Origin of the sequence: Flagellimonas aequoris (assembly GCF_003584165.1) — a bacterium.
Taxonomy (GTDB): domain Bacteria; phylum Bacteroidota; class Bacteroidia; order Flavobacteriales; family Flavobacteriaceae; genus Flagellimonas; species Flagellimonas aequoris.
Genome location: NZ_QXFJ01000023.1, coordinates 1 through 57,671 on the forward strand (window position 1 = coordinate 1; position 57,671 = coordinate 57,671).

Sequence of the window (57,671 nt, forward strand, 5' to 3'; positions counted from 1 at the left end):
CGTAGTCTCAGGCAGACTCGAACTGCCGACCTCTACATTATCAGTGTAGCGCTCTAACCAGCTGAGCTATGAGACTGTCTTGGCCTAAAAATTCGCCAGTATATCAAAAAAACATATTGTGAACGACAGCATAAAGGTAAAGGACCACCTCGTGCGGGGCCCGAACAACCTCCGGGCGTCTCTTTCTCTAGAAAGGAGGTGTTCCAGCCGCACCTTCCGGTACGGCTACCTTGTTACGACTTAGCCCTAGTTACCGATTTTGCCCTAGGCCGCTCCTTGCGGTGACGGACTTCAGGCACTCCCGGCTTCCATGGCTTGACGGGCGGTGTGTACAAGGCCCGGGAACGTATTCACCGGATCATGGCTGATATCCGATTACTAGCGATTCCAGCTTCACGGGGTCGAGTTGCAGACCCCGATCCGAACTGTGACCGGTTTTATAGATCCGCGCCCCCTTGCGGGGTGGCTTCCCTCTGTACCGGCCATTGTAGCACGTGTGTGGCCCAGGACGTAAGGGCCGTGATGATTTGACGTCGTCCCCACCTTCCTCACGGTTTGCACCGGCAGTCCCGTTAGAGTCCCCATCTTTACATGCTGGCAACTAACGGCAGGGGTTGCGCTCGTTATAGGACTTAACCTGACACCTCACGGCACGAGCTGACGACAACCATGCAGCACCTTGCAGGCAGTCCGAAGAAAGGGATGTCTCCACCCCATGCAGCCTGCATTTAAGCCCTGGTAAGGTTCCTCGCGTATCATCGAATTAAACCACATGCTCCACCGCTTGTGCGGGCCCCCGTCAATTCCTTTGAGTTTCATTCTTGCGAACGTACTCCCCAGGTGGGATACTTATCACTTTCGCTTGGCCACGGAGCACGAATGCCCCACAGCTAGTATCCATCGTTTACGGCGTGGACTACCGGGGTATCTAATCCCGTTCGCTACCCACGCTTTCGTCCATCAGCGTCAGTACATGGTTGGTCACCTGCCTTCGCGATCGGTGTTCTATGTGATATCTATGCATTTCACCGCTACACCACATGTTCCGGCAACCCCACCATGACTCAAGACCTGCAGTATCAAAGGCAATTTTATGGTTGAGCCACAAACTTTCACCCCTGACTTACAGGCCCGCCTACGGACCCTTTAAACCCAATGATTCCGGATAACGCTCGGACCCTCCGTATTACCGCGGCTGCTGGCACGGAGTTAGCCGGTCCTTATTCTTACGGTACCGTCAGCCACCTACACGTAGGTGGGTTTCTTCCCGTATAAAAGCAGTTTACAACCCATAGGGCCGTCATCCTGCACGCGGCATGGCTGGATCAGTCTTCCGACCATTGTCCAATATTCCTCACTGCTGCCTCCCGTAGGAGTCTGGTCCGTGTCTCAGTACCAGTGTGGGGGATCCCCCTCTCAGGGCCCCTAACCATCGTTGCCTTGGTAAGCCGTTACCTTACCAACTAGCTAATGGTACGCATGGCCATCCCTGTCCGATAAATCTTTAATCAGGTCATCATGCGATGTCCCGATACCATGGGGCATTAATCCAAGTTTCCCTGGGCTATTCCCCTGACAGGGGCAGGTTCCATACGCGTTCCGCACCCGTGCGCCGGTCTCAAGGGTGCAAGCACCCTCTACCCCTCGACTTGCATGTGTTAGGCCTGCCGCTAGCGTTCATCCTGAGCCAGGATCAAACTCTTCATTGTATTTCCTTGAATGTCTGTCCGACACCCGGAAATATCCGGGCCCCCGCATCAAAATGGTTCTTATTCTCTTTACGCTGTCGTTACAATATGTATATGAACTTCTTCTTGTTTTTCCCGAAAAAAAAATCGGCCACTCGACCAATCCCCCTCTCGAAAACGCCCTGCCTCATCAGCTAAGCGGGTGCAAATATAAGAACGTTATCCCGACTCCGCAAAATGTTTTTGGATATTTTTTTTCGAAAAAAAATGACAAAATCATAATCACTTGTTTTTCAATATCCATCCAAAAATTTTCCTCTAAAAAATTATGAGAAAAAATTCCAGACGAGTCCAAACCTGATTACAAAATCGCGATAAGGATAGTTCGGTGCCGAGTAGTAATTGGGCTGTGAAAAGATGGAATTTAAATGTTCCGCCTTAAAATAAATCCGTGTTTGCCTCACTTTGGCATTGATAAAAACATCCAACAAGGGATATCCCCCAAATTCTTCATTGTTTTGAATATAGAATTCCCCCAGCAATGGGTTGTAGGCATTCATATTATAAGACGTGAAATATTTAAAGGTTACGCCTGTCTGCAAAAACATGGCCTTTTTGAACACATCACTTGAAAAGTATAGGGTATTCCTAGTGACCACTTGCGGTAAATTAAGCACTTGGTTGTTCTGGGTAACATCCTGATACATTACGGTATTCATGAGGGCCCATTTACCCCATTTCAGCTCCTTGGTATATTTTACCTTTAAGTGATTGATCGTTGACGACTCTTGGAAAGGCTTCACAAATGCCGTTTCCTGTGCACTATCTATCTGCTCTTGGGTGGCCGTGGAAGCGAAATAGGTATAATTTTCAATGGCACTATACTCGGCCTCCAATAGCCCCAACCATTTAGAGTCCAATCCGAATTTGATGTTCTGGGTCCTTATATTTTCAAAAGTGTCATTGTTTTGCCAGTTAAAGTTCCTGTAATCACTTTGGTAGAGCAGATAGTTAAAATCCGGCATGCGGGAAGATGCATGTATGGCCCCTATAACCGTATTGCTTTCATTGAGCCTATAACTTGCCATGACATCAAAATTATTACCGGTAAGGTCTCCTGAAACGGTATAGTTGATATTTCCCTTAAGGGAAAGGGGACCGATCTTATTGTAATAGGATCCTCCAACGGAAATTTCTTCCCCTTGCAACCTATTCTGGATGGTACCTTCTTCGGTAATCAAAATACTATTGAAATAGTAATCGTAATTGAACAGGCTCACATTCCCCGTTAATCGTCCCAAAGTCCTATTGGAAAACTCAATACTCCCTTTATTGAACATGGTCTTCAATCGGGCCCTATCTTCTATGGGCACCAAAAATGGGTCTTCCCCTAAAGCATCGTTCTGTTTCAATTGCTCAAAGTCGTACATTTTGGTCTCATAACTGAATTCATGACCAATAGCCAACGAAATAGGATCTAGATCCGTGGAATCCTTTTTATGGTTGACCAATTTGAACCGCTGGTCCAAGAAATAGCGCTTGCCCAAAATTCTGTTGCCCGCATTGGTGTACAAGAGGTCTATTTTGGCCCTATCCTGAAAATCTCCCGTCACATCGTCCTCAAATTGACTTCTGTCTTCCAACCCACCACTTTCTTCATCTTCCAGTTCCTGTGCAGCGATATGACCGCGGATGTCATACCGTCCATTTTCGGTAACATAATTGAAGGTTACCCGAAACTTTCCGTCCTGAGCTTGTTCGTACCTATATTTTCCCAATGACCTAAATCCGGTATAGGCAACAGAAGCATTGAACCTCCTTGATAGGTTGAACGTAAGCAGGGCATCCAAAAACTGACCCTGTTCCATGGTAGTCTTGAACATAAGTTCTGTCATCGGGGTAGGTACATTGTAGTATTTGATATCCTCTTTTTCTGCATACCCATAATTCTTTGCCGTAGCACCGATCCGCGGATAGTAGGGTACATATGAAAAATCCTTTCCCAGTTCATTATACTGCTGCCCCATATTGGCAAAGGGCATCAGTTCAAAATCATCCGTCCGTAAATAGTTGTACTTATATTCCTTTCGTATGGTAAGTGTAGTATCCAAATACGTGGTATCCCTGAGATACGAAACAATCTTGTAATCCTTTATGGTAACCGAGTCCCTTTTAGGCTTTAGTGCTCGGGCCATTCGACCTTTTTTTGCAATAAAACTGGAATCCTTGGATATGGAATCCGGTCTTTTAGGACTCAAAGTATCTTTAGTCTCAATTTTCAAAGAGTCCGTCTCCTTTGTTGGCGGCAAGGAATCCTGTTGCGCAAAAATGGCATTGCCAAGAAAAAGGAGTAGTACAAAAATTAAAAATCTCATTCCACGGTTTTGGTCTGGCAAAGGTAAAAAGTTTTGTTTCTAAAGAAATGTGAAAAGTTACCCCATAAAAAAGCCCCCAAAATTGGGGGCTTAATGTTTTAGAGCTATCCTAAAATAGCCTCTAACTAGTAACCTTTATTTTGGACCATATTAGAGTTAGCATCCATTTCCGCCAATGGAATAGCCCATGCCAATCTGCTATCACCGTAAGGTATTGTTGCAGCAAAATTCTGTTGAATGGAGGTTTTCTCAATGTCACTTCCAGTTCTCAACAAATCATCATAACGGAAACCTTCAAACATCAGCTCCTTCCTTCTTTCCAAAAGGATATTTTCCTTAGTAGCCTCTGTATACAAAGAAGCACCTCTATTTGCAGGGATTTTATTAAGCTGAGTAAGGGCATCACCACCTGTTTCCATCAACGCCTCTGCATAATTCAATATCAACTCTTCATACCTTAACAGAGCAACATTGTCATAGCCTTGATTATCAGGATATTTACCCATATTCCTCAGCATATCGCCTTCGTATCCCAAAATACCGTTTTCTCCATCTAACAGACCACGTACATCGGTGGGTTCAAATATATCGGCCACTTCGTCAAGTACCTGAACATCTCCATAGCTACCTCCACCTGTGGTCCTATAGATATAAGCCAGGCCATTGATTCCTTGATTATCCGTTGAATTGAACTCCAACTCAAAGATAATATTACTACCTCCATCACTTCCAAAAGAAGCTACGTAGTTTTCAGCTGGGACAATTGAGTATCCGCCATTATCGATTACATCCTCAGCTGCATCAACTGCCCTGTCCCACATTTCAAAATATACGGCCACTCTAGCTTCCAAAGCCTTTGCAGCATATTTTGAGAAGAAATTTGTATCTCCGGTATCCTCCATCAAATCATAAGCCATATCCAAATCCTCAAAAATCTTTGCCCTTACCTCTTCTACAGTGTTCCTTGGAGGGAACAGCTCTTCTTGGGAAGACTCATTGCTCAAATATGAAGTCACATAGGGTATGCCTCCAGGGTTGGTGCCTCCAGTAACATGTATTTGTCCATATTGCTTTAAAAGATCAAAATGTACAAGAGCCCTAATGGCGTAAGCTTCTCCTTGTAAATGTCTACCATAATCCATATCACCCTCCAAACCGGTCAAATCAGTATTTATAACCAGATTGGCGCTGGATATCACGGCATAAGCCTCATCCCAAAAAAAGCCAGTGGTATTAGAATACGCAAAACCTGCTTGCGTGGTAAACCTACCTGAGTTTCCATTGGAAAAGCAATTATCTGTCCGTACCTCATTAGTAATAATAAGGTCTCTTCCGTAGTATCCGGAAGCTGTCATTCTACTGTATGCCCCTTTGATAACCGCATAAAGGTTATCCACATCGGTAATTCCTCCGTTCGCATCTTTATTCTGATCCAAAGCGGGATCCAAGTCCTCTGTGGTGCAGCTAGCTGCCAATACCACCATCAGAGACATTAATAATAATTTTATCCTTTTCATCTTTTTTTAAAAATTTAGATTAACACCCAAAACTACAGACTTGACTGGTGGAGTTGTCAATACGGTCTGACCTCTGTTCGTGCCATCGCTCAATCCACTCAAATCAATATTCTCTGGGTCGTATTTTAAATTATCGTCTTTTACCCAGGTAAGCAAGTTTGTACCTCTAACAAACACTCTTAGGCTCTCTATTTTCAACAGGTCCGTAAACTTGGAGTTAAAGTCATATCCAATAGTCAAGTTTTTCAACCTAAAATAATCGCCATCATATAGAAACTTAGAGTGTCGCTGCCATGGCCTACCAGTATATTCGAACTTACCAAAGCGCGCTTCGTCACCTGGTTGTTGCCACCTATCCAACAAAGTATTGTAACCTTGATACAATGCAGTAGGGTACAAATCCGTACCTTGGGTATATCGATGCCATCCTTCGTATACTTTGTGCCCACCGGCATAATAACCGTTGGCATCAACAAAGAATCCCTTGACATCTACATGGATATTCATACCAGAAGTGATTTTTGGCAAAGCACTTCCGCCTTGGAATACCCTTTCCGCTTCATTAAAATTTGTTGTAGTCTCACCATCCACACCATTAATGTACCATTCCTCATTTCCAGTATCAGAATTAACCCCTGCCCACGTAGGCATATACCATGCATATACCGGGTGGCCGGACTCAACTCTATCTATATCGGTAGAAATATTAATCTCTTCCCCGTTAAGATCCTTAGCCAGTTCCAATACTTCATTCTCATTGGTAGCTACATTTCCTCCAATGGAAAGATTGAAATCCTCAGATCTAATTATATCAAAGTTGACTTCAACCTCGAAACCTTTGTTTTCCATTCGACCAATATTCCTCGTTTGGGACGAGAAACCAGTTGTAAGCGACAATGGAACGTTCAACAACAAATCTTTGGATTCCCTGTTATAGTAGGCAAAAGACCCAGATACCCTATTCTGGAATAAACCAAAATCGATACCTAAATCCAAGGTGTTTGAAGTCTCCCAAGAAAGATCGTTATTACCGAAAGAACCTGGATAAGATGCGCCTTCCCCATTGTAGTCAGAGTCAAAATTCAACAGTGCCTGATAACTATTAAGAGCGATTGCTGCGTTACCTGTAACACCATAGGATGCTCTAAGTTTCAAGTTGTTGATGAATTCTGCTCCTGCCATGAAACCTTCTTTGTGCATGTTCCAAGCAGCACCAATAGACCAGAAATTACCCCATCTGTTGTCTTTGGCAAATCTTGAGCTACCCTCTCTTCTGTATGTACCATTTAATACATACTTACTATTGAATGCACTGTAGTTTACAACACCCAAATAAGATGCTACCGACCAGTCCGTGAAAGTTGAATTGGCAGTAGTGGGATTACCCGCTGAATTCAAATTCGTCAAGCCAACATCGCTAAAGTTATCGGCATCAGCCTCTAGGTAATAATTTCTGTTCTTTTGCCACTCCTGAAGCACCTTTACATCAAATTGATGGTCCTCTCCAAGATTGAATGAATAATCCAAAGAGTTTTGGAAAACATAGGTTGTATAATTCCTGCTTGCCTGCCAACCATATCCATTGGAACCATCACCATCACCACTAATTGGATTTCTATATCGCTTGTAATTATAGGCAATGTAATCTATGTTGGCTCTAGTTGTAAACGCCAAATTTTTAATTGGTGTTTCCCAACGCAAAGAATTATTGGTTATAATCCTTGTAATCTTGGAATCATCAATATCTTCTTGGGCTATCCATAGAGGGTTAGGCAAAGATGTGTCCAAGTTGATCGTTCCATCTGCATTATAAGCTTGATCCGTCGACGGCATAAAATATTTCACTGCGCGTGGAGAGGAAAAATAGGCACTATTTTCCAGCAATCCATCCTGATTTGAATAAGACGCAGTATTGTTAGAGCTAAAGGTGAATTTATCAGAAAAATCCTTAGTAAAGTTTAAAGCTCCGGAAATCCTATCGAATTCTGACCCGATTACGGTGGCTTCCTGCTTGAAATAACCTAGTGAAGCATAGAAATTGGAAGTTTCATCACCTCCAGTGGCCGAGAAGTTGTATTCCTTCAAGACTGCATTTTTATTGGTGATCAAATCGGCCCAATTGGTTTCAGGGCTTCCAGCGTCCCTCCATGCTTGGTAAGCCGCACCATATGAAGTATTAGCTCTGGCAAATGCGCCTGCCTCTTCAACATTGTTCAAACCATAGGTTTCGCCAAAACTGTTGTAAACAGCTTCATAGAACAACATTTCCCTTTCCGCACCAGTTAATGGGGTAGGTCCATCAATTGCATCATTGGCAAAACCATAGTAAGAGTTAAAATTGAATTTTGTTTTACCGGCTTTACCACTTTTTGTGGTAATTACGATTACACCATTGGCACCCCTTGCACCATAGGCTGCAGTTGCAGATGCATCTTTCAATACAGTTATACTCTCGATGTTATTACTGTTTATACTCGCCAGTGCAGATAGCGAGGAACCAGATGTAGTGGCAGATATATTGGGATTGTTCATAGGAACCCCATCAATCACATATAGTGGGTCGTTTCCAGCGGTAATGGAACTGATACCCCTAATACGAATATCAGTGGTTGAACCGGGAGTACCGGAATCCCCTGTAATAGAAAGACCTGCAACTTTACCTTGTAAAGCTTGATCTACCGTAGCAACAGGAATCTGTTCAATCTGTTTTGAATCCAATTGAACAGTAGAACCAGTTACATCTGCCTTGGATTTTGTTGCGTACCCCATTACGATAACCTCTTCCAAGGCTTGGGCATCCTCTTCCATTATAACGTTCATGCTGGTGGAAGCCCCAACAGTCCTCTCGACTGTTTTTTGGCCGACATAACTGAAGCGCAACACATCTCCAGTTGAAGCATTGATGGAATAGTTCCCATCAAAATCAGTCTGTGTACCATTGGAGGTTCCGACCACGATAATGGATACACCTGGCAATGGGAGACCTTGTTGGTCCGTTACATTACCCGAAATTGTTTTCTCTTGTGCAAAAGAGAAGGACATGCATAACACCAAAAATGGCACGAGCATGTACATAAATTTAGTTCTCATGTACTACTTTTTTTGAATTAGCAAGGCTAAAAATCCAGATAAAAACTAGAGATTCAAAATAATTAACATGCTCCACAAAGGTCAACTTAACAGTTCTTTGAGTTAAGTTTTGTTAACTTTAACAATCCCACAAAATATAATCAACTGATTATGTATTACGTAGGAATTTATTTCACATTTATTTAACTTTAAAATCTATTTTAACAATTGTGATGTTAAAATTTTTTCGACCATGTTAAAGTCTTGTTATAAGGATATTTTTGAAGCCGGAACGGACGAAGCGGGCCGTGGATGTCTTGCCGGACCAGTTACCGCAGCAGCCATTATTCTGCCTGAGTACTTTGAAAACGATATTCTGAACGATTCCAAGCAGTTATCCGAAATCAAAAGGGACTTTCTTAGGCCCATCCTAGAAAATGAATCGGTTACCTTTGGTGTCTGCCATGTTTTTCAAGATGAGATTGATGAAATCAACATCTTGAACGCCTCTATTCTGGCCATGCATCGCGCCTTGGATTCCATGACACAGCCCCCTGCTTTTATCTTGGTGGATGGTAATCGTTTCAAACCATATCCGAACATTGACCATGAATGCATTGTAAAAGGTGATTCAAAATACATGAGCATTGCCGCTGCATCTGTCTTGGCCAAAACCCACAGGGACGAGTACATGGCAAAAATCCATGAGGAGTTCCCCATGTATAACTGGAAAAAGAACAAGGGATACCCCACTAAGGAGCACCGGGAGGCCATCAAGCAATACGGCTTGACCAAATACCACAGAAAAAGCTTTAGGCAACTCCCAGAACAATTGACACTGGATATTTAAAAATCCTAACTTTGTTTCAAACTTCAACAATGAGATACAAGATCCTCTTCTGTTTGCTCACCCTTTTAATTGTATCATGTACTAAAGAGGTAAAGATCAAGACCACCTTATTGGACCAGTTGCCACCCAACCCCTCACTCATTGTTAAGATCAACAACCTCACCAATTTTAAGAGCGAGTTGAAAAACAACGGCTTTTTGGAAAAAATGAAGGGGCTTTCCAATTTAACGGATATCCTTAATAAACTCAATGGACTTGAATCCCTTTCAACGGAGTCCACATGTTTGTTGGCCCTGTACGAGGTTGGGAAGGACAACTACGACTTTGTTCTGATCGCCAAAAAATCCCCAGGTCTTTTCAATGTGGAGGATATCGCCAATAAGACGGTTGAAACCTTGACCTATCAGAATGCCCAAATTACCAAGTACAGTTTGGATGATATTTCCGTGTTCAGTCTATCCCGGGAAAAAGAAATCGTTTTTAGCTCGTCCAATCTGCTTGTGGAAAACATGGTCCGTACCAAAGAGGCCAATCCCATAGACCCCACTTTAAAGAAATTGTACGAAGCTTCCTCCGGAAACAAATCGGCCACTTTGTTCATGAATCTGGCAACCACGCCATCCGTGCTATCCATGACCAAAGAAGTCAACAAAAACAAAAGTCCACTGGCTGAATGGGTTTCTCTCGATTTTACCGCAAATTCCGACCAGGTCAGCCTCACGGGCATCGCCATGGCACCTGATTCCACTAAAAATTTCATCAACCTGTTCAAGGGCACTTCCCCATTGACCAACAAAACTCCACTATTTTCACCCCTAAATGCCCAAGCCATTATTTCGTACACTTTTGATGATTATCAAGTTTTCGCCAAGAACCAAAACACCTATTTGGATAGGATAAAACCAGTGGACACCCTATTCAACACCATAGAAGAAATCGGGGTCATGTATTTGAACAACCAAAAAGCCGTACTCCTGAGTTCTTATGGCACCGAAAGTCTATACAATTACATGGATGCCAACAAAACGGGTACTGAAACCTACCAAGGAAGCGAAATCATGGAACTCCCTGACAAGAAATTCATAGAAACCAGTTTTACGCCTTTGGTTCGTGACTTCGCATCCAACTATTGTACTATACTGGAAAACAGCTTTGTCTATGCACAGGACAAAGAAACACTCCAGACCATCATCAGCAACTATAAAAGCACATCATCCTTTGCCAATGCACCCGTATATACGACTGCCAAGGCTCCACTGGCGAGTGAGTCCAGTGTACTTTTTGTCTCGGACGCCTCGGGCATCGATTATTTTGCGGAGAAAGACCTTGCCCCCGAAGTGTTCCAGTCCATTAAAAAAGCTGACTTGGATGAACACAGTTTTGCATCGCAATTGGTAGCGGACCATGATTTTGCCCATTTCAATATTTTGGTTTCCAAGATCGGAAAAACTCAGGAGAACAATACGGTTACCCCTCTTTTCACCTTGGAATTAGACACTGACTTGGCCATAGACCCTCAATTTGTGACCAATCACAGGACCAACAAGAAAGAAATTGTAGTGCAGGACCGCAACAATGTCCTGTATCTTATCTCCACAGATGGAAAAGTGTTATGGACCAAACAACTGGAAGGCAGAATCCAACCCCCTATCCAACAGGTGGACATTTACAAAAATGGAAGGTTGCAGTTGGCCTTTTGTACGAACGACCAATTTATGATCGTGGATCGGAACGGTGAGGACGTACCTCCTTTCAAGATTGATTTTGAAGGTGGCAACCTCAATCCCTTGGCCGTTTTTGATTACGAAGGCAAAAAAGATTACCGTTTTGTGATCACACAAGGGCGGAAGGTGTTCATGTACAACAACCAAGCAAAGATTGTGGGCGGATTCAAGTTCACCGAAGCCCCAAGCAACATTTTAGGAGTTCCCCAACATTTTAGGGTGGCCAACAAAGATTATCTAGTCTTCAAACTGGAGGACAATACCCTTAAAATATTGCACAGAACCGGAAGCGACCGAATCAAGGTGGCCGAAAAAATCGATTTTTCGAACAATGAGGTCTTCCTATATAAGAACAAATTCTCCGTGACCAACAAAACGGGTGTACTCCATCAAATAGATACCAAGGGGAAATTGACGGCCACCAATTTTAACATGAACAAAGATCATGGCATGTATGCCACGAGCAACACCTTGGTTTTCATGGACGACAATATCCTGACCATTAAAGGCAGAAAAGTGGAACTGGACCTTGGGGTCTACACCAAACCCAAGATTTTTTATATCTACGACAAAATCTATGTAAGTGTAACCGATATCCAGAACCAAAAAATCTATCTTTTTGACAGTCAAGCCAAACCTATTCCCAATTTCCCGGTATTTGGAAGCTCCTTGATCGACCTTACCGACATGGACAACGACAAAAATTTGGAATTGGTGGCCAAGGATCAGGATAATTCCTTGATTGTGTACAAGATGAATTGACCTCGGCTTACGACCTATACAATTCTTTGAGCAGGCCATACATTTTCGGTTAGTAGGAGTACATTGTTTTGATAGTTTCGATAGCATTGCTTTTTCGATACAAACCAAAACACACTAAAATGAAAACCTCCAACAAACTATTCTATTGTTTGACCCTATTCTTGCTTATCGGTTCCGGGACGCAGGCGCAGTTTCTTAAAAAACTGGCCAAAAAAGCCCAAAATGCGGCGGAGCGCACCGTGGAACAACGGGTGGACAAAGAAGCTTCCAAAAAGACCGATCAGGCCCTAGACAGTATTTTGGAACCAGGCTCCGGCCAAGGACAGGCACCCAACACCAATAAAAATACCGGAAACAACAATCCTGGCTCCGATGAAGCACCTGTGGCAGGAACTAAAGTTTCCGCAGGCCCCAAAACCTTGGAAGTATACAGCAAGTTTGATTTTGTTCCAGGTGACAAACCCCTTTATTACGATGATTTCAACCAAGATTTTATCGGTGATTTCCCTGCAAAATGGAACACCAATGGCTCTGGTGAGGTAGTCAATCTGGAAGGCTCATCCGACAAGTGGTATGCCATTGCCAACAAGAGCCTGACCATACCTAATCTACCTCGAAAACTTCCGGAAGATTATACAGTGGAATTTGACCTTAAGGCAACCAACCTGAGCCGGAATACCAGTTCCTTGGCCACCTTAGAAATCTATCTTTCCGAAACCCCAAACTTGACCACTAGTGAAAGTAACGTGATGGCCACCTTAAATTTCTGTCAGTACATAGCAGTGGGAGTAAAAGTGGACAATGATTTTGACAAGGATCCCTCCCCCATTACCAATACCCTGCAACGTGATTTGCGAGAGGTATTCCAAGACATCGTACACGTTTCTATTGCCGTGAACAAGAACCGCTACCGACTTTGGCTTAACGAGACCAAGATTGTGGATCTTCCTCAATTTGTGGTAAGACCCGAACTGATCAACTATCTCAAGTTTAAAGTCAATGGGGTTGACGAACAAGAGAATAGGGAGCGAGTGCTGATCAGCAATCTTAAAATCAATGAGGGCGGTGTAGACCTTCGTCGAAAGTTATTGGCGGAAGGGAAAATCTCCACCAATGGCATTCTCTTCAATTCGGGATCGGCCACCATTTTGCCCCAATCCATGGGTATCATCCGTCAGATTTCACAAGTGCTTCAACAGGATGCGGCCATCAAATTAAAAATCGTGGGGCATACCGATGCCGATGGCTCGGATGACAACAATCTGAAACTTTCCAAAGATCGGGCCGAAGCAGTAAAAAACAGCTTGATCTCTGTATATGGTATTGCCGCGGACCGATTGATTTCCGAAGGAAAAGGGGAAAGCGAACCCGTGGGCGACAACAATACCGCCGAAGGCAAATCGCAAAACCGCCGTGTAGAATTCATTAAACTATAAACCAAGACACTATATCATGAAATCGAAATTTTTATTTATCCTGACCACCTTTTTTGCCCTGAACCTATCCTTTGGTCAAACCTCTTGCAGTCAATACTATCCCATGGTGGATGGCGCCAATTTTGAGTACACCAGTTACGACAAAAAAGGCAATGAGGAAGGCAAGATCAATTATAAGGTAACCAACGTGAACGGATCTGGGGACAACATTTCCGCCACCATGGTGATGGACATTGCTGACAAAAAAGGTAATACCTATTCCTCTGAATACAATATTACTTGTGATGGCGATGTGGTAAAAGTTGATTTTAAATCGTTGATGAACGAGCAGATGTTGAACCAACTCGGTGAAATGGAAATGGATATTACCGGTACGGATGTGGAATGGCCCAACAATTTAAGTGTGGGGCAAGCACTCCCCGATGGTAACGTAAACGTGAAAATGAAAATGGGTGGGGCCATCAACATGAATATGAATGTGGAGACCATTAACCGCAAAGTGGAAAAAAAGGAAAGCGTGACCACGCCAGCGGGTACTTTTGACTGTTATGTAATCTATAGCGAAACCAAGACCAAAATGATGATGAGCAACCAGACCTCACCATCGCGGGTATGGTTGGCGGAAGGCGTGGGCATGGTAAAGCAGGAATCCTACAACAAAAGTGGCAAACTGATGGCCAGTTCCATGCTGACACAGTTCAACAAATAATTTTACTCTCTTTTAAAATTGAAAAACCGAGGCGTTGCTTCGGTTTTTTTATATCAGCCCCAAAACAACGATAAATGATTAGGCTTTAAACTTCAATGGAAGCCGCAATCCTTTACTCAGTTGAATGAATGCCGGAACTCCTGAGGGGAAACACTGGTTTTCTTTTTAAAAAAGCGACTGAAACTTTGGGAATGTTCAAATCCCAGTTCATAGGCAATTTCACTGATAGAAAGATTGGTAGTGGACAAATGCTCTTTGGCCTTTTCAATCAGTTTTATGTGAATGTGCTGTTGTGCGTTCATCCCAGTGAGCGATTTCAGCAAGGAACTTAAATAACCTGCCGAAATATTAAGTTGCTCTGAAATGTAATGCACCGTCGGCAATCCATCGTCCAGTTGATTCTTATTGCTGAAATATTCATCAAGTATGGTTTCCATCTGCCCCAACAACTGAGTGCCCGACTTTTTACGGGTGATGAACTGGCGGTGGTAAAAACGCTCCGAATAGTTCAACAGCGTTTCAATCTGCGATACGATGATGTTTTGACTGAATACATCGGTGTTGCCCCAATATTCTTGCCTAATATTGGAAATAATGGTATCCAGTGCCATTTCCTCCTTTTCGGAAAGGAATAGGGCTTCTGATATGGCATAACCGAAAAACTCATATTGCTTTATGTTCTTGGCCAACGATGTGTTCCAGATAAAATCAGGATGGATGAGCAGCATCCACCCCGAACGTTTATCGATCGTGGAATTATCCCTTTCAATCTTCAATAACTGGTGCGGGGCCATAAACGACATGACACCTTCGTCATGGTCGTAGGTCTGCTGCCCGTACTTGAGCTTGCCCACCAATCCCTTTTTTACAGAGATCAAATAAAAATCGAACAACAACCCTTCACTTTCATCCGTATGGGGTGTCTGTATTGTGGCATAGTCAATTACACTGATGAGCGGATGCTCAGGCGAAGGCAGCCCCCTCAGTTTGTGAAACTGACTGATGCTTTTGACATGTATCGGAGTTTTGGCAGTCATAAATTCAAACCTATGGATTGTATCCCAATCCCATATAAAATTACAAAAGCTTAGAAATAGTTTTCGTCCATATCCTGCAGTAAACCGATCCCAGTAGGCTCCCAGCCCAATTGTTGTTGGGTTTGCAAAGCGGTCGCGGGACTGTCAAAGCCGATAAATCCAGCCATCCACTCAAAATGCTGGGCAATTTTCTCATCGCTGACGGAAACCACGGGAAGATCGAGTTTTTTGCCAATGAGCTCAGCTATACGCTTCAATGGAATTCCTTTATCGCCAATGGCATTGTACAACGCACCTTGTTTCGGTTTTTCGATGGCCAAACGAAACAACTTTGCGGCATCAAGACGGTGTACGGCAGGCCAATGGTTATTGCCGTCCAAAGGATAGGCCGACACACCATTTTTCTTCGCTTGTCCAATGATGAAAGGTATAAAACCTTTATCTCCCTTGCCATGTACGGATGGTGGCAACCTTATTACCGACGTATGGACACCTTTAGCGGCCAAAGCCAAAGCCGCAGCTTCGGAACCCCGGGGCCCATGTGGACTTTTGCTTTCCTCCGTGACATACCCTCCTATTTTGGGAGGTCCCAGAATACCGGCCGTTACCACAAACGGTTTTTCGGTTTCTTTCAGTACTTCTCCAATGGCATTAATGGCCGCTTTGTCAACCTCTGCCGCTTTTGTATACTGCGTAAAATCATGGATGAATGCCGTATGGATCACCCCATCTGCCCATAATGCTCCTTTCTGCAAGGCTTCCAAATCTTCAAGACTTCCTCTCAAAACTTCGGCCCCGGCACCCTCTATTGCTTTTGCCGAGTCCTCACTACGGGCAAGGCCAGTTACCCGATGTCCCGCAGCCATTAACTCCTTGACCACCGCAGAACCTATAAAGCCCGATGCCCCTGTAACAAATACTTTCATTCGTTTCAACTTTAAGTTATACCACAAAATTCAGCATTGATGAAAGTCCAGAAGTAACCAAATCCATTGATGTTGTAACCAAAATCGGGAAGAACAGTGTTTGGCTCCATTATCGACCATTATTTGAGTGGATTGAATGCGCCATCAAACAAGTGTAGTGGTTTTTTAACTGAATTTATCAGTAAAGAACTGAAAAATGCTAACGCTTTATTTTTTTGAGAACCTCCTCTTTTTCAACTCTTCGCAGCACTATTAAACCAACTATAAAAAGTGGCAGCACCAATAACATGGGCATCATATACCCTATAATTTGTCCTATTAGGGAACCTGTTCCTTGAGAACCTTCTTGAATGTCCGAAGAAACAATAACCCCTGGAAGCGTGCCAAGCAAGAAGAAGAAGTTTATAAGTCCATGCGTAATGGCCAGCGGAACCAACTTGTTGGTTTTCAATAAAAGTACCCCAAAGAAGAACCCGATGAAGGTGGCATATATGGATTGTACCAACACTTGTGGAACATTATCATTTACAGTCAAATTCAAAAGATGTGTGGCACCAAAAAATGACGCCGGAAATAAAACCCCTAAAAAAATTCCATTTTTTCTGGATATGAATTTTTGGATAAAAAGGGGTTGTAAAAACCCCCTGAACATAAACTCTTCGGCAAAACCTACCACTAGACAACCGAACAATAAAAGCAAAACGTCAGATGGGACTATGGCCGAAATATCATTCCCCGTGAAAGAAGCAAAACCAAGAAGAAAAAGATAGATGGGTATCAGATTCAGCAACCTTGAAGTCCATTTATATTCTGGGGACAGGCCAGATAAGGATTTAAGTTGCATCTTTTTAATTCCCCAAGCGCTCAAAGCGAAAAGGACAAACATTTTAAGTGATCGTGCTATATACTCTACTTGGAACGGGGAGAAGTATTCCATTGGGAAAATTCCATCAACCGGCAATAGCATGATCAACCCAATAATGAGTACCATAAGTATACCGACTGCGAAGGGGGAAAAGTTTTTCATTTAGATTGATGGATTTGTCATACGACGATGATGCCCCATGATTGTTACTCCGCAAATAATATAGGATGACCAATCACATTTTGAGGAAATGGCCTAAAACTTCCAATTATGGCACTGAAAGGGACAAATAAGAGGTTTTTAAATATCATAACTGACTGAATATCATATATATATGTTAAAACAGGAATCCTATAACAAAAGTGGCGACCTAATGGCAAGTCCATGCTCCCGTAGTTCAGTGGGCAAGTCGGTTACTTTGCAAAAACAATGGACCGGGGCAATGTTCCGGTCCATTGTTTGATATAGTAGAATTTTAAAAGTTTGACCCACATTGCACTTATCAGTTTACCGATTTACGCTGAGGCCAACTTTTCGTTTAGGTATAATGATATCAGATTTTCACATTCAGGGACTGAATCTGTCCGTCGTCGATTTTAAAATGATAATGCAAAACAACTGGACTGCCTTCAAAATTCCCAGAAATTTCTGCTGTCAAAACATCTTCTGTTTCAAACGTTTCATATTTCAAAGGATTCTGTACGGTTTTAAATTTTTTATTGGCATTGTCTATCCAGTTTTGGATTTCCGCTCTTCCTTCATAGGTGTTTCCTTCGTCAAAAACGACCGCTGTTTCGGAAAAACAATTTGCATAGGAGGCAGAATCATACTTGTTTTGTGCTTCTATTAAATCCGCTACTACTCTTGGTAAATTCATTGTTTTAAATTTTTGAGATTATTAAATGGTGGGTATCGTTCCACCGTCAATTACAAATTCTGTCCCCGTCAAATAATTGGCTCTTGGCGAAGCCAAGAAGCCCACCAACTCGGCAATTTCTTCAGGCTTTGCAGGTCTGCCCATTGGTATTCCTCCCAATGCGTCCATTACACTTTGTGTGGCTTGTTCAATGGTAGTATTTGAACTTTCCGCAATGCGTTCCATCATTCTTTCGGCAGAAGTTGTCATAATCCAACCAGGGGAAACCGTTAGAACCCTTACCCCCTTGGGTGAAACTTCATTGGACAAGCCTTTGCTGTAATTAATTAAACCCGCTTTTGCGGCAGCATAAGGCAAAGTACTGTCATACAAGGGCAATTTGCCTTGAATGGAGGCTATGTGGATGATCACACCACTTTTCTGTTCAATCATTTGCGGTAGAAATCCTCTGTCCAACCGAACAGGTGCAAGCAGATTGGTCTGGATGGCATATTCCCAATCCTCATCGTTCAATACTGCAAAACCACCGCCCTTTGTTTCGGAACCGCCCAAAGTATTTATGAGAATGTCCAATTTCCCGAACTTTGCCAACACTTCCGAAACTACTTTTTGAGTTCCTGCAGATGCACTCAGATCAGCCGAAATAAAATGCAGTTTTTCCTTCGTCCCCTCTGGCTCCTTTCGTGCGGTAATGATCACTGTTGCACCTGCGTTAAGTAACCTGTCGGCAATGGCTTTTCCCGTACCTTTTGTTCCTCCTGTCACCAAAGCAACTTTGCCCGACAGCTCGTTATTGAAATTAAATTCTTCTCCCATGTGTTCAAATTTTGAAGCAAAATTGGGAAGTATAATCGTTTTGGGCAATTACGGAAAACCGAATTGCATACGGATAAATTTTTCCCCTGTTGTGCATTTTGGAACATTGGGGTAATTTTGCAATATGTATGAAAGAAAAATTCCATTGAATCTGAATTGTGGCTTGGATTTGATAGGCGAAGTGCTGTATGGGAAATGGAAAATCCGTTTGCTGTGGTTTATTAATGCCGGACACAAACGCCCAAGCGAACTACAACGAAAAATTCCCGATGCTTCTCGGAGGGTTTTGAACATACAGCTGAAGGAGTTGGAAAAACACGAATTGGTTACCAAGAAAATTTATCCAGTAGTTCCACCAAAAGTTGAATATAGTCTAACTGACTTCGGAAAGTCATTGATCCCCGTTATCTCTATGTTGGGAAACTGGGGTGATGAAAACGAAGAGCGCTTACGAAACGTGATTTTGAAAAGGTCGGAAAGTAATTAGTTTGTCTTCTTCTGCATGGTCTATTTAGTCTCACGACCAGAGTTATGACCAGACTATTATAAAGATTTATTGGTAAGACTTGAAGTTCTTCTTTTTCAATAGAACTGAAAACTATACCCCAACTTGTGCCTGTACCAATTCCGCTTCAAACAAAGCAGCAAAGTGTTTTAGGAGTTTGGCTTTTACTTCCTCCACATCCACTTCTTTTTGGCCCAGTTCCACATTTAAGGAAGTTACCGCCTTGCCCTTGATGCCACAGGGAATCATCATGTCAAAATAGCCCAAGTCGGCATTTACGTTCAGGGCAAAGCCGTGCATGGTCACCCAGCGGCTGGCACGTATGCCCATGGCACATATCTTTCGGGCAAAGGGTGTGCCCACATCCAACCAAACGCCCGTTTCGCCTTGGGAGCGTTCGGCTTTAATACCATATTCTGCCAAGGTCAGGATCACCATTTCTTCCAAAAAACGCAGGTATTTGTGGATGTCCGTAAAGAAGTTATCAAGATCTAAGATAGGATAGCCCACAATCTGTCCAGGGCCGTGATAGGTGATGTCCCCACCGCGGTTGATCTTGTAAAAAGTGGCACCTTTGGCCTCGAGTACCTTTTCATCCACCAACAAATTGTCAATGTCCCCACTCTTACCCAAGGTATACACATGGGGGTGCTCCACATACAAAAAATGGTTGGAGGTTTCTATGTTCGTACCCTCTCGTCGGTTCTTCACCTTGGTATCCACAACATCCTTAAAAAGAGCCTCTTGGTAGTCCCACGTCTCCTTATAGTCCTTATGGCCCAAATCCTGTACCGCTACTATCTTGTTCATGGTACAAAGGTACAAAGACTAGGATTGAGAACCTATTTTTCCAGTTCTACCTCTAGGTCAAGCAATGCCGGATTTTTCATGAGATCTAAGAAGTCCACTTGGTAGATCATGGTCTTGCCATCCACACTAAAGGTGGCACCTTCGGCGGTGGTGGATTTTACTTTCTTGGGAAAATGGTATTTAATCGTGTAGGACGAGCCAGAAAGGAACATTTCCGCCCCCTGCATGCTATCCAATTGCTTTTGAAAAAGTTCTTCATTGACAATCTTGGCCGTTCGGGTAAACTTGTTTTTAGCGAAGGAATAATACACTTCGGTAGCCTGCTCAGAAGCGGGCATGGGCGCAGGTGCTTTTTGACTGTTGGGCCCCAACATACTGGCTTCCTGAAAGGTGTTGAACGCATTGTTCACCTCGCTGATATCTTTAAAATCACTAAAAAGGTCGAACAGCATTTCCTTTTTTTCGGGATTCATCACCATACGCAGGTTGAAGGGTTCCAAACGTTTCAGTTTGGCCTGTTCTTCAGGTGCCAATTGGGCAATGCTATCCTTATGCTCTTCCAAAAAATCTTTGAAAGAAATGATACTGTCCACCGCCTTCTCATCCGTTTTGGCCAATTCTTCACCACCCATCTCCATCATATCGGAGCCATCAAATTTGATGGAAAGCTTTCCGGAGCCGTTTTCCTGTAAATGGATTTCCTCGGTAAAATTGCACGAACTGATTAGGGCAATGGCCAAAAGACCAACCAACAACTGGATTTTTCTGATCATGGTTTTGTGTTTAATGGCATATCGTACTGCAGACATACCTTCTTTCGGGCTAAAAATAGCACAATAGCCCTTCTTCCACAATAAAGCAACCAAAGTAATTGCACTATGTGGAACCTTGTTGACAAGAATCAATTAAGCTTTTTAGTTGGGATTGTTCAAAATGATCAATGCCGCAATAACACCGGGCACCCAACCACAAAACGTCAACAGAAGGACAATCAGAACTGACCCGCAGCCTTTACCGATTACGGAAAGGGGAGGGAAAAGTATGGCCAACAAAACTCTCCAGAAACTCATTTTTTTGATTTTGATTGATGATACTTATTGGTAGTTAAATGACGCATTTTGTTACATAAAACTACTATTTTTAACATCCATCCCTGCATTATGAGGTTTTGTTTTTTTGTCTTCCTTTTCCAAATATCATTCCTGTCGGCGCAATACCGATTTTCAGGGGAAGTATCGCCCGAAAATGCCGGTAACGCCATCTATTTATCCTTGGTGGAGGACTACCGAAAGTCATCGCGGGTGTATCTGGATCAAATCGTGAAAAAGGTGGAAGTGGATTCCTTGGGCCGGTTTCTTTTTGAAGGCGATAACCTCACTACTGAAAACCGAATGTATCGTATCCATTTGGATGGTTGTTCGGAAGAATCCTCGGGAGCCCACTTTTTAGGGCAATGCAACAACAGCAAAAGTGTGCTGTTCATTGCGAACAATACCGATACGGTGCAGTTCCCCACCTCTTTCGAGGAACAATCGCTCTGCACCATAAACTCTACCAATCCGAAATCTTCCTTATTGTTGGAATGGGAAATCCTAAAGGAACGCATGGCCTATGATTTTGTGGATTACCCCAGTGAGACCAGCAAAAATCTCAACATGAAAAAATGGTTCTCGGAGCTACAAAATTTTGGAGAAAAGGCCAACGAACCTTTGGTTGAACTCTTGATCTTCGATTTTTTATCGGACAAAAGGAATGAAACCTATTCCCATTATCTTCAGGATGTAAGTGTTAACCCATATTATGGAGAATTGTCCAACCGATTGGAACAAACCTATCCAGATGCCAACTTTACCCAAGAATATGAGGCTGAAATTAGCACGGACAAGGATTTGGCAACTTTTAATCAACCCAAAATAGCGAAGTGGGTTTGGGTGGCACTTTTAATATTGGTGCTATCTCTTTTGGGCAATCTTTACTTTTTTGTCAACCGAAGGGCCAAGCTTAAAACCCACAGTGATGACCTTTTACAGAAACTCACCCCTCAAGAGCAAAAAATTGTGCACTACATTTTGTTGGACAAGAGCAACAAGGAGATTGCCAGTGCTCTTTTTGTGAGCCTCAGTACCGTGAAGACACACATCAACAACCTGTACAAAAAGCTGGACATTTCATCTAGGGAAGAAATCGTATTGCTCTTCCAAAAATAAAAATCGACCCTAGGTCTAGTCCCCATTTCCATCTGCCAAAATCGGCATAACCCCTTCATTTTGATGAATTTTCCAGCGAAATCATAAATCTGGAACATCATGAAACACACATCTACCCTTTTGTTGGTCCTTACTTCGCTTGCTAGTTTTTCTCAGGAATTCAACAAAGAGATCAAAATGGAAAACGGCCAAACCTTTATGGTCGGCAAAATCAATTTGGATGGCTTGTCCACTGCTCCCTATGCCCAATGGTTCCAAAAAGGTATGGAAGACTACGCCGTGGACCAGACCTTGGTCGACCTTTTCAAAAAAAACCTCAAAACCTACCATATCCAACTTTTTTTGGGTACTTGGTGTGGTGATAGCAGGCGGGAAACCCCAAGAATCATCAAAATTCTGGAAGCAGCCCAATTTCCTATGGACCAATTGGAAATTGTAGCCTTGGACCACAGAAAGGAGCATTACAAGAAAAGTCCGACTGGCGAAGAGAAAGGTCTGAACATCATCAAAGTACCTACCATCATCTTTTTCAAGGACGGAAAAGAGGTCAACCGGATCGTGGAAAGTCCGTTGGAATCGCTTGAGGAAGACATGGCCCAAATTATCCTCAACAAACCTTACACACCCCATTATGCATATTAAAGCAAGCCGAGGCAAGGAATTAAAGCGCAAAAGTGTAATTTTGCGCTTTAATTTTTAATAGACTATGCAACTATCGGAACAAGAAATCGTTCGAAGGGAAAAATTGACCAAACTCAGGGAGATGGGCATCAACCCATACCCCGCAGCATTGTATCCTGTTGATGCCACTTCCAAGAGCATCAAGAATGATTTTGAGGAAGGCAAGAAGGTGGTGATTTCCGGTAGGTTGATGTCGCGCAGGATCCAAGGTAAGGCATCCTTTGCGGAACTTCAGGATAGTGAAGGCCGTATACAGGTGTATTTTAACCGTGATGAAATTTGTCCCGGTGATGACAAAGACCTGTATAACGAAGTCTATAAAAAACTGTTGGACATCGGGGATATCATCGGTGTGGAAGGCGAACTGTTCACCACTCAAGTAGGTGAAAAAACAGTAATGGTGAAAAATTTCACCCTGCTCAGCAAATCCTTGCGACCCCTTCCCCTACCAAAGGTAGATGCCGAAGGAAAAGTGTACGATGAGTTCAACGATGCCGAGTTGCGTTACCGCCAAAGGTATGTGGACCTGATCGTGAATCCCCATGTGAAGGATACTTTCATCAAAAGGACCAAGATTACCAGTAGTATTCGGGAATTCTACAATCAAAAAGGATATTTGGAAGTGGAGACCCCTATTTTGCAACCCATTCCCGGTGGTGCAGCGGCACGTCCGTTCTTAACGCATCACAATGCGTTGAACATTCCTTTGTACCTGCGCATTGCCAATGAATTGTATCTCAAAAGATTGATTGTTGGTGGCTTTGATGGCGTGTATGAGTTCGCCAAGGATTTCCGCAACGAAGGGATGGACCGCACCCACAATCCAGAGTTTACCGTAATGGAACTCTATGTGGCCTATAAGGACTACAACTGGATGATGGATACTACCGAAAAACTGTTGGAAAAAGTCGCCATTGATGCCACAGGCAGTACCAAAGTAACGGTTGGTGAGCACGAAATTGAGTTCAAGGCACCGTATCCAAGGGTTCCTATTTTAGAGGCCATCAAAATCCACACAGGTTACGATGTGGCCGACATGGAAGAGGACCAACTTCGTGAAGTGGCCCAAAAACTGGGCATCGAAGTGAACGAAACCATGGGTGTTGGTAAATTGATCGACGAAATTTTTGGTGAAAAATGTGAACACCACTACATACAGCCCACCTTCATCATCGATTATCCAAAGGAGATGAGCCCGTTGACCAAGGAACACAGGGAAAATCCAAGGTTGACCGAACGTTTTGAGTTGATGGTGAACGGGAAGGAACTGGCCAATGCCTATTCCGAGCTCAACGACCCCATTGATCAAAGGGAACGTTTTGAAGATCAGTTGAAACTTTCCGAAAAAGGGGATGATGAAGCCATGTTCATTGACCAAGATTTCCTTAGGGCATTGGAATATGGAATGCCTCCAACTTCCGGTATCGGTATTGGCATAGACCGTTTGGTGATGCTGATGACCAACAATTCTTCCATTCAAGAAGTGTTGTTCTTCCCGCAAATGCGACCCGAAAAGAAAAAGGTAGAACTCTCCGAAGAGGAAAAAATCATCATGGACCTATTGAAACCTGTTGGCCAAATGCCATTGGGCGAACTAAAGGACAAAAGTGGTTTGAGCGGCAAAAAATGGGACAAGAGCACCAAGAACTTGGCTAAGCTTGGCATTTTTGAGGTCTCCAAAACAGATGATGGGCTATTTGCAATCGCCAAATAACCTTTTACTCTTATTTTTAAAATTTAACAAAAAAGCATAGCTTAGAATCCCAAATGGAACTAAGCAAGAAAATAGGGCTCGTTTTAGGGCCCATCGCCTTTTTGATCTTGAACAATTTGCCCTTTGAGTTGGTATCAGCCAAAGGAGATCCCGTAATTGCTGTTGCTTCTTGGATGTTGATCTGGTGGATCACGGAAGCAGTATCCATATCGGTTACGGCGCTTTTACCACTGCTCCTTTTACCCATTTTAAAGATTTTGTCCATTGCAGAAGTTGGTGCCAATTATGGTAGTCCCATCGTGTTCCTGTTCTTTGGCGGGTTTGTTATGGCCTTGGCCCTGGAGAAGGTAAACCTGCACAGACGGATTGCCCTCAATATTATTCGGCTTACGGGAACCACTCCCAACAAAGTGGTGCTCGGTTTTATGATCGCTACGGGGTCGCTGAGCATGTGGATCAGTAACACGGCCAGTACCGTGGTGATGCTACCCATTGCCCTTTCCGTAATCAATCTTTTGGTGGATGATGCGGATGGTTTCACCAAGAATGACCAGAATTTCGCCCTTAGTGTGATGCTCGGTATCGCTTTTTCTGCCAATGCCGGGGGAATTGCCACCGTTATTGGTACACCACCCAATTCGGTATTAATTGGACTGTTGGAAAATGAATACAATACGGAAATCTCGTTCATAAAATGGATGAGTATCGGCCTTCCCTTCGCCATCATCATGATCGGTGTTTCTTATTTAGTGCTCGTCAAATGGATGTTCCCCAATAGAGACCTCAAGTTCAATGCCTCCAAGGATGTTATCCATACTGAATTGGAAAAATTAGGGCCTACGTCTGGTAAGGAAAAAATGGTTTTGGCCATTTTTGGGGTCACCGTGTTCCTTTGGATTTTTAGGACCTTGATCAATGCCATTTTCCCCAAATTGGGGCTGACGGATACCATGATCAGTATTTTTGCCGCCATTGCCCTGTTCGCCATTCCCTACAATATTAAGAAAGGGGACTTCATCATCGAATGGAAAGATACCTCACGTTTGGCTTGGGGTATTTTGATTCTATTTGGGGGTGGATTGGCCTTGGCCCAAGGCATGTCAACCAGTGGTATTGTGGATATGGTGGCCAATGCCATTGCGGAGAGTCAAATCAGTGTATTGCTTACGGCCGCCCTGCTTATCTTCTTGATGCTTTTTATGACGGAACTGATGAGCAATGTGGCATTGGTGGCCGTTTTGGCACCCGTGGTTGCAGGTATTGCTATCGGTCTGGACATTCCTATATTGTATTTATTGATTCCGGTGACCATTGCCAGTAGCTGCGCCTTTATGCTACCGATGGCCACTCCGCCAAATGCCATTGTATTTGCCAGTGGGTATGTAAAAATCCCTCAAATGGCACGTGTGGGTTTTATATTGAATCTGATAGCGGTGGTGTTGCTGGTTTTAGTCTTTAAGTTTGTAGTTCCCGTATTGTTTTAAATAATAAATGGCCCTTCCGGGCGGAAGGGCCATTCACAAACTAACTAACTCAAAAAAATGTAAGAAACTAACTCAACCTTACTTTACTCAATTATTTTTATTGGGCCTCTGCCCTTCGGTTCTTTGATACAAATGTATGACTGAATAAAGTGAAGATTTTTATAATTAGCCTTTTGTTAACGGTTAACGGCTGGCTCCCAAAAATGGCTTTTTCAGTGATTTTGCCCATACCTTGACAAACTTTCAGCCCCTCTTCCCTTATTTTGACTTTCTTATTGGGTTCCTTCCCTTTTCATACATTTTATAGCGAATTCCTCAAAGGTGTTATTTTTTTGTTAATCAAGTTTTTATAGGGATTTCCTTAACACATCTTACTGTAAATAAAAAGCCCTCTTGCGAGGGCCTTTCATAGCTAACTAACTCAAAAATTTTGTAAAATGAAAACTAAACCATCTTACCAGATTGCCCCTGCGTAAGGGTCAAAATTTTCTGGGAGATACACGGAGGTATCAAAACCCAAATCTATTTTTTCATCCTCTTCCATGTAGTTGATGGAACCTATTGCCACCACGTTGGTGTACGGATCAAAATTGGCAGGAAGTAGATATTTGCTATCGATACCCAATTCCAATTCCACTTCATCATCCTCTATATAGGTAAAGGATTTAAGATCTACATAAACCTCGAACGGAGAGAATCCCTCAGGTAGATAATCTTCTGTATCGAATCCAAGATCCATATCCTCTTCCTCGATATAGTTGATGGAACTCACTTCTACCACATCGGTATAAGGATCAAAATCCGCAGGTAAATACTTTTGGGTCTCAAAACCAAGGTTGGGTTCAACTTCGTTCTCGAGGTATATGATAGAATTCAGATCAAAATAGTTTTTATAGGGGTTGAAACCTTCGGGAAGGTAATCCGAGGTGTCAAAACCAAGATCGACTTCCACATCATCTTCTATATATACTATTTCATTCAGATCCAACTCATAGGACCAATCTGATTTATGACTCAGATCCAAAGTTGATTCACTACCTTCCGCACTGAGGTTCAATGCAGTATAACTGTTTTCCAATGTGCCCTGACTATCAGTTTTGGACTGATGAGTAACGGCGTTCTGCTGTTCGTTTGCTATGGCGGCACTACTTAAAAGGACACATCCATAGACCATTAATAACTTGTTCATTTTTTGATTGAATTTTTTGATTGATGTTATGCTTATAAGACTATGCAGATTTTAAATTGTTACAGCAATTATGATTTTTTTACGAAAAACAGATGCCGCTTAAGCCCAGCAAAACAAGGCGTTTCAGCCGAAACCATCAGTAAAACGCAGGACTGCGAAAGATTCGTATATCACTCGAAAAAAATGTGCATTAATATTTATTTAACAGTAACTTTTAATGATTTTTAGGTTCTTTGGTAGCTTTAGTTATCCAAACTGACTTATAATGATCAAAAAAAATCTACCTAAACTAATCGTATTGTTCCTATTATTGGGTTTCTACCAACCAGCGGAAGCCCAACTTTTCAAAAAGAAGAAAAAAGCAACCGAGGAAAAAAAGGAGTCGAAGCCCAAACCTGGTGAGATCCAACCTTATGATAAGGTCATCACCAAGGACGCCAAAACCGATGCCGGGCTTTTTAGCGTGCACACCGTGGACGACAAATATTACTATGAAATTCCGGATTCCCTTTTCAACAGGGAAATGTTGATGGTAAGCCGAATCTCCAAAACCGCTACCGGAATTGGTTTTGGTGGTGGCAAGATCAATACCCAAGTGCTCCGCTGGGAGAAAAAACCAAAACAGGTATTGCTTCGGGTAGCCTCCTATGAAAATGTGGCGGCTGATTCGCTGCCTATCCATGAAGCGGTGGTGAACTCCAACTTTGAGCCCGTACTGTACGCTTTTGAGATCAAGGCCTTCAATAAAAAGGATAGCCTGAACCCGGCAACGGTCATCGAGGTAGACCCTATGTTTACCAAAGATGTGAATGCCCTTGGCCTACCCGAAGGCATTCGTAAGAGATATAAGGTTACACGGTTGGACAGTGACCGTAGTTATATCGAATCCGTTAAAAGTTATCCGCTGAACATTGAAGCGCGCCATGTAAAGACCTATATTTCCAACGATCCACCCAGTAATGAAAGTTTGGGTTCCATTTCTCTGGAAATCAACAATTCCATGATTTTGTTGCCCAAAGAACCCATGAAGCGTCGTTATTTTGACGAACGCGTAGGATGGTTTGCCAGAGGTCAAGTCGATTATGGTCTCGATGCCCAAGAGAGTAAGACCGTCACCTATTTGGACCGATGGAGGTTGGAAGTAAAGGACGAGGACATTGAAAAATTTAAGGCCGGGGAACTGGTAGAACCTAAAAAACCTATCATCTATTATGTAGACCGGGCCACCCCGAAAGAATGGGTACCTTTTATTAAACAAGGTATAGAAGATTGGCAAGTTGCCTTTGAGGCTGCCGGTTTTAAAAATGCTATCCTTGCCAAGGACCCTCCCACTCCTGAAGAAGACCCTGAATGGTCTCCTGAGGATGTACGATATTCTGTAGTACGCTATTTGGCTTCACCCATTCCAAATGCCAATGGGCCTCACGTGAGTGACCCTCGTAGTGGTGAGATTTTGGAATCGGATATTAACTGGTACCACAATGTAATGAGCTTGCTACGTGGATGGTATTTTGTGCAGACAGCTGCCATTAATCCCGAAGCTCAAAAAACCCAGTTTAAAGAAGCAATCATGGGCCGTTTGATTCGTTTTGTATCTTCTCATGAAGTAGGTCACACCCTAGGTTTGCCCCACAATATGGGGAGTAGCGTTGCTTATCCTGTAGATTCATTGCGTTCCAAGGTCTTTACCCAAAAATATGGTACGGCACCATCCATTATGGACTATGCACGTTTCAACTATGTGGCCCAACCGGGCGATGAAGGGGTTGCCTTAATGCCGAACATCGGTGTGTACGACAAGTATGCCATTAGTTGGGGATACCGTCCAATTTTGGACAAGACGGCCAAGGAAGAAAAACCAATTTTGAACAGTTGGATCACTGAACATGCCGATGACCCCATGTACCGATTCGGACACCAACAAGTGGGCGACATACACGATCCAAGCTCACAAACCGAGGATTTGGGTGATGATGCCATCAAAGCCAGCTTATATGGTATCGCCAACTTAAAACGAATCATGCCCAACCTGATGGCCTGGACCACCGAAGATGGGGAAAATTATGCCGATTTGGAAACCATGTACGGACATGTAGTTTCCCAATTTGCAAGATACATGGGCCACGTGGCCAACAACATTGGCGGCGTATACGAATACCATAAAACTGCCGATCAAGAAGGTGCCGTGTACACTCATGTGAGTAAGCAACATCAAAAAGATTGTATGAACTTCTTACAGGAGCAATTGTTTGCCACTCCCGAATGGATGATCGACCAAAACATCTTCAACAAAATTCAATACTCCGGTTCTGTGGAGCGTATTCGTGCTTTGCAAGAGCGTTACCTAAACACCATGTTGCAATTGGGTAAATTGGCCAGGGTCATCGAAAACGAAACTATCAATGGGGATAAAGCCTATGGTTTGTTGGAAATGATGAGAGACCTTCGCAGGGGTATCTGGTCCGAAACCCGAAGCGGTAAAACCATCGATACCTATAGAAGAAACCTTCAGAAAGCGCATATTGATCGTTTGGCCTATTTAATGACCGCCGATAACGAAGCAAAACTTCCAGATTTTGGGGGATACCGCAAGTCTACCGCTGTCAATAGTAGTCAGTCCGATATCCGTTCAGTGGCAAGGGCAGAACTCAATAATTTGAAAGGAGATATCCGATCTGGTCTATCCCGAATTTCAGATCCCATGAGCCGTTATCACCTTCAGGATGCCTTGGAGCGCATCGACATGATCTTAGATCCCAAATAGGGACATCCTCTTATAGGATTTTACTTTTACAAGGTGTAACCGAGATATCTACTGGTTACACCTTGTTTTTTAACCCCTTCACATCTCTATAGGATCATTTCGCAACATATCGTGGTGATTAAAATATGGTTTGATTATCTTAGTTATCCCAAATCTCAACATCATGACCTACAAAATCAAGAGCCTCATCTATTTCTCCTGTTTTGTGCTGGCTTCCCTTATCTACTATGTGGTAGATCAGCACGATCAATTCCAAGAACAAATGGCAAACAAATCTTACGTGGAAGCGAACTTCCACGATGCCAATTCCTTGGAACAACCCAAAGAAGACCAAGAGGAAGTACAACCGTAAATCCTCCCAATCCCATTTATTGTTAAAAGCTTCATAATTGTTGTGTTAATGGTTAAACCAACGGGCATTGCCATTGTCCAAGGTTCAAAATCATTAAAAATTTAAGCATATGAAACGATTAGCAGTAGTATTGGTCCTGCTCGCCACTATAGGTGTAGCGGCCCAAAAAAATGAAGGTCCAAGAATGCCAAAAGGACCAAAAATGGACATGACGGCCGAGGAGATGGCCACTTTACAGACCAAACACATGACTTTGGCCCTCGATTTGACCAAGGCACAACAAGACAAGGTGATGAAACTGAATTTGGAAGAAGCCCAGCTTAGAAAAGAAAAGTGGGCCGAGATGAAGGCCTTGAAAGAAAGTGGTGAGTGGAAAAAACCCACATCAGAGGAAAAATTTGAAAGGGAAAATGCCCGATTGGACCAGCAAATTGCTTTCCAAGCCAAAATGAAAGAAGTATTGAACGATGAGCAATACCAATCTTGGAAAGATATGAGAAAACACAAAGCCATGCATGGCAAAAAGAAAATGCAGGAGAGAGGGAGAAGAGGATAGTGTTTTTTGTTGATTTTAAGAAGCCGCGCCTGCCATGGTCGCGGCTTCTTTTGTTTTAATCATCTTCTATTTGTAGTTCTTCACCCGGTCGTCATTAATCACACCACTCCAATTGAGCCCGTAGGCAAAATCATAGGCATTGCCTTCGGAGTCAATATAGGGTTCCATATCCCTGGGCACGTCCTCGAACTGGAGTTCCACTGTTTTCATATCCACTGGCATCTGGAACGGCAATAGTGCTGATGGTTCCACCTTGCCTGAAACCAAATCCATCAAAGCTTGATCCTGAACTCCCATTTGTACCAATATGGCCGAAGCATAGGGTTCAATCTCCGCAAAAACCATAGGTTTGGATACTCTCACAATTACCACGACAGGTTTTTCGCCGATTTTTTTCTTGGTGTCCTTCACCAAATCCATATCGGTGGTGTTGGAGGCCAAAAAGGTTTTTCCTTTGTAGGTTCGGTTGGTGAAATCTTCCATAGGACTACCTCCTGCCAAGCTGCTATCCCTTGCATAGGTTGCGGTGTAGGTACCATATTGCAAACTGATGGGAACATATCCGTTGCCTCCTTTTTCAGTGTCCGAAACGTCATAACCCACTCCCCCGTTGGGATTTTCTATACCTACAAGGGCAAAATCGGCTTCATCTGGGTTTTCCACCACTTCAAAGTATTTGGCCACCACCTCCATATTGAAGGGATAATCCAAACGTTCCGGAGTTTCCATTCCAAACCAATTACGACTGGGTGCCACATACCGTTTGGGCACAAAGACTTTTTTCTTGTCTTTCATAGGTAGGGCATTCCCTTGATTTTTTAACATGACCACAGACCGCAATTGTGCTTGGTAACCAGCCTCCATAAATTCGGGTTTGCCCACGGTTGCCTCGGTTTCGGGTACATCCAAATACGGATTTTCAAAAAGTCCGGTCCTAAAAATATTTTTTAGCAAACGCACTGCGGAAATTTCAAACCGCTTGCGCATGTATTCCTCTCCATGTTCCTTCACCCCCATCTGATAGGCTTCGATCACGGGGTCCATATCATTGTTGCCACCAAACTGGTCACAACCTGCTTCAATGATCTTGTAGTGTCTTTCAGCAACACTTAGGTTCTCCACACCCCATGGTTTTCCTTCAAAAACATATACAGAACTCACATCACGGGTAATGGCCCAATCAGTACATACCACTCCATCATAGCCGTATTTTTCTCTCAATAAATTGGTTATCAAATATTTATTATAGGAATTACCTACACTTTCACCGTTTACGGTATCCCTTCCTGTGGAAATGGTATAGTACGGCATTACAGCGGAAGCCATTCCTGTTGCACCTTTCAGTTTAAAGGCCCCTTCGGTGAACGGTTTGAGATGGTCCTTTAAATTATTTCCCGGATAAACCGCATAGGCTCCATAACCAAAATGGGCATCACGCCCTCCTTCTTCGGGACCACCCCCGGGCCAGTGTTTCACCATCGCATTTACACTCTGATACCCCCAACCACCATCATCGGAAGATTGGAATCCATCCACATAGGCCCTGGCCATATCGGTGGCCAATTTCGGGTCCTCACCCATGGTTCCATCAAAACGGGACCAACGGGGTTCCGTGGCCAAATCAATTTGGGGTGAAAGTGCCGTGGCAATACCCAGTGCGCGATATTCTCTGGATGCAATGTCCCCGAATTGTTGCATGAGTCCCGGATCAAAACTGGCCGCAATACCCAAACTACTAGGCCACATAGAAATGCGGCCACCCGCGCCGGCATTGAACTCGGCATAGGAATCACTGCCATGCCTTGGATCGGAGCTAGTATTGATTGGGATTCCCATACCTATTCCTTCCACAAAAGCCTGTGCGTTGTTGTTCCATTGTGCAGCAACTCCGGGAGTCTGTACACTGGTGATCAGTACATGTCTGAGGTTATCATCCTTTAAAAATATTTTCTGAGCATCGGAAAGATCACTGGCCTTGGCGCCACTTTCTGCAAAGGGTTTTCCATTATAGGTCACAGGACCAAAAAAGCTGTTTCCTCCACCGGGAATCGATTGGTGGGCACTGTACAGCATAAGCCCCGCGATCTGCTCCACACTCATTTTGGAAGCCAGATCGGTTGCCCGTTCCTCTGCGGTAAGCCTCCAATCCTCATAGGGATCCAAGGTGCCATTTTTGTTCAGGTCCTTAAAGGCAAATCGGTCTACGGTCAAAATCTTTACTTCGGATTCAGGAGCATAACCCAGAGTGGCGCCATCCGTATTATCTACCAAGGTGTAGCCTTCCTTTTCAGCCTCCTTCCATTTGGGTCCACAGGCCACCACCAAAAAAGGTAAGGCAGCGGCCAAGAGGTATTTTGTTACTTTTTTCATTTTAAGGTTTGTTAGTTAATTGTAGTTCAGAAATTAATCCATTGAATTTACGGAATGATGGTCGAGTACGGAAATCCTTTTTAGCAATTTCCGGCGTATATATTACAACTGCCCTAAGAACTGCCTAAATCTTAACCCTTAAAATCCAATAAAGATGAAAGCACGTTTCTTGTTTACCGTTATAACCACCCTTTTTGTATTGACCACCAATTTTGCGCAAGAGAAATTGCATTGCCCACCTTCGGAATGTGAATTTCAACCGGGTGACCAGGCCTACGCCTTTGGACACAAGATCAAATTAAGGACCGAACCCAACACTACCTCCTCGGTGCTGGAAGAACTGAAAATCGGGGAATGGGTCAAAATCCTTGAAAAAACACCGTTCTCGTGGCCTTATAAAGGATTCGACTCCCCGTTTTACAAAGTAAAATACAATGGCATGACAGGTTACATCCTTGGCGGGTTATTATCCGCGGAACGAAAAACCGTGGCCGGACAAAATTATTTTTTCGCCTATTCGCGCGAAGGGGAGAATATTTTCTTGAATATAAGAACCGTGGTGCACGGCTCCTATATGGAAAAGAAGGTCTCCCTTAAAAATCCCCATTTTTCTATCAGGACCTTGGGTGACAAGGGTGTTCCCAACCTTGATGGGATTCTCTATATCGATTATCTGGCGGATGCATCCAATGATGAGGATGGCGGCATCTATCTGTTCCTCAACCATTTTAACCTATGTCAGGCCATTGAGCTTTCGCAAATTACCGATGCGGGGGTATACTATCATTCCGAAAAATTCATTTTTCCGGATGACAAAGGCGGAATTCCGAATAAGGTACTCTACAAAATGGAGAAGGGAAAAAACCTGGATGTGGCCACACAATGGCTCCAAACTTCTGTGGAAACCCGTATTTTGACCTGGACCGATGGAACCCTTTCGCCAAATATTCGGGAAAAATGAAGACTGCCATAAGGTTTGACCAATAATCTCGCAATTTTATCGTTTATATAACCGATATTTTTATTTATCGTTTTTTTTACCGATATTTATATTAATCGTTTAATTAACCGATATATGACAGCGATTATCACTGGGGATATCATCAACTCCAAGGACCATAAAACCAGCAAATGGTTGCCCTTATTAAAGCAAGCACTAAGCCGTTACGGCACTGAACCTTTGGCATGGGAAATTTACCGTGGCGATAGTTTTCAATTGGAGACAAGCCCGGAACAGGCACTCGAAGCGGCCCTTTATATCAAGGCGCACCTTAAACAGATACGGCATTTGGATGTTCGTGTGGCTATCGGACTGGGAGAAAAGGATTATGTGGCCGAAAAGATTACCGAATCCAACGGTACGGCCTTTGTACGCTCAGGGGAATGCTTTGATGGTCTTAAAAAACAGACATTGGCCATCAATTCCGATAACGAGGCATTTGATACCACCATGAACCTCATACTGCAATTGGCAACCTTGACCATGGACAATTGGCTACCGGCCACTGCAAAAATCGTTTGCACGGCCATGGAAAACCCTGAAGCCAACCAAAAGGAGATTGCCACCCTATTGGACAAATCGCAAAGTACCATCAGCGAGGCATTGATCCGTGCAGGATTTGACGAAGTGCAAAAAATGATCCATTTTTACAGAACCCAACTCGCACAACTATGACACTGTTAGCCCTAAAACTGATATTGGCCCATTTTATAGGGGATTTTGTGCTGCAACCCGGTAAATGGGTAGAGGACAAGCTCCAAAAAAAGGGAAGATCCAAATACTTGTACTTTCACGTTGGAGTGCATTTGTTGCTGCTGTTGCTCTTTTTGCAGTTTCAACATTTGGGAGCCGTTGCCCTGATTGTGATCTCACACTATTTGATCGACCTGGGGAAACTGTCCCTTACCAATCCCAAAAACTATCGTTGGCTTTTTGTGGTGGACCAAGTGTTGCACCTTTTGGTCTTGGCCGCCATCCTGTACTGGATCGAACCCTTCCAGATTCCCTTCTCTGACCTGTTTCAAGAAAAGCATCTATTGTTGATTACCTTTTTGGTATTTGTGACCTATGTTTCCGGTATCATCATGCGGATGCTATTGGCCCCTTACATTGATGAAATCGCCAAGGATGACGAATCGGGTGAGGGTGGCTCATTAAAAAATGCCGGAACCTATATCGGTATGCTGGAACGCCTCTTTGTATTTGGATTTATTTTGATGCAGCAATGGGCGGCCATTGGGCTACTCATCGCGGCCAAGTCTGTCTTCCGGTTCGGGGACCTTAATAAGGGAAAAAACCGAAAATTGACCGAATATGTCTTGATAGGTACCTTGCTCAGTTTTGGGCTGGCCATCCTTTCGGGGATGGGTTACGCCTATCTGGTCGGAAATCTCTGATCCAACAAAAAACCGTCCCCTAAGGGACGGCTCTCACTGAAATAAATAATGGGCACTACTTAATCATAAGATGTGCTGATCATTCAGCACCTTCATACTTTCCAATATATTGCTCACGGCCAAGGTCATGGACTTTGCCGAAATGGTGGCACCGGAAATACCATCGATGTCCTCTCCGTAAACAAGGGTTTCCCCTGATTTTTTCCCAATGAACTGCTTCAACCAACGTTGGCTGCCCACTTGTCGGCCATGATCTTCACGATAGATCAGGATCTTTGATTTTTTAACGGCCAGTTCCGGGGTGAACAATACCACATAGTCAAAAACATTTTTCAAACTAGGAGCCTCGCCCAAGTACACATATCCCACAGTCGATTCCCTTGTTTTGATCCTGAAAAGATTTTCGCCTCCCAATTCCGAAAGCGTTTTTTGGTTCAGGGCAGCATCCACAACAATTGGTTCCAAAGAAAAATCCTCCAACTCAAAAGTAGTCTGAACGGCATTATCCACTTTTTCCTGAAGCTTGGGGGAAATCTTGGGCATTTGGAAAGCTACAAGAAAAAAGGCCGTGCATAACACGGCCCCGCCAAGGGCCTTAAACCTATTTTCCCTCAGCATTTGTAGCTTGTTTTTTATCGGTGATAAACTTGTTGATGGTTTCCAGAACCTGAGCCTTATTGGCACCTTGTTCCTCCAACTGGTAAAAGTGCATAAAAAGGGGTTGGCCATCCACTTGTTTCAGAAGTGTTAGGTCACCTTCACGGTTATAAACCTCGTCCCAGGCATCGCGTGCCACGGACCAAAAATCCTTATGGGTGGCCCACCAATCGGCAGCAACCTTACAGTCGGAATCGGCTACTTTTTTGTAGATATTGTATCCCTTTTCCTGGGCCAACAACACATCGGTTTCACCATCTTTTCGGATAATCTTGTCATTGTCCTGTTCGTGTACCCACCCGGTCGAAGTAATCTCTTGTCTATTACCACGGCTCATGACATTATAGTCACTTCTCTTGGAGTATTCCCTTCGGGGAAGTGGCGAATCGCTACGGTTCTCCCAATAATGCTTACCATCAAAATGTACCCAAGTGGAAGACCCTGAATATCTAGGGCTATCATCCACCTGATATACCTTTTGGGTCCACTGCCCCTTCACTTCACTAGTAGGCAATTGGGTAAAAGTCCAGCTATTGTCTTTGTTGTAATGGTATACTTTTTGGTTTTCGAACAACCAATCCTGTCGCCAGTGTTTGATCACGGTGCTGTCATTGATCACCAATAAATGTTGAAGGGAAATTTTATTGTCCTCATCAATGATGGGCAAAGCCAATTCCAAAGCTTTTGAAGTATAATCCAGTTTCTTTTCGTAGTCGATTTCTGGAGCGAAGGTTTCCGTGTACTTAAAAGTCACCTCATAACATCCGCACATATCCAGAATGGCCTGTCGGTCCAAATCTTTCTTTTTTTGGGAATAGCCCATGGAAGTGCCTATAGCCATGAGCATCAGGAAGATGATTGATTTTTTCATAATGGTATCAGTTAGATCTTGTCAAATTGTTCTGGACAAAAATACTAAACTTATTTAGATTGAATAAAAATAAAATATATATTTGTCGCAAAATAAATTAGAATGAATCTAAATAAGCATCGATTAAGTCTGTTTTTAGCCCTCTTTGCCTGTTTGCATGTCATCGGTCAGGAAAACAGTCCTTCACAAAAAGATTCCATTCTAACCGAAAATTTGGATGAAGTAGTGGTCACGGCCACTCGAACCATCAGACAATTGTCTTCCTTGCCCCTGCCCGTTACCCTGATCGCAAAAAAGCAGTTGCAACAAACCGGATTTACCCGCCTGAACGAGATCCTGAACGAGCAAACCGGTATCATCATGACCCCAGATGCCACCATTGGAGGAGGAGAAGGTGTTCAAATTCAAGGAATTGCTTCCGACTATGTTCTGGTCTTGATCGATGGGGTTCCCGTTGTAGGTCGCAGTTCGGGTAATCTAGACCTTAGCCGCTTTGCCATTGGCAACATCAAACAAGTGGAAGTGGTGAAAGGTCCTTCCTCCAGTCTTTTTGGTTCCGAAGCCTTAGGTGGCGTTATCAACATCATCACGGAAAAACCTTCCACGGAAAAAATCAATGGGCAGGTTTCCTATCGAATGGCCAGTTTCAACAACCAGAATACCAACCTCACCATCAACCAGAAAGGAAAAAAACTGGGATATTCCCTATTTGCAGACCGGTTGAGTACCGATGGTTACGACCTTACTCCTACCCAAGAAGGCCAAACCATAAATCCCTTTTATAATTACACCCTTAATGGACGCTTGTATGTAGATGTTTCCGATACCTGGGATGTTTTTGCCTCGGGCAGGTATTTTTATCAGGAATTTGATGTTGCCCCAAGTACCAGTGAAGAGCAAGATTTGAACCTTCACCTTAAGGTGAACCACAAAGCGACATCCAAAAGTCAGTTACAATATGAACTGTACTACACCAATTATGTAACGGATGAAAAGAGCATTGACCCCATCGACAATGAACTGCTGATTGCCAATGATTTTAATCAAAAATTGTTCCGACCGGAAGTTCGTTTCAACCATTCCTTTTCACCCCAAAACATCCTTACCATTGGCGGTGGATACAACTTTGAACAATTGGAACGATCCCTTTTTGCAGGTGATGTTTCGTTTGAATCGCAATACCTCTATTCCCAATTCGATTTTAAACCATTGGATGACCTCAACCTTATTGTGGGTGCCCGATTTGACAACCACAGTGAGTATCATTCGCAACTCAGTCCAAAGATTTCAGGTCGGTATGATGTGTCACCTTCATTTGCCATTAAAGCATCCGTGGGTAGTGGTTTCAAAGCCCCAGATTTTAGACAATTGTATCTGGATTTCACCAATGCTGCCGGCGGGGGATATTCGGTTTTTGGAAAGGAAGTGGAACAGGCCGGGATCGATCGCCTTCAAGAAAACGATGAAATTGCCACCCTTCAAGTGGACGCCTCCGAATTGGGTGAACCCTTGGATGCAGAAAGTTCCATTGGATATAATCTGGGTTTCGTGGTAAAAAGAGGAAAACTCTCCACGGAGTTCAACTTTTTCCGAAACGACTTTAAAAACCTTATCGATACCCGAATCTTGGCGTCCAAGACGAATGGGCAGAATGTTTTTGGGTATATCAACCGTGACCGGGTCTACACTCAAGGCTTCGAAATGGATATCCGATACAAACCTTGGAAAAACCTCAACCTCTCTGCCGGTTATCAATTGCTCTTTGCCTATGACAAGGACAAAAGGGAAGCGATTAAAAATGGGGAGGTCTTTGCCCGAGACCCGGAAACCCTACAAACCGTCCGGCTGTCCACATCCGACTATTTTGGATTGGAAAACCGCTCACGACACACCTTGAACGCTAAAATCTTTTATGAAGTCCCCGAATGGGATGCCAATGCCAATATCCGAGTTACTTATCGCAGCCAATTTGGCTTGACGGACCAAAACGGAAATGACCTTTTGGATGTGTACGATGGCACTTTTGCCAAAGGATACGCCTTGGTGAACTTGGCCTTCGGAAAGACCTTTTTTGAACACTATCAACTTCAGTTTGGAGCCAATAACTTGTTGGATTTCAAAGGGAATAATCCCTTGGCCACCCAAGACAACGAAGTACTCTTAAACCCAGGAATTCAATTATTTACCAAAATCAATATTCAATTTTAAAAAGTAATACCATGATCAAAAAAACAGCAAACTTTTTCACCTACCTATTTGTATTCACCTCATTTGTTGCCTGCAGTGACGACGATGACAATGGTCCCGACCTGATTGCCGTGGAGAGTAGTACCGCCACCAATGTTCCTGCCCCCCAGACTGGTGGTCAGGGTGAGCCTGTAGGCGGACCTTTTACCAAATTCAGCTTTGCAACGGGTGCGGTGACCACCAGCGATACCGAATGGGACATTGCCTTTAGAGGTACCAGTATAGCCGTGAACGGAGGAGCCGTTACCGGAACCGACGACGAACCCGAGAGAAACGGGGACGCCGGAGTTTCCATTGAGAGTGGCACTTTTGCCGATATTACCACCGCAGAAGGGCTTACTTTTGCACAGGATGCAGACGGAGCCTTTGCCATTGCCAGTGGAAGTGATAATGGCTGGTACAACTACAATCCGGCTACTTTCACTATTACTCCCATTCCCGGAAAAATATTGGTGTTCCGTACCCATGACGGAAAATATGCCAAAGTGGAAATCCTAAGTTATTACAAGGATGCCCCAGCAGAAATTGATGCCATGTCGGATGAGGCACGATACTACACCTTCAATTATGTGTACAACCCCAATGAAGGGGAAACCTCTTTGACCATCAACTGATCAAAATAGGATAAAATCATTTATTCGGAAGCTCATGGAATAACCGCAATTCCCTTTGTTATCAAATCCATTCTCGCGGTTATTTTGAGTTAGTTTGTGTGAGAAGCGGGGCAATTGCCCCGCTTTTTTTATGCTTTTACGATACGAAAAAAATGGATAGCGTTAAATGGGTTTTGCAAAAATGGGGAACTTGATAAAAAAGCATTTTAAATGGAGAACGATATGGGAGTCATCGCAACGAACAACCGGGAATTGAACTTGTACTATAATGCCAATAGCAGTATCGGCATGCAAACCTTGGCCTTTGTTCAGGCCTCCAAGAAAAAAGTATTGGCCGTGGATTTGTCCAAGACCAAGGTCACGGGAACCCAATGGGCCGAACTGGCCGATCTTTTGGATATCCCTATCAAAGACCTGATCAATACGGAACACCCAGATTTCATCAAACTATATGGCAAAGACAATGACCTGGAAGGTGATGACGATTGGATCAAGGTGTTGCAAAAAAATCCAAGTGTGGTCACCCAACCCATACTGGTCAATGGCAACAAGGCCATGCAGGTGAACACCCCTTCCGATGTCATGGTTTTTCTTGATGCGGAAAGCTAAACTCAAAACCTGCTTCGTAGATACACTACGCAACACCGAAAAATATGTCGCAACCCAAAAAAGTAAAAATAGCACTATGGACGCTAGTGGCCTTATTAGCCATTGGGGTCACGGCCCAGCTCTGGTTTACCCATAGGGTAAAAGCACTATTATCTGAAGAACTCCCTTCCCACATCCATCTTTCTTATGAACGATTGACCACCAATGTACTTTTGGGGAAAATCGGCCTACAAAAAGTTACTTTTCAGGATAGCACCACATCTTTGGACCTAAAAGCACAAACGGTTACGCTCTCCGGGTTGAAATATCTCCCCCTGCTTCAAAAAGGAGCTATTGCCATTTCGGACCTGACCGTGGAATCGCCTCAAGTCACTTATCAAAAGAAAAAACTGGAAAACGATTCTCTTTCTACTAAGCGGAATCAAGGGGAGCCAAAAAATATCAACATCCAAAACTTTCGCATCCAAAACGGACAATTGAAACTGCTTCAACACGATTCCGATAGCACCTTGGTACAACTTGAAGGAGTATCTGTACTGGTAACCGATATTACCCATAACACAGAAACCGCTTCCCTACCCTTGCCCTTCACCTTTGGTGCCTATGAAATTGAAACACAAAAAGGGTACTATGATTTGGGTCCTTTGGAAGATCTGCAATGGCAATCCGCAAAACTTGACACTTCGGAAGGAAGCATTCAAAAATTGGAATTGCACACCAAATACAGTCGAGAGGAACTCTCCAAAAAACTTACCGTGGAGCACGATCATTACGATTTGGTCATCGACTCCGTCCTGTTAAAAAAACCCGATTTTGGCTTGACGGACCACCTGCCCAAATTCCATCTGGAAGCTCTGGAACTCCACCACCCCATTTTTGAGGTGTATCGGGATAAGCTGTTGCCGGACGACACCACCCATAAAAAATTGTACAACCAAGCGTTGCGCGACCTTGATTTTGATTTGCTCGTGAACACTATCCACATTTCCGAAGGAATGGTCGCCTACGAAGAACGGCTGGAGGCCGACGTAGAACCTGAAAGTCTTCGGTTTACGGATATTTCGGCCACCATCCGCAACCTGCATAGCAAAGGCAGTGGCATGGTATCGGTGGCCGCCCAATCCCAATTGATGGGCGACGGGCAACTGACCTTGGATTGGTCCTTCGACCCGCAGAGCCAGAGCAACGACTTTTTGGCCTCTGGTTCGCTGAAACAGTTCCGAACCGAAAACATCAGTCCGTTTTTGCGAACCAACCTAGGTGCCGAGGTCAAGGGCACCATCGATCAAATGTATTTTACCATCAGTGGTAATGAAACGGAATCACAGGGCGATATGAAAATGGCCTATGACCAATTTGAGTTCGTGGTACTGAAAAAGGACAAATTGGGCGTGAACAAACTGCTCACCGCCATCGTGAACATTTTTGCCAAGGAAAGTTCCAAGGCCGATGGCGACGGGTTCAGACACGGGGATTTCAAAGTAAAACGACAACCCGACAAATCATTCTTCAACTACCTGTGGCTAAACGTAAAGAACGGGTTAGTGGACACCATGACGGGCAAGGGAAAACAACGTAAAAAATAACCATGGCGAAACAAAGGAAAAAAATATACAAGCGCAAACGGTATGTACTGCCCACGATTTTGATCGTGTTGCTCATCGCGTTCCGCTTGGTGCTGCCTTATATCGTAAAAAACTATGTGAACAAAGTTTTGGCCGACATTCCCGGCTATTATGGCCATGTGGAGGACATTGACTTGTCGTTGATCACGGGGTCGTATACCATAGACCACCTGTACCTGAACAAGGTGAACGCCGGTTCCCAAATTCCTTTTCTCGATTTTGAAAAAACGGACATTTCCGTGGAATGGAGTTCCCTGTTGAAGGGCAAGGTGGTGAGCGAGATCAACATGACCCGCCCCACCGTCATCTATGTCTTCGAGGACCAACAAAAAGAAGGCGAGGATGATGCCGATATTGACGATTGGACCAAGGCTTTGACGGACCTGGTGCCTATTGACATCAACAAATTGGAAATCCATGGCGGCAAAATGGCCTTTGTGCAGCTTTCGGCCGATCCCAACATAGACCTACATCTCGAAAAAATTGAACTGTATGCCACTAACCTTCGCAACGTGGTGCGCAAAGAGGCCAAACTGCCCAGCAACCTGTCTGCGGATGCGATCAGTATTGGTGGGGGCAACCTGCATTTGGAGGGCCAGATGGACCTTGTAAAGCAAATTCCCGATATGGACCTTGCCCTTTCCTTGGAAAATGCGAATGTTACCGCCCTGAACGATTTTACCGACCACTATGCGGGACTCGATTTTGATAAGGGCACCTTTAACCTGTACAGCGAACTCGCCATTGCCGATGGCTACCTGAAAGGCTACCTCAAACCCATTTTAAAGGACACCAAGCTCATTGGCAAGGAAGATGCCTTTTTGGAAACGCTCTGGGAAGGGTTTGTGGGCTTTTTAAAGTTTGTGTTGAAGAACCATAAGGAAAACACCCTCGCTACCAAAGTCCCCATTGAGGGCAACCTAAATGATGTAAAGACCAAGACCTGGCCCACGGTGACCAACATCTTTAAAAATGCCTGGATCAAGGCGTTCAAAGGGATCGTGGACAATGACATCGAGTTTGAGAAAGTGCAGGAAACCGCCAAGGAAAAAAATTCCAAGGACAAAAAGGGTTAAGGGTTTATTGGGTAAAGGGTTTTGGGTTGAAGGGGTAAAGGTTTTTGGGTATAGGGTTAAAGGTTTCTGACTTCTGTCTTCTGAATTCCGACCTCTGACTTCTGACTTCTGATTATTGTTTATTGGTCATTGCTAATTGTCAATTGATTATTGTTCATTGTAGAAAAACGCTAGTTTTTAATCTCCAACCAATGCAGTTACATCAAGATTGTTTAATTTGCAACTCAACCTCCTTATAATTTACCAACACAGATTTCAAACCTATGGCCCAACGTCATGGGATTAACCCCTTTGTCTGTCTGTCAAAACCCATTTAAAGGTTAAAAACGGACTGGCCCTCCAACGTCAAATATGTGAAAGCCAATACAGACATTAAAAAGTCTTGGACGAGTGAATCGAAAATCGAAAGAGTAGATACATAACTCATTTGAAAAAAATAGAACAATGAATCTTAGACCTATATTAATAATTGCACTTGCATCCTTATTGCTTATTAACTCCTGTTCCCCTGAAGATGAAACCAACCTTCAAAAGAATATGAGTATCAGTCTAAAATTTGAAAGTTTGGATACAAATTTGAAAAGCACCAATTCCGTTAAAACCTATTCCTTAAAAATTATATCGTTATCTCCTCTCGTCATTGAATCAAACGAATTGGAGGTTATTGAAGTTACAAATGCCTTGACAGGAAATGTATCTTCTGTAATTGTGGAAAGGAAAGTCCAAAAAAGCAAGACAGGTCCACTATCAAACAAGGAACAGGGATGCACCAGCAGTATATCGAACGGTTATTGGTACGATGGCAACGATTGTTTTATGTACGGAACCATTGTTACGGACAATAATTGTAATCAACTATTCATCCCGGCTGATGAAACCACACAAATTTTAATGAACGATTGTGGTTGGAGTGATGTAGCTTAACCGATACTACTATGAAAAAAAATCACCTTATCCTGTCCCTTAGTCTATTGTTCCTTTTTGGATGCTTTTCCTGTAAAACATCCAGACAAAAGGAGTTTAACTCAATTGAGATGCCTGCCTATGAAAATGGCACCCAAAATGAAGTTTTGAGAAAGATCATGAATTCTCCAAACCCAAGCGAACTTTATACGTTATGGGTAAATGAAAAAGAATATCCCATCGCACATCTAAAAAAGATTCTGGACACCTTGGACCCAAACTATACCATCCAAATTAAAACGGACAGTACCTTGAACAAGAAATTGCTATTCTTGAAGAGTCCTTAAAGATGCATTTTTATACCTAGCGGTTGGTTCTCTTTAAGCATAGCTTTTTTATAGCAAACCTTTTAAGGTCCAAATCAATTTGCAGAAAATCCCTAGTTTTTTTACGGTTTTCCGTAAGGCCAATTGTTTGGGAATTAGTAATTTGAACAGCATAATCCCGCCCCTTTTTATTACAGCTTAAGTACCCATTGCATATGGTTTCGTATACTAACCCATTAGGTGATGAGAAACGTTGTTGCAATCATTTTATTTCTGATGTCCACTTCCTTGTTTGGCCAACAGACCGATACCATTGGGGAGTACTTTCTACAGCCCATTGAAGTACAAAAAGATGACAACCTATGGAAACTGGCGGAAAGACACTACCATGACGGGCGGCAATACTCCAAATTCTGGACAGTTTCCAAAACCAAGGGACTTACGAATAACCCGGACAGCATTTACCCGGGTATGGTGCTCTACAAACTCGCCAAAAGAACCCGGTTGCCCAGTTATCATGAGAAGAAATTTATTAATATCAACACTTTATTTCAAGAACAAAACATTAGCCTTGATTCGATTTCTGAAAAATTAAACAATCTTAAAGTTGAGATGAAGGGCTTGACATGTTGTATTGGAAACACATCAGATCCGAACAAATTTTTGGAATATTTCATTTCTTTTATTATTGGAGTGGCATCTTCGTTGTTCGCTACAATGATAGCACGCAAAATATGGCCTGAAAAACCATTAAAACAAGTGGTTTTCACTTTTTCATTTTCAGCGATTGCATTTTTGTTAACCTTTTCAATTCTAGATTCAGCTAGTGGTAGGGTCGGCCTATTGGGCCCTTCTGCTTCAATAATTCTTGCCACGGCTCTCTTTTTACTATTAATCTATACAGCGTATCGGTTTTTAAACTCGCTAAAAAAGGCTGAAGAAAAAGCTGAAGAGCAATCTAAAATCCCAAAAATCCATAATATTCATGAAGTTGTTCAAGATTTTTATCATTCAATCTTTGATTGGGTTCAAAAAGATAAAGAATCAAAAGGAGATAATTGGAATGGACGTGATAGATTGGAATACTGGATTGGTTTTTGGAAAATGTATGGAGAAGACCATCTTAGTATTTTGGTTGAGATATTGACAACAAGTAGCATAAAAGTTAAGGATAAGATTGTCGAAGATATAATTGAAGAAATAAAAGCAGTACTAATCAAACATCAAAGAAACTAACTATTTTTCATTACAGTTTTCCGTAAGGTCAATTGTTTGGGAATTAGTAATTTGTGGATACTTTCCCCTTTTGCTTAACATAGAATGGCAAATACATCGATACCAACCAGCTTTTGCTTTATAGTGATGTGATTTTTGCATATATAACTAAAATTTGGGCAATTAATACAAATCAATATGAAAGAAAAGGAAACCAATTATTTTGTTAGGTCATTAATAGTACTGCTATGTCTTGGGATTTCGTTTCTTATAGCGTATAAGTTTTTCTATACTTGCCCAAAAGGTGAAATTTCAGGAGGATTAATTACATTAATAATATTTTTATTGGTGTTAGTTTTAGCCGAATCATTTGACAATTTTTCCGTAGGTAAACTTGTTTCCATCAAAAGAGAAATAGCTCAAAAAGTTCAAGAAAACGAAAAATTAGAAAAGAAAAATGAAGAACTTCTGAAGCAGATTTTTCATATTTCAAATAATCTAAAACAATCAACTACAAGTGTATTTGGAGATTACTACTCTGAAAAAAAGAAAGGGAATCAAAATAAGGATATCGATGAAAATGTAGTTCAGGAATTGTTAGATGCGATAGGGAATTCTATCGTAATAACTGAAATGGAAAATAATATAAAAGCAGATTTGGATGCCAGAAACCTTCCATACGACACTCCAACCGACACCATCTTGATTAGACATTTGGCTGGGACACAATTAGCATTAAATTTAGAAACTATCCATAATTCCATTTTTGGAAGTCAAATAATTCTTTTAAAGAATCTAAATAGAAATGCACCTAATGGCTTGACCGAAAAAGAAATTAGTGAGTATATTTCTAAAGTCTTCCAACAATTTCCTAGCTCATTCACTGATTGGGATGAGCAAAAATATTTGAACTATCTATATGGAACTTCTTTAATAACTCAAAAAGAAGACAAAACGATACACATAACCAACAAAGGACTTGATTATCTTTCATGGATTGTGAGATATGGTAAAAGAGAAGATAACTCTTTCTAAAAACAGTACAAATAATTATATGTCCCCGCTATCATAGTCTTATAATAACTTAACCAATTTAACAGGAATGGGATTTCATATCATCAACATAGAGAATGGCCGCTTAAAGCATGATTTTGTAGTTTCTTTTGAAGAGTTATCATATATTGATTTTATCACTGAGGATTCTGTAATCTATCAAGGTGAGGAGCATTGGAAACCATTCAAAATTTCGGAGTCCGAAAAATACTGTCATTTTGCAAAAGGTTGGTATAGAGCAGGGATACGAGCTCAAGAACTTTTTAAAGAGCAAGCCATGGCCTTTGGGTTAATTTTGGAGGAATTAAATCAAGATCAAAAAAGCTTCAAATTATATACTAGTAATGCCAAAAAAGTATCCATAAAAAGAGGTGATTTCCTTGTTAGGAATTATGCGAATATTGAAATTGACGTTAAATGTAGAGGATTCAGAAGATATAACGGAGAAATATGTTTTGACTTCAAATGTGAAGACGCCGATAAGCATTTTAACATGCAGACCTTTACAAAAACCCCAATATTAATTGCTGTGTATGAAAATGTAAACAGCAAACCTAGAGATACTGATGTGTACTTCTTTTCAATAAATGACCTAAAAAACAGTCAACTTGAAACTCATCATCGAAGTGATGTTGGAGAGTGTTATCGAATCCCTCTAAGTTTCACAACAAAAGGATTTGGATTTATTGAAGAAACCTTCGCTAAGCATACAGGTGTCAGGGAGAAATCATACACATTAGAAGAAAAAAGAATTGATCATCCCAATGCCTATCTAAAATGGACAGAGCAAGATGATGAAAAACTCGAAATTTTATATTGTGAAGGAAAGACAATAAGGGAACTGAGCGAACACTTTGGTCGCAACAATGGAGCAATAAGGTCAAGAATTGATAAGTTGGAACTGAAAGAAAAATATGATGGCTGATTATCCCAAAAGTCATTGATTTTCCTATCGTCTCAATCATCATGTCCATCCGCGATGTCATTTCGAACCGACCGAAGGGAGCGTGAGAAATCTAACCTGAAGAATGAGATTTCTCAATCGTCACTACGTTCCTCATATCGAAATGACACAGAACCCAAATTGTCATTTTGAACCCTTGTCCCGAACTGTTAAAAAAAACCTAAAGCCTGACCATTCCGTAACAACCCCATCCTAAAACCGTCTTGTAGGCAATCATCAAAAAACGTACAAATGAAAAAAGCCTACGCCATCGTAGCCCTGACCTTGTATTTTCTTTCCGCATGTTCCAAAAGCGACGACCCTTCAGACCCCAACGATACCTACCTACAGATTCCAGACCCGGCATTTGAAACCATTTTGGTGGAACAGGGTATAGACACGGATGGTGTGGTGAACCAACAAATGCTACGCACCGATGCCCAATACGTCAGCCATTTGGACCTTAGCTCTTCGGGCAGTTTTGACGACATCAGCGATTTGACCGGTATTGAGGGTTTCACCGACCTTACCTATCTGTCCGCCGGTGGGCATCAATTAACGGATATCGATTTAAGTGCAAATACCCAATTGGACACCCTGTACCTGCAGGCCAATTATTTGACCAACATTGACCTGGGCAAGAACCCCCATCTTCTGTTGGTGAACTTGGAATCCAATGAACTGGAATCCATGGATGGGTTGTCCAACGCCACCAAATTGAAAAAGCTGTTCCTGTCCTTTAATTACATGGAAGAACTGTATCTGGACAATGCTTCTTTGGAACTATTGCATATGGGGCAAAACGTGTTGAAATCCATCGATATCCGTGGAGCGGTGAACCTCAAGAACCTTTTTATAATCAGCAATGACCTCACCGCTGTTGACCTGAGTAGTAACGTGTTGTTGGAAACGGTATTGCTTTCGGACAATGCACTCCAAACGGTTGACTTTGTACATAACAGCAAGCTTACGCATCTGTATATTTCAAGTAATGCGCTAAACAGTCTGGATGTGAGCAATAACCTAGAATTGGTGGATCTGCGAGCAGACCGTAATCCGACGTTAAGCTGCATCAAAATTGCAGCAGGGCAGGAAATCCTCACCGTATCAAAATCGGATTACCAAGAATTGAACACCGTTTGCCAGTAAAACTGAAATGTACTAAAACACCTTCCCCACTGCCTCAATGGTCCTATCCAAATCCGCATAGCTGAGCGCATCGTTTAAAAAGTAGCTTTCAAAGGCGGAGGGCGGTAAGTACACCCCGTTGTCCAGCATCCCGTGGAAATATTTTTTAAAGGTATCGTTGTTGCCTTTGGCCGCACTGGCAAAATCCACCACCGGTTCATCCGTAAAGTGTACGGAGATCATACTGCCAAAACGGTTGATCTGATGGGCCACCCCTTTTTCGGTCAAGGTTTCCGCAATGCCCTTGTGCAAATAGGCCGTTTTGTCCGCCAAACTGGTAAACACTTCGGGGTGGTTGTTCAGTTCGGTGAGCATGGCGAGTCCGGCACTCATGGCCAAGGGGTTCCCGCTCAAGGTCCCTGCTTGGTACACGGGTCCATCAGGCGCCAAGTGCGACATGATCTCGGCACGGGCCGCAAACGCCCCAACAGGCAGTCCGCCTCCGATCACCTTTCCGAACATCACAATATCGGCATCAATGCCCAAGGCTTCCTGTGCGCCACCTTTTCCCAATCGAAAACCGGTCATCACCTCATCGAACAACAACAAAATACCTTCTTGGGTACACAGTGCCCGCAAGTCGGCCATAAACCCTTCTTGGGGAATAATGCAGCCCATATTGCCCGGTACGGGTTCCAAAATAATGGCCGCAATCTCACCTTTATTGGCTTCCACCAACGCTTTTACACTCTCCAGATCGTTAAAATTGGCCAGCAAAGTATCCTTGGCCGTACCCTGCGTTACCCCAGGGCTGTTGGGACTACCAAAGGTAACGGCCCCACTTCCCGCCTGAATCAAAAACGAATCGGAATGACCGTGGTAGCACCCCGCAAACTTGATGATCTTGTCCTTATCCGTGTACCCGCGCGCAAGGCGCACCGCACTCATACAGGCTTCGGTACCACTGTTCACAAAGCGAATTTTGTCAATGTTCGGCACCATGGAAACCGCCAGTTGGGCCAGTTCGGTCTCAATTTCGGTGGGCATCCCGAAAGAAGTTCCTTTTTTGGCCTTTTCAATCACGGCATTGATCACAGGTTCGTATGCATGACCCAAGATCAGCGGCCCCCATGAGGCAATGTAGTCGATAAGTTGGTTGCCATCCACATCATAGAGGTAGGCGCCTTTGGCCTCCTTCACAAAAATGGGGTCGCCCCCTACCGCTTTAAACGCCCGAACGGGTGAGTTAACGCCTCCTGGAATGTATTTTTTGGCCTCTGCGAACAAGGCGCTGCTTCGTTGGTAGATCATATCGTATTCTGTCATTCCTGTGAAAACAGGAATCTATTTTAATGCATTTTCAATGTGTCATTCCCGCGCTTCGTCATGCTCAGCATAAACTCCAGCAGGAATCTTTTTTATGTTTATGGATTCCGCATCGCGCTTCGACTTCGCTCAGCATCCGTGCGGAATGACAAATCGAGGACAAAGGTACATATCCTACCCATTTCATGGAAACGGATTTTGACTACAATCATCGTCATGCCGAACTTGTTTCGGTATCCCATCAAAAGCTGTAAAAAAAGCTAGTGAGAACCTGAAACGAGTTCAGGTTGACGCGGTAAATATTAGTTAGAGATGTTTCCTGAGCGGAGTCGAAGGAGCATGAAAAATAAATTGGATGTCATTCCTGTGAAAACAGGAATCCATCATGAACTTGTGGATTCCGCATCGTGCTTCGACTACGCTCAGTGTCCCATAGTTTTACATAGAAGTATAGTGAGATCCTTCACTCCGCTCAGGATGACCATTTTGAGATTACTGAGCCCTTCGGATGTTGAGTACCTGCCCAATGGAGATGATGTTATCGTTCAGGTTATTGAGGCGTTTGATCTCGTCCACCGAAATGTCATATTTTCTGGAGATGGCATACAGCGTTTCGCCCTTTTCCACCGTATGGGTCACCGCTTCTTGCACCTCAGGCATTTCATCTGTTGAGGGTTGACGCACGGTTTCCATAGGAGTTTCCACCACGACTTCGTCATATTGGTGCAAGTTGTACCGTTCGATCAAAGCGATCAACTTTTGGGGATATTGCTTATCCGTGGCATAGCCAGCCTGCCGGAGTCCATGGGCCCATTTTTTATAATCGTCCCGTCGGTAATCGAACAAAAAGGCATAACGGGAACGCGAAGTCAAGAATAGACTGTGATCCCGGAACGAAAACATGGGGTGATTGTATTTACGGAAACACTCGCCTTTGGCATCATCATCATGAAAATCGAATTCCCCTTCCCAACCTGTATGGCATTTGATCCCAAAGTGGTTGTTGGTTTTCAAGGTAAGCTCCCCACGACCGGAACCGCTTTCCAAAATCCCCTGCGCCAAGGTGATACTCGCAGGGATGCCAAAAGCACGCATTTCGTATTGGGCAATCTCTGCAAAGGTCTTGATGTATTCTTCAGTACTGGAAATCGGGAATTTTTCAAACCTACCCGGGTCCTCAGGCATGGGATACAATGCTGAACCTTCGGCACTACCGTTTGGGATGGCCGTGGGTTGTTTGGTCTCCGTCCTGCTCACTACGGGAGCGCCATTTCGGTGGGTGGATCTTCTTTTTTTGGCCCCACAACTTGAGAGCAGCAGTACTACCAAAAGTGCAAATCCGATTCGTTTGATCATACGTCCAATAAGGGTAAATTCTTCTTTTTCAATACCAGGTTCATACCCTGTATGCCCTGTAATCCACCGGTATGAATGGCCAAGATTTGGGTATTTCGGGGGAAAACTTCCTGGTTTACAAGGTCAAAAATACCAAAAAGCATCTTTCCTGTGTAAATTGGATCTAAAGGAATTCCAGTTTTGTTTTTAAAGTCGTTGATAAAATGGATGAGTTCCCCCGTCACTTTTGCGTATCCTCCAAAATGATAATCGGTCACCAATTGCCAACGATCATTGCACGCGAAGCGGCTAATGGACCCGTTTAAAAAATCTCCTTTCAATGCCGTAAAACCCAGTACCTTCTGATGCTTTTGGGAAGCATTGATGAGTCCGGCCACAGTGCCACCTGTACCCACAGCACTGCAGATAACATCAAATTCAGCATCGGATTCCGTTAAGATTTCAGTACAACCCTTTATGGCCAAATCGTTGGTTCCGCCTTCGGGCAGGGGGTAAAAATCCCCGAATGTTTTTTTTAAGGATTGAAGGAAAGACTCCTCTTCCTTTTGACGATAATCCTCCCTCGACACAAAATGAAATCGCATTCCTTGATCATGAGCTAAGGCCAAGGTGGGATTATGTTGCCATTGATCTTGTAATTCTTCCCCCCGTATAACCCCAATGGTTTTAAAACCAAATTCCTTACCTGCGCAGGCCACCGCTCCAATGTGGTTGGAAAAGGCCCCACCAAAAGTAAGCAAGGTGGAATGGCCTTTTTTTTTGGCTTCCTCTAGATTGTATTTGAGTTTGCGGTATTTGTTCCCGGAAATCAACGGATGGATGGTATCTTCCCGTTTGATGTACAAGGTCACGCCCTTTTCTTTCAAAAGGGGATGGTCAATATGCTGATTGGGGATGTTCAATCCAAAGAATTAACGCGTCAGGTATTGTAAAAAACCAAAGGTTTTCCGTTTGGAAAGATACTGCATATCCTTTTCATGGGCATAGGCCTCACGCTCAAAGCTGATGTTCTGGTACGCTCGATAACTGTCCAGATACAGCAACGTACGCAGCAACCATTCCGAAATGTAAAGGATGTAAAAAGGCAAGATCAGCAGTTCGCGCTGTTGACGCAGATGGATGCGCTCATGGTTGATGAGCACCTCATCGGTCTTCAGGGAATCCTCCTTCAAGATGATGAACGGCCAAAGGGAAAGGCCCACATAATTTTTATAGAAGACATGTTTAAAAACGAGTATCACCTGAAATGTATCAATGCTTTCCTACAAATATAAAGGCATAGGTTCCAGAAAATAAGACCATCCCGATAATAATAGTAACAATTTCGGTGAATAACCTTGTTTTCAAAATCTTAAAACCTTGGTTGCTTTGATCGGAAAGCCGTAACTTTCAGTAACGATAGGGTAATTTCATACATGAAAGAGCATATTCCCTTGGAAGAGGGCGATTTTTACTTTTCGGAAGAGGGATATAGGGTTTTTACGGAGCAGTACCTTCTAAAAAGGGGTTATTGTTGCGAAAGTGGTTGCAGGCACTGCCCGTATGGGTATAATCCTAAAACCAATTCGAGGTCGTAAATGCCTCATTCGGCATAATATTTGTGCATGTTTTACCAATCTCAAGAATTTAAAAAAAGTACTATGAAAAGTTTAAAACGTATTGCACTGGTCGCCTTCACCCTAGGTCTGTTCGTTTCCTGTAGCTCTGTTCAGGTAGTTTCCGATTACGACAAACAGGCCGATTTTAACACGTATCGAAGCTATGCTTTCTACAAAACAGGTATTGACAAGGCCCAAATTTCCGATCTGGACAAAAAACGCATCTTGCGTGCCATTGAAACCGAACTGGCTTCCCGCGGATTTGTAAAATCGGACAACCCTGATGTCTTGATCAGCATCTTCACCAAGGAACGTGAACGTGTTGATGTCTACAACAACTACGGTTGGGGTTGGGGCGGATTCTACAATCCCTATGTTTGGGGTCCCGGATGGGGCTGGGGTTGGGGCAACAATGTGAGCACCCGCACCGAAGGCTCTTTGTACATTGATGTGATTGACGCCAACAAAAAAGAATTGGTATGGCAAGGACGCGGTGTAGGCACCTTGAGCAACACCAAGAGCATTGAAAAGAAAGAGGAACGCATCCAAGAATTTGTTTCCCAGATCTTGAAGGAATATCCTCCCCAAACGGCAGTCGCCGTTAACTAAAAAATTTGAACCGCCTTAAGGGCGGTTTTTTATTGCCACCTATCCAGATTTTCGGGAAACCGATAACGATTTCGTATCTTTAAGACCGATAAAAATGCACAAATGAGTTACGAATCCAATCCCATACTGGACAAACTGCCCAAGCACCTCAAACAGTTCATCAAACCACAGAACTATGAAGATTACACGGCCATTGACCAAGCCGTTTGGCGTTATGTGATGCGGAAAAATGTGGATTATTTGAGCCAAGTGGCACACAGTTCCTATGTGGATGGATTGAAGAAAACGGGCATTTCCATAGACCAGATTCCGAACATGTACGGCATGAACCGCATCCTGAAGGAAATTGGTTGGGCCGCCGTGGCCGTGGACGGATTTATTCCCCCTTCGGCTTTTATGGAATTCCAAGCGTACAATGTGTTGGTGATCGCTTCGGATATCCGTCAGTTGGAAAATATTGAATACACTCCTGCCCCGGATATCATCCACGAAGGGGCCGGGCACGCACCCATCATTGCCAATCCCGAATATGCGGAATATTTAAGGCGCTTCGGGGAGATTGGCTGCAAGGCCATTTCCAGTGCCAAGGATTATGAACTGTACGATGCGGTGCGCCATCTTTCCATCATCAAAGAGGCCCATGGTACACCCCAAGAGGACATTGAAAAAGCCGAAAAGCATATTGAATTCCTGCAAGAAAATATGGGGGAACCCAGTGAAATGGCCCTCATCCGAAACCTACATTGGTGGACTGTGGAATACGGCTTGATAGGTACCGTGGAAAATCCGAAAATTTATGGCGCGGGATTGCTTTCCTCCATTGGGGAAAGTGCTTGGTGTATGACGGACCAAGTGAAAAAAATCCCCTACTCCATTGAAGCAGCCCGCACCGAGTTTGACATTACCAAACCACAACCCCAATTGTTCGTAACGCCTGATTTCGCCTTTTTGAGCCAAGTGTTGGAAGATTTTGCCAATACCATGGCCGTACGTAGAGGTGGACTTTTGGGCATCAAAAAATTGATCACTTCCCAAGCGTTGGGTACCATCGAGCTGAGCACGGGACTCCAAATTTCAGGGGAATTCCATAATGTGATCGAGCATGAGGGCAAACCTATCTATATCCAGACCAAAGGCCCGACAGCCTTGGCGTATCGGGAAAAAGAACTCGTGGGACACAGCACCGCTTACCATGCGGAAGGTTTTGGGTCGCCCATCGGGAAATTGAAGGGTATCAACATCGCCATTGAAGATATGGGGCCCCGAGATTTGAAGGCTTATAAGATCTATGAAGGGGAGCAAATTTCCTTGGAATTTGAAGGGGGCATCAAAGTGGAAGGAACTATCATCACCGGTACCCGCAATCTGATGGGCAAAATCATCCTCATCACGTTCAAGGATTGTACCGTGACCCATGAAGGCAAGATACTGTTCCAACCGGAATGGGGATTGTACGACATGGCCGTTGGCCAAAGTGTGGTTTCTGCCTACAACGGTCCGGCCGACCTCAATAGTTTCGACCTCATCACGCATCAATTGACCGAAACCACAATCAAGCCAAAGAAAAGTGCCAAAAGGTTGCAATTGGAGCAATATTACCAGCAAGTGCGGGACTTTAGGGAAGGTACAAACACCACCATCTCGCGAAACAAGGTTTTCCAGGTCATCAAAAGTGAATTCCCTGAGGATTGGCTATTGCCCGTGGAACTATATGAATTGGCTAAACAGAGTGACGACCACCATTTTCAAAAAGAGCTATTGGACCATTTGGAAAGCATCAAACGCAACAATCCGAAAGTGGGCCATTTGATTGACGATGGTATCAAACTGGTAGATGCCAGCTTGGTTAGCTAAAAGCCAAGTTTTCTGATATTGGATTCGGTTTCCTTCAGTTGGGGCACCATGGCTTTTTTGATGGGATAGAAAGCCATTTTCAAGGTTTTTCCATTACGTTTTACCCCGAGTTCCACTTCGTGGTCAATGCTACCTTGCCAAATGCTACGGGAAAACACCTCATCCCCTTCACGCAAACCTGCATTCCAGGCCGCACTGCCTTCCACCACACTTTGGATTTCCTTTCGGTCTTCGGTAAATTCAAAACCCAATTCGTAGATGTCGTTCATGGGGTCGTACTCCAATCCCAACTCATCAAACAATCCGTAAAGGTCCACCTTAATGCCTTCTTCAATATGTTTTTGAAAAAAGGCCTCAAAATCATCACCCAAAAATTCCTTCATCACTTTAATGAAATAGGCATGGGTCAGTTTTTGATTGTTGGCTTTGACATCCTTATAAATCTGGTGCATCACATCATCCAAACTTTGTTTTCCTTTGGATGTTTCACGGATTTTCTGGTCCAGATAGAAGGCAAACACCGCCCCTCTCCAATACGGTAGTTTGGAATAATCCCGATTCCCCCAAAAATTATCATAGTTGATTTCTGCATTGGGGGCCTCCACCACTGGGGAAGCATATAGATCCCGGATGGTGCGGTTGATCTCGTGGATATAAAAAGCCCCGGATAGACCATTGATCTTGTTGGTTGCAATATTTTTGAAGGTATAGTATTCGGTAAACCCTTCGCTAAACCAATATTGTTCCTCTTCATTTTCATTTTTAATGGTATGACCAATCCAATTATGCATCAGCTCATGGTTGAACAGGTACACCAACTGTTCAATATCCGTAAAATCGTTGTTGGAAATAGAGGTGGCAAAGGAATTGGTGAGCCCCGTCCCTTGAAAACTGCTTCCGGTCTCCTGCGAAAAAGGTTGCATGGTCACCGTGAAATATTCCTGTGAATGGTCGTTCCAGAAATTGCGCTGACAGGTCAAGGTCTGTTCCAGCACCTGGAACACATCCTCTTCTTGGAACGGAATCCATTCCCCGCGGGTTGCCAAACTGATTTGGTTGCCTTGGATCTCCCCAGAAAGCACCCTAAAGTCTCCTCCCACAAAAATAGCGCTCCCAAAAAGTTCCTTGTCCATATGTTTTAACAACTGTTCCCGTTCCTGACTTCCAAAACTATTGTGGATGGTATATTCCTTTGGAAAACTGGTCCAATCCAAGGAAATATCCAATTGATCTTTGGCGTTTTCCGGCACCATAAACATATTGTGTGAGAACAGATGAAAATAATCCTGGTTGACGACTGGTCGGTACACTGCACGGGTAGAGAGTTCCCCTTCAAAATCCTGTTTTAAAAAGTACTCGAATTCCAGTTGTTCGGTATCCTTGGGATGCATCAAAACAATACGGCTACTGTCGGCATCCTTTTCCACCACACCCTCCACATTCAGCAAACGCATTTCGCCCAAGGTGTTATACAGATTTTCTTCCCCCCAAGCCTCATTGGGAAAGGACAAGGTGGTCACCCCACTGGTATCCGCAGGAATACTCATGTGGATTTTCAGTTGGGAAACACTATCCACCTTAACCGGGGTTATGGTGTAACAGATATCAGCTTCGGGTTTTTGATTACAGGAAAAGAGAAAAGTAGCTAAAAGGACGGTTAGTAGTGCTCTTTTAAACATTGGTTGTATTGATTGATGAGATATAAAGACGCACAAAAATGGGAAATGTGACAGCTCAATCCAAAATTTGATCCAATTCTTCCATATTCTGTACCGGAGTATCCTCAAAAACTAAGGTCCAACCCATGGAATGGGTAAGCACCAAAATTCGGGAAAGTTCGCTTACCAAGCGGTTTTCGGCATTGGATCGCAGTGTGGAGGCATCGATTTTTTTCATCAAGGAAGCATTTACATTGCGCTTGATCAAATTGTAATCTTCCGCTTTGAAAGGATTAAGGTAATCGGCAGTGACATCGTAATAT

The 57,671-nt window shown here is 43.3% G+C and carries 50 protein-coding genes, 1 tRNA gene and 1 rRNA gene (1 of these 52 running past the window's edge); 29 read left to right on the forward strand and 23 right to left on the reverse strand.

The window, feature by feature from the left end; translation table 11 throughout:
- Window positions 1-2: 2 nt before the first annotated feature.
- From D2U88_RS08760 to D2U88_RS08780, 5 genes are all read right to left on the reverse strand, one after another.
- A tRNA-Ile gene (locus D2U88_RS08760) sits at window positions 3-76 on the reverse strand.
- Between the two features lie 115 nt (window positions 77-191).
- Window positions 192-1,709 (reverse strand): 16S ribosomal RNA (locus D2U88_RS08765).
- Between the two features lie 305 nt (window positions 1,710-2,014).
- Window positions 2,015-4,063, reverse strand: a complete 2,049-nt coding sequence (locus D2U88_RS08770) for a putative porin (protein WP_182859160.1) — start codon at window positions 4,061-4,063, stop codon at window positions 2,015-2,017.
- Window positions 4,064-4,188: 125 nt separating this feature from the next.
- On the reverse strand, window positions 4,189-5,556 hold the full coding sequence (locus D2U88_RS08775; RefSeq protein ID WP_235855759.1) for a RagB/SusD family nutrient uptake outer membrane protein: 1,368 nt from the start codon (window positions 5,554-5,556) through the stop codon (window positions 4,189-4,191).
- A 30-nt stretch (window positions 5,557-5,586) separates the two neighbouring features.
- Entirely contained in the window at window positions 5,587-8,670 is a 3,084-nt protein-coding gene (locus D2U88_RS08780) for a SusC/RagA family TonB-linked outer membrane protein (RefSeq protein WP_119639981.1), read from the reverse strand.
- A gap of 232 nt (window positions 8,671-8,902) precedes the next feature.
- On the opposite strand from D2U88_RS08780, the gene D2U88_RS08785 reads away from it, so the two are divergent.
- The 4 genes from D2U88_RS08785 to D2U88_RS08800 all read left to right on the forward strand — a co-directional run bounded on the left by D2U88_RS08785 (window position 8,903) and on the right by D2U88_RS08800 (window position 14,130).
- Entirely contained in the window at window positions 8,903-9,499 is a 597-nt protein-coding gene (locus tag D2U88_RS08785; protein WP_119639982.1) for a ribonuclease HII, read from the forward strand.
- Between the two features lie 29 nt (window positions 9,500-9,528).
- Entirely contained in the window at window positions 9,529-11,985 is a 2,457-nt protein-coding gene (locus D2U88_RS08790; RefSeq protein WP_119639983.1) for a ribonuclease HII, read from the forward strand.
- A 119-nt stretch (window positions 11,986-12,104) separates the two neighbouring features.
- Window positions 12,105-13,421, forward strand: coding sequence for an OmpA family protein (locus D2U88_RS08795; protein WP_119639984.1), 1,317 nt, complete (start codon window positions 12,105-12,107; stop codon window positions 13,419-13,421).
- A gap of 16 nt (window positions 13,422-13,437) precedes the next feature.
- Window positions 13,438-14,130 (forward strand): TapB family protein, encoded by a 693-nt coding sequence (locus tag D2U88_RS08800; RefSeq protein WP_119639985.1) that lies wholly within the window; start codon window positions 13,438-13,440, stop codon window positions 14,128-14,130.
- 116 nt (window positions 14,131-14,246) lie between these two features.
- Here the strand turns inward: D2U88_RS08800 and D2U88_RS08805 are convergent, their stop codons facing one another.
- From D2U88_RS08805 to D2U88_RS08825, 5 genes are all read right to left on the reverse strand, one after another.
- Complete coding sequence (locus tag D2U88_RS08805) at window positions 14,247-15,167, reverse strand: helix-turn-helix domain-containing protein (RefSeq protein ID WP_119639986.1); 921 nt, start codon at window positions 15,165-15,167, stop codon at window positions 14,247-14,249.
- Window positions 15,168-15,217: 50 nt separating this feature from the next.
- Complete coding sequence (locus D2U88_RS08810; RefSeq protein WP_119639987.1) at window positions 15,218-16,093, reverse strand: SDR family oxidoreductase; 876 nt, start codon at window positions 16,091-16,093, stop codon at window positions 15,218-15,220.
- A gap of 199 nt (window positions 16,094-16,292) precedes the next feature.
- Window positions 16,293-17,120: a CPBP family intramembrane glutamic endopeptidase gene (locus D2U88_RS08815; protein WP_119639988.1), complete on the reverse strand. Its 828-nt coding sequence runs from the start codon at window positions 17,118-17,120 to the stop codon at window positions 16,293-16,295.
- 391 nt (window positions 17,121-17,511) lie between these two features.
- A complete protein-coding gene (locus D2U88_RS08820) occupies window positions 17,512-17,835 on the reverse strand; it encodes a nuclear transport factor 2 family protein (RefSeq protein WP_119639989.1) in 324 nt (107 codons plus the stop codon).
- Window positions 17,836-17,856: 21 nt separating this feature from the next.
- The gene (locus D2U88_RS08825) at window positions 17,857-18,651 is read right to left on the reverse strand and encodes an SDR family oxidoreductase (protein ID WP_119639990.1); all 795 of its coding nucleotides are present in this window, start codon (window positions 18,649-18,651) and stop codon (window positions 17,857-17,859) included.
- 124 nt (window positions 18,652-18,775) lie between these two features.
- On the opposite strand from D2U88_RS08825, the gene D2U88_RS08830 reads away from it, so the two are divergent.
- The gene (locus tag D2U88_RS08830) at window positions 18,776-19,138 is read left to right on the forward strand and encodes a winged helix-turn-helix transcriptional regulator (protein WP_119639991.1); all 363 of its coding nucleotides are present in this window, start codon (window positions 18,776-18,778) and stop codon (window positions 19,136-19,138) included.
- 111 nt (window positions 19,139-19,249) lie between these two features.
- Here the strand turns inward: D2U88_RS08830 and lipB are convergent, their stop codons facing one another.
- The 3 genes from lipB to D2U88_RS08845 all read right to left on the reverse strand — a co-directional run bounded on the left by lipB (window position 19,250) and on the right by D2U88_RS08845 (window position 21,036).
- Window positions 19,250-19,966, reverse strand: a complete 717-nt coding sequence (gene lipB, locus D2U88_RS08835; protein ID WP_119639992.1) for a lipoyl(octanoyl) transferase LipB — start codon at window positions 19,964-19,966, stop codon at window positions 19,250-19,252.
- Between the two features lie 32 nt (window positions 19,967-19,998).
- Window positions 19,999-20,739, reverse strand: coding sequence for a hypothetical protein (locus D2U88_RS08840; RefSeq protein ID WP_235855760.1), 741 nt, complete (start codon window positions 20,737-20,739; stop codon window positions 19,999-20,001).
- Between the two features lie 141 nt (window positions 20,740-20,880).
- Window positions 20,881-21,036, reverse strand: coding sequence for a YqaE/Pmp3 family membrane protein (locus tag D2U88_RS08845; protein ID WP_119639993.1), 156 nt, complete (start codon window positions 21,034-21,036; stop codon window positions 20,881-20,883).
- A 90-nt stretch (window positions 21,037-21,126) separates the two neighbouring features.
- On the opposite strand from D2U88_RS08845, the gene D2U88_RS08850 reads away from it, so the two are divergent.
- From D2U88_RS08850 to D2U88_RS08865, 4 genes are all read left to right on the forward strand, one after another.
- The gene (locus D2U88_RS08850) at window positions 21,127-22,173 is read left to right on the forward strand and encodes a response regulator transcription factor (RefSeq protein ID WP_119639994.1); all 1,047 of its coding nucleotides are present in this window, start codon (window positions 21,127-21,129) and stop codon (window positions 22,171-22,173) included.
- Window positions 22,174-22,272: 99 nt separating this feature from the next.
- Window positions 22,273-22,815 carry a thioredoxin family protein gene (locus tag D2U88_RS08855; protein WP_119639995.1) on the forward strand — a complete coding sequence of 181 codons (543 nt, stop codon included), beginning with the start codon at window positions 22,273-22,275 and terminating at the stop codon, window positions 22,813-22,815.
- Between the two features lie 64 nt (window positions 22,816-22,879).
- Window positions 22,880-24,568, forward strand: coding sequence for a lysine--tRNA ligase (gene lysS / locus D2U88_RS08860; protein WP_119639996.1), 1,689 nt, complete (start codon window positions 22,880-22,882; stop codon window positions 24,566-24,568).
- Between the two features lie 53 nt (window positions 24,569-24,621).
- A complete protein-coding gene (locus D2U88_RS08865) occupies window positions 24,622-26,052 on the forward strand; it encodes an SLC13 family permease (protein WP_119639997.1) in 1,431 nt (476 codons plus the stop codon).
- Window positions 26,053-26,506: 454 nt separating this feature from the next.
- Here the strand turns inward: D2U88_RS08865 and D2U88_RS08870 are convergent, their stop codons facing one another.
- Window positions 26,507-27,241 carry a hypothetical protein gene (locus tag D2U88_RS08870; RefSeq protein WP_147378572.1) on the reverse strand — a complete coding sequence of 245 codons (735 nt, stop codon included), beginning with the start codon at window positions 27,239-27,241 and terminating at the stop codon, window positions 26,507-26,509.
- 265 nt (window positions 27,242-27,506) lie between these two features.
- Between D2U88_RS08870 and D2U88_RS08875 the strand changes: the two genes are divergently transcribed.
- The 3 genes from D2U88_RS08875 to D2U88_RS08885 all read left to right on the forward strand — a co-directional run bounded on the left by D2U88_RS08875 (window position 27,507) and on the right by D2U88_RS08885 (window position 30,913).
- Window positions 27,507-30,005: a zinc-dependent metalloprotease gene (locus D2U88_RS08875; RefSeq protein WP_119639999.1), complete on the forward strand. Its 2,499-nt coding sequence runs from the start codon at window positions 27,507-27,509 to the stop codon at window positions 30,003-30,005.
- A 163-nt stretch (window positions 30,006-30,168) separates the two neighbouring features.
- Window positions 30,169-30,357, forward strand: a complete 189-nt coding sequence (locus D2U88_RS08880) for a hypothetical protein (protein ID WP_119640000.1) — start codon at window positions 30,169-30,171, stop codon at window positions 30,355-30,357.
- Window positions 30,358-30,466: 109 nt separating this feature from the next.
- Window positions 30,467-30,913, forward strand: coding sequence for a hypothetical protein (locus D2U88_RS08885; RefSeq protein ID WP_119640001.1), 447 nt, complete (start codon window positions 30,467-30,469; stop codon window positions 30,911-30,913).
- Between the two features lie 66 nt (window positions 30,914-30,979).
- Here D2U88_RS08885 and D2U88_RS08890 read toward each other — a convergent pair whose 3' ends face one another.
- A complete protein-coding gene (locus tag D2U88_RS08890) occupies window positions 30,980-33,283 on the reverse strand; it encodes a glycoside hydrolase family 3 protein (protein ID WP_119640002.1) in 2,304 nt (767 codons plus the stop codon).
- A 154-nt stretch (window positions 33,284-33,437) separates the two neighbouring features.
- On the opposite strand from D2U88_RS08890, the gene D2U88_RS08895 reads away from it, so the two are divergent.
- The 3 genes from D2U88_RS08895 to D2U88_RS08905 all read left to right on the forward strand — a co-directional run bounded on the left by D2U88_RS08895 (window position 33,438) and on the right by D2U88_RS08905 (window position 35,680).
- Window positions 33,438-34,244, forward strand: a complete 807-nt coding sequence (locus tag D2U88_RS08895) for an SH3 domain-containing protein (RefSeq protein WP_119640003.1) — start codon at window positions 33,438-33,440, stop codon at window positions 34,242-34,244.
- 114 nt (window positions 34,245-34,358) lie between these two features.
- Entirely contained in the window at window positions 34,359-34,958 is a 600-nt protein-coding gene (locus D2U88_RS08900; RefSeq protein ID WP_119640004.1) for a transcriptional regulator, read from the forward strand.
- On the forward strand, window positions 34,955-35,680 hold the full coding sequence (locus D2U88_RS08905; RefSeq protein WP_119640005.1) for a DUF3307 domain-containing protein: 726 nt from the start codon (window positions 34,955-34,957) through the stop codon (window positions 35,678-35,680). The genes D2U88_RS08900 and D2U88_RS08905 overlap by 4 nt, the downstream gene beginning before the upstream one ends.
- A 63-nt stretch (window positions 35,681-35,743) precedes the next feature.
- Here D2U88_RS08905 and D2U88_RS08910 read toward each other — a convergent pair whose 3' ends face one another.
- Together D2U88_RS08910 and D2U88_RS08915 are read right to left on the reverse strand one after the other, a co-directional pair.
- Window positions 35,744-36,298 (reverse strand): FMN-binding protein, encoded by a 555-nt coding sequence (locus tag D2U88_RS08910; RefSeq protein ID WP_119640006.1) that lies wholly within the window; start codon window positions 36,296-36,298, stop codon window positions 35,744-35,746.
- Window positions 36,282-37,208: a DUF6607 family protein gene (locus tag D2U88_RS08915; protein WP_119640007.1), complete on the reverse strand. Its 927-nt coding sequence runs from the start codon at window positions 37,206-37,208 to the stop codon at window positions 36,282-36,284. Before D2U88_RS08915 ends, D2U88_RS08910 begins: the two co-directional genes overlap by 17 nt.
- A gap of 102 nt (window positions 37,209-37,310) precedes the next feature.
- Between D2U88_RS08915 and D2U88_RS08920 the strand changes: the two genes are divergently transcribed.
- The 11 genes from D2U88_RS08920 to D2U88_RS08970 all read left to right on the forward strand — a co-directional run bounded on the left by D2U88_RS08920 (window position 37,311) and on the right by D2U88_RS08970 (window position 48,968).
- Window positions 37,311-39,416: a TonB-dependent receptor plug domain-containing protein gene (locus D2U88_RS08920; protein ID WP_119640008.1), complete on the forward strand. Its 2,106-nt coding sequence runs from the start codon at window positions 37,311-37,313 to the stop codon at window positions 39,414-39,416.
- Between the two features lie 11 nt (window positions 39,417-39,427).
- Complete coding sequence (locus tag D2U88_RS08925; RefSeq protein WP_119640009.1) at window positions 39,428-40,069, forward strand: HmuY family protein; 642 nt, start codon at window positions 39,428-39,430, stop codon at window positions 40,067-40,069.
- 210 nt (window positions 40,070-40,279) lie between these two features.
- Complete coding sequence (locus D2U88_RS08930; RefSeq protein ID WP_235855761.1) at window positions 40,280-40,678, forward strand: arsenate reductase family protein; 399 nt, start codon at window positions 40,280-40,282, stop codon at window positions 40,676-40,678.
- Window positions 40,679-40,722: 44 nt separating this feature from the next.
- Window positions 40,723-42,264, forward strand: a complete 1,542-nt coding sequence (locus D2U88_RS08935) for an AsmA family protein (RefSeq protein WP_119640010.1) — start codon at window positions 40,723-40,725, stop codon at window positions 42,262-42,264.
- Between the two features lie 2 nt (window positions 42,265-42,266).
- Window positions 42,267-43,379, forward strand: coding sequence for a DUF748 domain-containing protein (locus D2U88_RS08940; protein WP_119640011.1), 1,113 nt, complete (start codon window positions 42,267-42,269; stop codon window positions 43,377-43,379).
- A 444-nt stretch (window positions 43,380-43,823) separates the two neighbouring features.
- Entirely contained in the window at window positions 43,824-44,303 is a 480-nt protein-coding gene (locus D2U88_RS08945; RefSeq protein ID WP_119640012.1) for a hypothetical protein, read from the forward strand.
- A gap of 11 nt (window positions 44,304-44,314) precedes the next feature.
- Window positions 44,315-44,629, forward strand: coding sequence for a hypothetical protein (locus D2U88_RS08950; protein WP_147378573.1), 315 nt, complete (start codon window positions 44,315-44,317; stop codon window positions 44,627-44,629).
- Window positions 44,630-44,851: 222 nt separating this feature from the next.
- The gene (locus D2U88_RS08955) at window positions 44,852-45,844 is read left to right on the forward strand and encodes a LysM peptidoglycan-binding domain-containing protein (RefSeq protein WP_119640014.1); all 993 of its coding nucleotides are present in this window, start codon (window positions 44,852-44,854) and stop codon (window positions 45,842-45,844) included.
- Between the two features lie 177 nt (window positions 45,845-46,021).
- Window positions 46,022-46,858 carry a hypothetical protein gene (locus D2U88_RS08960; RefSeq protein ID WP_119640015.1) on the forward strand — a complete coding sequence of 279 codons (837 nt, stop codon included), beginning with the start codon at window positions 46,022-46,024 and terminating at the stop codon, window positions 46,856-46,858.
- A gap of 67 nt (window positions 46,859-46,925) precedes the next feature.
- Window positions 46,926-47,801, forward strand: a complete 876-nt coding sequence (locus D2U88_RS08965; RefSeq protein ID WP_119640016.1) for a hypothetical protein — start codon at window positions 46,926-46,928, stop codon at window positions 47,799-47,801.
- Between the two features lie 270 nt (window positions 47,802-48,071).
- Window positions 48,072-48,968: a leucine-rich repeat domain-containing protein gene (locus D2U88_RS08970; protein WP_119640017.1), complete on the forward strand. Its 897-nt coding sequence runs from the start codon at window positions 48,072-48,074 to the stop codon at window positions 48,966-48,968.
- Between the two features lie 12 nt (window positions 48,969-48,980).
- On the opposite strand, the gene hemL is transcribed toward D2U88_RS08970, so the two are convergent.
- The 4 genes from hemL to D2U88_RS08990 all read right to left on the reverse strand — a co-directional run bounded on the left by hemL (window position 48,981) and on the right by D2U88_RS08990 (window position 52,870).
- Window positions 48,981-50,258: a glutamate-1-semialdehyde 2,1-aminomutase gene (hemL, locus tag D2U88_RS08975; protein ID WP_119640634.1), complete on the reverse strand. Its 1,278-nt coding sequence runs from the start codon at window positions 50,256-50,258 to the stop codon at window positions 48,981-48,983.
- A gap of 507 nt (window positions 50,259-50,765) precedes the next feature.
- Entirely contained in the window at window positions 50,766-51,629 is an 864-nt protein-coding gene (locus D2U88_RS08980; protein ID WP_119640018.1) for a glucosaminidase domain-containing protein, read from the reverse strand.
- Entirely contained in the window at window positions 51,626-52,531 is a 906-nt protein-coding gene (locus tag D2U88_RS08985) for a 1-aminocyclopropane-1-carboxylate deaminase/D-cysteine desulfhydrase (protein ID WP_119640019.1), read from the reverse strand. The genes D2U88_RS08980 and D2U88_RS08985 overlap by 4 nt, the downstream gene beginning before the upstream one ends.
- A gap of 9 nt (window positions 52,532-52,540) precedes the next feature.
- Entirely contained in the window at window positions 52,541-52,870 is a 330-nt protein-coding gene (locus tag D2U88_RS08990; RefSeq protein ID WP_119640020.1) for a hypothetical protein, read from the reverse strand.
- A gap of 174 nt (window positions 52,871-53,044) precedes the next feature.
- Between D2U88_RS08990 and D2U88_RS19520 the strand changes: the two genes are divergently transcribed.
- From D2U88_RS19520 to D2U88_RS09000, 3 genes are all read left to right on the forward strand, one after another.
- The gene (locus D2U88_RS19520; RefSeq protein ID WP_182859164.1) at window positions 53,045-53,206 is read left to right on the forward strand and encodes a DUF5522 domain-containing protein; all 162 of its coding nucleotides are present in this window, start codon (window positions 53,045-53,047) and stop codon (window positions 53,204-53,206) included.
- Window positions 53,207-53,269: 63 nt separating this feature from the next.
- On the forward strand, window positions 53,270-53,836 hold the full coding sequence (locus D2U88_RS08995) for a DUF4136 domain-containing protein (RefSeq protein WP_119640635.1): 567 nt from the start codon (window positions 53,270-53,272) through the stop codon (window positions 53,834-53,836).
- A gap of 102 nt (window positions 53,837-53,938) precedes the next feature.
- Window positions 53,939-55,690 carry an aromatic amino acid hydroxylase gene (locus D2U88_RS09000; RefSeq protein WP_119640021.1) on the forward strand — a complete coding sequence of 584 codons (1,752 nt, stop codon included), beginning with the start codon at window positions 53,939-53,941 and terminating at the stop codon, window positions 55,688-55,690.
- On the opposite strand, the gene D2U88_RS09005 is transcribed toward D2U88_RS09000, so the two are convergent.
- Complete coding sequence (locus D2U88_RS09005; RefSeq protein WP_119640022.1) at window positions 55,687-57,369, reverse strand: M1 family aminopeptidase; 1,683 nt, start codon at window positions 57,367-57,369, stop codon at window positions 55,687-55,689. The two genes, D2U88_RS09000 and D2U88_RS09005, sit on opposite strands and share 4 nt — an antisense overlap.
- Before the next feature lie 55 nt (window positions 57,370-57,424).
- Window positions 57,425-57,671 carry the end of a DUF4230 domain-containing protein gene (locus D2U88_RS09010; protein ID WP_119640023.1) on the reverse strand. 368 nt of this gene lie beyond the right edge of the window, so 247 of the gene's 615 nt are visible here — the last part of the coding sequence; its start codon lies beyond the right edge, outside the window; its stop codon occupies window positions 57,425-57,427.

What these genes read in the sequence shown, in the direction of transcription:
- D2U88_RS08885 (WP_119640001.1), top strand. Translation starts at nt 30,467, where the DNA reads ATGAAACGATTAGCAGTAGTATTGGTCCTGCTCGCCACTATAGGTGTA.
- lipB (WP_119639992.1), bottom strand. Translation starts at nt 19,966, where the DNA reads ATGAACAAGATAGTAGCGGTACAGGATTTGGGCCATAAGGACTATAAG.
- D2U88_RS08805 (WP_119639986.1), bottom strand. Translation starts at nt 15,167, where the DNA reads ATGACTGCCAAAACTCCGATACATGTCAAAAGCATCAGTCAGTTTCAC.
- D2U88_RS08920 (WP_119640008.1), top strand. Translation starts at nt 37,311, where the DNA reads ATGAATCTAAATAAGCATCGATTAAGTCTGTTTTTAGCCCTCTTTGCC.
- D2U88_RS08840 (WP_235855760.1), bottom strand. Translation starts at nt 20,739, where the DNA reads ATGATCAGAAAAATCCAGTTGTTGGTTGGTCTTTTGGCCATTGCCCTA.
- D2U88_RS08850 (WP_119639994.1), top strand. Translation starts at nt 21,127, where the DNA reads ATGAGGTTTTGTTTTTTTGTCTTCCTTTTCCAAATATCATTCCTGTCG.
- hemL (WP_119640634.1), bottom strand. Translation starts at nt 50,258, where the DNA reads ATGATCTACCAACGAAGCAGCGCCTTGTTCGCAGAGGCCAAAAAATAC.
- D2U88_RS08790 (WP_119639983.1), top strand. Translation starts at nt 9,529, where the DNA reads ATGAGATACAAGATCCTCTTCTGTTTGCTCACCCTTTTAATTGTATCA.
- D2U88_RS08895 (WP_119640003.1), top strand. Translation starts at nt 33,438, where the DNA reads ATGAAAGCACGTTTCTTGTTTACCGTTATAACCACCCTTTTTGTATTG.
- D2U88_RS08865 (WP_119639997.1), top strand. Translation starts at nt 24,622, where the DNA reads ATGGAACTAAGCAAGAAAATAGGGCTCGTTTTAGGGCCCATCGCCTTT.
- D2U88_RS08995 (WP_119640635.1), top strand. Translation starts at nt 53,270, where the DNA reads ATGAAAAGTTTAAAACGTATTGCACTGGTCGCCTTCACCCTAGGTCTG.
- D2U88_RS08880 (WP_119640000.1), top strand. Translation starts at nt 30,169, where the DNA reads ATGACCTACAAAATCAAGAGCCTCATCTATTTCTCCTGTTTTGTGCTG.
- D2U88_RS08945 (WP_119640012.1), top strand. Translation starts at nt 43,824, where the DNA reads ATGAATCTTAGACCTATATTAATAATTGCACTTGCATCCTTATTGCTT.
- D2U88_RS09000 (WP_119640021.1), top strand. Translation starts at nt 53,939, where the DNA reads ATGAGTTACGAATCCAATCCCATACTGGACAAACTGCCCAAGCACCTC.
- D2U88_RS08815 (WP_119639988.1), bottom strand. Translation starts at nt 17,120, where the DNA reads ATGAAAAACTTTTCCCCCTTCGCAGTCGGTATACTTATGGTACTCATT.
- D2U88_RS08780 (WP_119639981.1), bottom strand. Translation starts at nt 8,670, where the DNA reads ATGAGAACTAAATTTATGTACATGCTCGTGCCATTTTTGGTGTTATGC.
- D2U88_RS08900 (WP_119640004.1), top strand. Translation starts at nt 34,359, where the DNA reads ATGACAGCGATTATCACTGGGGATATCATCAACTCCAAGGACCATAAA.
- D2U88_RS08940 (WP_119640011.1), top strand. Translation starts at nt 42,267, where the DNA reads ATGGCGAAACAAAGGAAAAAAATATACAAGCGCAAACGGTATGTACTG.
- D2U88_RS08925 (WP_119640009.1), top strand. Translation starts at nt 39,428, where the DNA reads ATGATCAAAAAAACAGCAAACTTTTTCACCTACCTATTTGTATTCACC.
- D2U88_RS08845 (WP_119639993.1), bottom strand. Translation starts at nt 21,036, where the DNA reads ATGAGTTTCTGGAGAGTTTTGTTGGCCATACTTTTCCCTCCCCTTTCC.
- D2U88_RS08955 (WP_119640014.1), top strand. Translation starts at nt 44,852, where the DNA reads ATGAGAAACGTTGTTGCAATCATTTTATTTCTGATGTCCACTTCCTTG.
- D2U88_RS08935 (WP_119640010.1), top strand. Translation starts at nt 40,723, where the DNA reads ATGTCGCAACCCAAAAAAGTAAAAATAGCACTATGGACGCTAGTGGCC.
- D2U88_RS08825 (WP_119639990.1), bottom strand. Translation starts at nt 18,651, where the DNA reads ATGGGAGAAGAATTTAATTTCAATAACGAGCTGTCGGGCAAAGTTGCT.
- D2U88_RS08905 (WP_119640005.1), top strand. Translation starts at nt 34,955, where the DNA reads ATGACACTGTTAGCCCTAAAACTGATATTGGCCCATTTTATAGGGGAT.
- D2U88_RS08855 (WP_119639995.1), top strand. Translation starts at nt 22,273, where the DNA reads ATGAAACACACATCTACCCTTTTGTTGGTCCTTACTTCGCTTGCTAGT.
- D2U88_RS08820 (WP_119639989.1), bottom strand. Translation starts at nt 17,835, where the DNA reads ATGAATTTACCAAGAGTAGTAGCGGATTTAATAGAAGCACAAAACAAG.
- D2U88_RS19520 (WP_182859164.1), top strand. Translation starts at nt 53,045, where the DNA reads ATGAAAGAGCATATTCCCTTGGAAGAGGGCGATTTTTACTTTTCGGAA.
- D2U88_RS08875 (WP_119639999.1), top strand. Translation starts at nt 27,507, where the DNA reads ATGATCAAAAAAAATCTACCTAAACTAATCGTATTGTTCCTATTATTG.
- D2U88_RS08830 (WP_119639991.1), top strand. Translation starts at nt 18,776, where the DNA reads ATGTATGAAAGAAAAATTCCATTGAATCTGAATTGTGGCTTGGATTTG.
- D2U88_RS08775 (WP_235855759.1), bottom strand. Translation starts at nt 5,556, where the DNA reads ATGTCTCTGATGGTGGTATTGGCAGCTAGCTGCACCACAGAGGACTTG.
- D2U88_RS08810 (WP_119639987.1), bottom strand. Translation starts at nt 16,093, where the DNA reads ATGAAAGTATTTGTTACAGGGGCATCGGGCTTTATAGGTTCTGCGGTG.
- D2U88_RS08960 (WP_119640015.1), top strand. Translation starts at nt 46,022, where the DNA reads ATGAAAGAAAAGGAAACCAATTATTTTGTTAGGTCATTAATAGTACTG.
- lysS (WP_119639996.1), top strand. Translation starts at nt 22,880, where the DNA reads ATGCAACTATCGGAACAAGAAATCGTTCGAAGGGAAAAATTGACCAAA.
- D2U88_RS08970 (WP_119640017.1), top strand. Translation starts at nt 48,072, where the DNA reads ATGAAAAAAGCCTACGCCATCGTAGCCCTGACCTTGTATTTTCTTTCC.
- D2U88_RS08770 (WP_182859160.1), bottom strand. Translation starts at nt 4,063, where the DNA reads ATGAGATTTTTAATTTTTGTACTACTCCTTTTTCTTGGCAATGCCATT.
- D2U88_RS08910 (WP_119640006.1), bottom strand. Translation starts at nt 36,298, where the DNA reads ATGCTGAGGGAAAATAGGTTTAAGGCCCTTGGCGGGGCCGTGTTATGC.
- D2U88_RS08980 (WP_119640018.1), bottom strand. Translation starts at nt 51,629, where the DNA reads ATGATCAAACGAATCGGATTTGCACTTTTGGTAGTACTGCTGCTCTCA.
- D2U88_RS08870 (WP_147378572.1), bottom strand. Translation starts at nt 27,241, where the DNA reads ATGAACAAGTTATTAATGGTCTATGGATGTGTCCTTTTAAGTAGTGCC.
- D2U88_RS08890 (WP_119640002.1), bottom strand. Translation starts at nt 33,283, where the DNA reads ATGAAAAAAGTAACAAAATACCTCTTGGCCGCTGCCTTACCTTTTTTG.
- D2U88_RS08800 (WP_119639985.1), top strand. Translation starts at nt 13,438, where the DNA reads ATGAAATCGAAATTTTTATTTATCCTGACCACCTTTTTTGCCCTGAAC.
- D2U88_RS08915 (WP_119640007.1), bottom strand. Translation starts at nt 37,208, where the DNA reads ATGAAAAAATCAATCATCTTCCTGATGCTCATGGCTATAGGCACTTCC.
- D2U88_RS08785 (WP_119639982.1), top strand. Translation starts at nt 8,903, where the DNA reads ATGTTAAAGTCTTGTTATAAGGATATTTTTGAAGCCGGAACGGACGAA.
- D2U88_RS08930 (WP_235855761.1), top strand. Translation starts at nt 40,280, where the DNA reads ATGGAGAACGATATGGGAGTCATCGCAACGAACAACCGGGAATTGAAC.
- D2U88_RS08795 (WP_119639984.1), top strand. Translation starts at nt 12,105, where the DNA reads ATGAAAACCTCCAACAAACTATTCTATTGTTTGACCCTATTCTTGCTT.
- D2U88_RS08950 (WP_147378573.1), top strand. Translation starts at nt 44,315, where the DNA reads ATGAAAAAAAATCACCTTATCCTGTCCCTTAGTCTATTGTTCCTTTTT.
- D2U88_RS08965 (WP_119640016.1), top strand. Translation starts at nt 46,926, where the DNA reads ATGGGATTTCATATCATCAACATAGAGAATGGCCGCTTAAAGCATGAT.
- D2U88_RS09005 (WP_119640022.1), bottom strand. Translation starts at nt 57,369, where the DNA reads ATGTTTAAAAGAGCACTACTAACCGTCCTTTTAGCTACTTTTCTCTTT.